This window comes from Algibacter sp. Ld11 (genome assembly GCF_045066735.1).
Classification (GTDB): Bacteria; Bacteroidota; Bacteroidia; order Flavobacteriales; family Flavobacteriaceae; genus Algibacter.
In genome coordinates this window covers 1-57,671 of the sequence record NZ_JBISHH010000009.1, presented here as the reverse complement: position 1 = coordinate 57,671, position 57,671 = coordinate 1, and the positions used below count along the sequence as shown (strand labels likewise).

52 protein-coding genes and 1 tRNA gene are annotated in these 57,671 nt (G+C 31.2%); 19 read left to right on the top strand and 34 right to left on the bottom strand.

Translation table 11 applies throughout. The annotated features are described in order from the left end of the window. Positions 1-42: 42 nt before the first annotated feature. Positions 43-1,491 carry a tRNA (N6-isopentenyl adenosine(37)-C2)-methylthiotransferase MiaB gene (gene miaB, locus ACJJV4_RS04845; protein WP_405292340.1) on the bottom strand — a complete coding sequence of 483 codons (1,449 nt, stop codon included), beginning with the start codon at positions 1,489-1,491 and terminating at the stop codon, positions 43-45. Between the two features lie 290 nt (positions 1,492-1,781). On the opposite strand from miaB, the gene ACJJV4_RS04840 reads away from it, so the two are divergent. The 8 genes from ACJJV4_RS04840 (at position 1,782) to ACJJV4_RS04805 (ending at position 12,605) form a co-directional block, all read left to right on the top strand. Continuing rightward, on the top strand, positions 1,782-2,567 hold the full coding sequence (locus tag ACJJV4_RS04840) for a hypothetical protein (protein ID WP_405292339.1): 786 nt from the start codon (positions 1,782-1,784) through the stop codon (positions 2,565-2,567). A gap of 188 nt (positions 2,568-2,755) precedes the next feature. Then, complete coding sequence (topA, locus tag ACJJV4_RS04835) at positions 2,756-5,290, top strand: type I DNA topoisomerase (protein ID WP_405292338.1); 2,535 nt, start codon at positions 2,756-2,758, stop codon at positions 5,288-5,290. Between the two features lie 123 nt (positions 5,291-5,413). Then, positions 5,414-6,580, top strand: coding sequence for a formimidoylglutamase (locus ACJJV4_RS04830; RefSeq protein WP_405292337.1), 1,167 nt, complete (start codon positions 5,414-5,416; stop codon positions 6,578-6,580). A gap of 161 nt (positions 6,581-6,741) precedes the next feature. Next, entirely contained in the window at positions 6,742-8,103 is a 1,362-nt protein-coding gene (gene gldK / locus ACJJV4_RS04825; RefSeq protein WP_405292336.1) for a gliding motility lipoprotein GldK, read from the top strand. A gap of 95 nt (positions 8,104-8,198) precedes the next feature. After that, on the top strand, positions 8,199-8,840 hold the full coding sequence (gene gldL / locus ACJJV4_RS04820) for a gliding motility protein GldL (RefSeq protein WP_405292335.1): 642 nt from the start codon (positions 8,199-8,201) through the stop codon (positions 8,838-8,840). 69 nt (positions 8,841-8,909) lie between these two features. Beyond that, the gene (gldM, locus tag ACJJV4_RS04815; protein ID WP_405292334.1) at positions 8,910-10,472 is read left to right on the top strand and encodes a gliding motility protein GldM; all 1,563 of its coding nucleotides are present in this window, start codon (positions 8,910-8,912) and stop codon (positions 10,470-10,472) included. A 111-nt stretch (positions 10,473-10,583) separates the two neighbouring features. Then, entirely contained in the window at positions 10,584-11,474 is an 891-nt protein-coding gene (gene gldN / locus ACJJV4_RS04810) for a gliding motility protein GldN (protein WP_405292333.1), read from the top strand. A 90-nt stretch (positions 11,475-11,564) separates the two neighbouring features. Next, a complete protein-coding gene (locus ACJJV4_RS04805) occupies positions 11,565-12,605 on the top strand; it encodes an NAD(P)/FAD-dependent oxidoreductase (protein WP_405292332.1) in 1,041 nt (346 codons plus the stop codon). A gap of 189 nt (positions 12,606-12,794) precedes the next feature. Here the strand turns inward: ACJJV4_RS04805 and ACJJV4_RS04800 are convergent, their stop codons facing one another. Continuing rightward, on the bottom strand, positions 12,795-13,178 hold the full coding sequence (locus ACJJV4_RS04800; protein WP_405292331.1) for a DUF983 domain-containing protein: 384 nt from the start codon (positions 13,176-13,178) through the stop codon (positions 12,795-12,797). 85 nt (positions 13,179-13,263) lie between these two features. On the opposite strand from ACJJV4_RS04800, the gene ACJJV4_RS04795 reads away from it, so the two are divergent. The 8 genes from ACJJV4_RS04795 (at position 13,264) to ACJJV4_RS04760 (ending at position 24,318) form a co-directional block, all read left to right on the top strand. Further along, positions 13,264-15,168 (top strand): ATP-binding cassette domain-containing protein, encoded by a 1,905-nt coding sequence (locus ACJJV4_RS04795; RefSeq protein WP_405292330.1) that lies wholly within the window; start codon positions 13,264-13,266, stop codon positions 15,166-15,168. Between the two features lie 135 nt (positions 15,169-15,303). Beyond that, entirely contained in the window at positions 15,304-16,434 is a 1,131-nt protein-coding gene (locus tag ACJJV4_RS04790; protein WP_405292329.1) for an efflux RND transporter periplasmic adaptor subunit, read from the top strand. Between the two features lie 5 nt (positions 16,435-16,439). Then, on the top strand, positions 16,440-19,637 hold the full coding sequence (locus ACJJV4_RS04785; RefSeq protein ID WP_405292328.1) for an efflux RND transporter permease subunit: 3,198 nt from the start codon (positions 16,440-16,442) through the stop codon (positions 19,635-19,637). After that, positions 19,627-20,943 (top strand): TolC family protein, encoded by a 1,317-nt coding sequence (locus tag ACJJV4_RS04780; RefSeq protein WP_405292327.1) that lies wholly within the window; start codon positions 19,627-19,629, stop codon positions 20,941-20,943. Before ACJJV4_RS04785 ends, ACJJV4_RS04780 begins: the two co-directional genes overlap by 11 nt. A gap of 158 nt (positions 20,944-21,101) precedes the next feature. Next, positions 21,102-21,926, top strand: coding sequence for a Two component regulator three Y domain protein (locus ACJJV4_RS04775; protein ID WP_405292326.1), 825 nt, complete (start codon positions 21,102-21,104; stop codon positions 21,924-21,926). A 276-nt stretch (positions 21,927-22,202) separates the two neighbouring features. Beyond that, positions 22,203-22,275, top strand: a tRNA-Met gene (locus ACJJV4_RS04770). A gap of 53 nt (positions 22,276-22,328) precedes the next feature. Further along, positions 22,329-23,633, top strand: coding sequence for a tyrosine-type recombinase/integrase (locus tag ACJJV4_RS04765; protein WP_405292325.1), 1,305 nt, complete (start codon positions 22,329-22,331; stop codon positions 23,631-23,633). Positions 23,634-23,637: 4 nt separating this feature from the next. Then, the gene (locus ACJJV4_RS04760; RefSeq protein ID WP_405292324.1) at positions 23,638-24,318 is read left to right on the top strand and encodes a hypothetical protein; all 681 of its coding nucleotides are present in this window, start codon (positions 23,638-23,640) and stop codon (positions 24,316-24,318) included. 438 nt (positions 24,319-24,756) lie between these two features. Here ACJJV4_RS04760 and ACJJV4_RS04755 read toward each other — a convergent pair whose 3' ends face one another. From ACJJV4_RS04755 to ACJJV4_RS04640, 24 genes are all read right to left on the bottom strand, one after another. Continuing rightward, positions 24,757-25,737: a hypothetical protein gene (locus tag ACJJV4_RS04755; RefSeq protein ID WP_405292323.1), complete on the bottom strand. Its 981-nt coding sequence runs from the start codon at positions 25,735-25,737 to the stop codon at positions 24,757-24,759. A 188-nt stretch (positions 25,738-25,925) separates the two neighbouring features. Beyond that, a complete protein-coding gene (locus ACJJV4_RS04750) occupies positions 25,926-26,336 on the bottom strand; it encodes a hypothetical protein (protein WP_405292322.1) in 411 nt (136 codons plus the stop codon). Between the two features lie 159 nt (positions 26,337-26,495). After that, positions 26,496-27,668, bottom strand: coding sequence for a DUF2059 domain-containing protein (locus ACJJV4_RS04745; protein WP_405292321.1), 1,173 nt, complete (start codon positions 27,666-27,668; stop codon positions 26,496-26,498). 146 nt (positions 27,669-27,814) lie between these two features. Beyond that, complete coding sequence (locus ACJJV4_RS04740) at positions 27,815-28,651, bottom strand: hypothetical protein (protein WP_405292320.1); 837 nt, start codon at positions 28,649-28,651, stop codon at positions 27,815-27,817. 157 nt (positions 28,652-28,808) lie between these two features. After that, the gene (locus ACJJV4_RS04735) at positions 28,809-29,456 is read right to left on the bottom strand and encodes a hypothetical protein (protein WP_405292319.1); all 648 of its coding nucleotides are present in this window, start codon (positions 29,454-29,456) and stop codon (positions 28,809-28,811) included. A gap of 237 nt (positions 29,457-29,693) precedes the next feature. After that, complete coding sequence (locus tag ACJJV4_RS04730; RefSeq protein WP_405292318.1) at positions 29,694-30,026, bottom strand: hypothetical protein; 333 nt, start codon at positions 30,024-30,026, stop codon at positions 29,694-29,696. 362 nt (positions 30,027-30,388) lie between these two features. Then, the gene (locus ACJJV4_RS04725) at positions 30,389-31,699 is read right to left on the bottom strand and encodes a helix-turn-helix domain-containing protein (RefSeq protein WP_405292317.1); all 1,311 of its coding nucleotides are present in this window, start codon (positions 31,697-31,699) and stop codon (positions 30,389-30,391) included. Positions 31,700-31,841: 142 nt separating this feature from the next. Further along, positions 31,842-32,384 (bottom strand): hypothetical protein, encoded by a 543-nt coding sequence (locus tag ACJJV4_RS04720; RefSeq protein ID WP_405292316.1) that lies wholly within the window; start codon positions 32,382-32,384, stop codon positions 31,842-31,844. Between the two features lie 124 nt (positions 32,385-32,508). Then, on the bottom strand, positions 32,509-33,018 hold the full coding sequence (locus tag ACJJV4_RS04715; RefSeq protein ID WP_249755481.1) for a hypothetical protein: 510 nt from the start codon (positions 33,016-33,018) through the stop codon (positions 32,509-32,511). A 153-nt stretch (positions 33,019-33,171) separates the two neighbouring features. Continuing rightward, the gene (locus tag ACJJV4_RS04710; RefSeq protein WP_405292315.1) at positions 33,172-34,275 is read right to left on the bottom strand and encodes a serine hydrolase domain-containing protein; all 1,104 of its coding nucleotides are present in this window, start codon (positions 34,273-34,275) and stop codon (positions 33,172-33,174) included. Positions 34,276-34,562: 287 nt separating this feature from the next. Then, positions 34,563-35,444: a DUF5677 domain-containing protein gene (locus ACJJV4_RS04705; RefSeq protein WP_405292314.1), complete on the bottom strand. Its 882-nt coding sequence runs from the start codon at positions 35,442-35,444 to the stop codon at positions 34,563-34,565. 130 nt (positions 35,445-35,574) lie between these two features. Further along, the gene (locus tag ACJJV4_RS04700) at positions 35,575-36,129 is read right to left on the bottom strand and encodes a DUF2199 domain-containing protein (RefSeq protein WP_405292313.1); all 555 of its coding nucleotides are present in this window, start codon (positions 36,127-36,129) and stop codon (positions 35,575-35,577) included. A 179-nt stretch (positions 36,130-36,308) separates the two neighbouring features. Continuing rightward, the gene (locus tag ACJJV4_RS04695) at positions 36,309-37,046 is read right to left on the bottom strand and encodes a hypothetical protein (protein ID WP_405292312.1); all 738 of its coding nucleotides are present in this window, start codon (positions 37,044-37,046) and stop codon (positions 36,309-36,311) included. Between the two features lie 158 nt (positions 37,047-37,204). After that, positions 37,205-37,936 (bottom strand): Cthe_2314 family HEPN domain-containing protein, encoded by a 732-nt coding sequence (locus ACJJV4_RS04690; RefSeq protein ID WP_405292311.1) that lies wholly within the window; start codon positions 37,934-37,936, stop codon positions 37,205-37,207. A gap of 253 nt (positions 37,937-38,189) precedes the next feature. Next, positions 38,190-38,330, bottom strand: coding sequence for a hypothetical protein (locus ACJJV4_RS04685; protein WP_405292310.1), 141 nt, complete (start codon positions 38,328-38,330; stop codon positions 38,190-38,192). A 529-nt stretch (positions 38,331-38,859) separates the two neighbouring features. Further along, a complete protein-coding gene (locus ACJJV4_RS04680; protein ID WP_405292309.1) occupies positions 38,860-39,489 on the bottom strand; it encodes an NAD(P)H-dependent oxidoreductase in 630 nt (209 codons plus the stop codon). 31 nt (positions 39,490-39,520) lie between these two features. Then, complete coding sequence (locus ACJJV4_RS04675; protein WP_405292308.1) at positions 39,521-40,492, bottom strand: alpha/beta fold hydrolase; 972 nt, start codon at positions 40,490-40,492, stop codon at positions 39,521-39,523. Positions 40,493-40,496: 4 nt separating this feature from the next. Beyond that, on the bottom strand, positions 40,497-40,922 hold the full coding sequence (locus ACJJV4_RS04670; RefSeq protein ID WP_405292307.1) for a DoxX family protein: 426 nt from the start codon (positions 40,920-40,922) through the stop codon (positions 40,497-40,499). A 60-nt stretch (positions 40,923-40,982) separates the two neighbouring features. After that, positions 40,983-41,534, bottom strand: coding sequence for a carboxymuconolactone decarboxylase family protein (locus ACJJV4_RS04665; RefSeq protein WP_405292306.1), 552 nt, complete (start codon positions 41,532-41,534; stop codon positions 40,983-40,985). Positions 41,535-41,609: 75 nt separating this feature from the next. Next, a complete protein-coding gene (locus ACJJV4_RS04660; RefSeq protein ID WP_405292305.1) occupies positions 41,610-42,194 on the bottom strand; it encodes a TetR/AcrR family transcriptional regulator in 585 nt (194 codons plus the stop codon). Positions 42,195-42,298: 104 nt separating this feature from the next. Then, positions 42,299-42,778 carry a DinB family protein gene (locus tag ACJJV4_RS04655; RefSeq protein ID WP_405292304.1) on the bottom strand — a complete coding sequence of 160 codons (480 nt, stop codon included), beginning with the start codon at positions 42,776-42,778 and terminating at the stop codon, positions 42,299-42,301. 180 nt (positions 42,779-42,958) lie between these two features. Next, positions 42,959-43,744, bottom strand: a complete 786-nt coding sequence (locus ACJJV4_RS04650) for a DUF6503 family protein (RefSeq protein WP_405292303.1) — start codon at positions 43,742-43,744, stop codon at positions 42,959-42,961. A gap of 2 nt (positions 43,745-43,746) precedes the next feature. Continuing rightward, a complete protein-coding gene (locus tag ACJJV4_RS04645; protein WP_405292302.1) occupies positions 43,747-44,343 on the bottom strand; it encodes a peroxiredoxin-like family protein in 597 nt (198 codons plus the stop codon). Positions 44,344-44,534: 191 nt separating this feature from the next. Continuing rightward, the gene (locus ACJJV4_RS04640) at positions 44,535-45,122 is read right to left on the bottom strand and encodes a Crp/Fnr family transcriptional regulator (RefSeq protein WP_405292301.1); all 588 of its coding nucleotides are present in this window, start codon (positions 45,120-45,122) and stop codon (positions 44,535-44,537) included. Positions 45,123-45,619: 497 nt separating this feature from the next. Between ACJJV4_RS04640 and ACJJV4_RS04635 the strand changes: the two genes are divergently transcribed. The 3 genes from ACJJV4_RS04635 to ACJJV4_RS04625 are packed head-to-tail and all read left to right on the top strand — an operon-like array spanning position 45,620 to position 48,888. Beyond that, positions 45,620-46,471 (top strand): hypothetical protein, encoded by an 852-nt coding sequence (locus ACJJV4_RS04635; RefSeq protein WP_405292300.1) that lies wholly within the window; start codon positions 45,620-45,622, stop codon positions 46,469-46,471. Positions 46,472-46,504: 33 nt separating this feature from the next. After that, positions 46,505-47,740: a hypothetical protein gene (locus tag ACJJV4_RS04630; protein ID WP_405292299.1), complete on the top strand. Its 1,236-nt coding sequence runs from the start codon at positions 46,505-46,507 to the stop codon at positions 47,738-47,740. 38 nt (positions 47,741-47,778) lie between these two features. Continuing rightward, positions 47,779-48,888, top strand: a complete 1,110-nt coding sequence (locus ACJJV4_RS04625; RefSeq protein ID WP_405292298.1) for a hypothetical protein — start codon at positions 47,779-47,781, stop codon at positions 48,886-48,888. Between the two features lie 666 nt (positions 48,889-49,554). Here the strand turns inward: ACJJV4_RS04625 and ACJJV4_RS04620 are convergent. The 8 genes from ACJJV4_RS04620 to ACJJV4_RS04585 form a co-directional block, all read right to left on the bottom strand. Further along, positions 49,555-50,139, bottom strand: a complete 585-nt coding sequence (locus ACJJV4_RS04620) for an isoprenylcysteine carboxylmethyltransferase family protein (RefSeq protein WP_303403038.1) — start codon at positions 50,137-50,139, stop codon at positions 49,555-49,557. Between the two features lie 53 nt (positions 50,140-50,192). Next, on the bottom strand, positions 50,193-50,609 hold the full coding sequence (locus ACJJV4_RS04615) for a Fur family transcriptional regulator (RefSeq protein ID WP_303403036.1): 417 nt from the start codon (positions 50,607-50,609) through the stop codon (positions 50,193-50,195). Positions 50,610-50,611: 2 nt separating this feature from the next. Continuing rightward, a complete protein-coding gene (locus tag ACJJV4_RS04610; protein WP_405292297.1) occupies positions 50,612-52,798 on the bottom strand; it encodes a TonB-dependent receptor in 2,187 nt (728 codons plus the stop codon). A gap of 40 nt (positions 52,799-52,838) precedes the next feature. After that, a complete protein-coding gene (locus ACJJV4_RS04605; RefSeq protein ID WP_303403032.1) occupies positions 52,839-53,156 on the bottom strand; it encodes a DUF6660 family protein in 318 nt (105 codons plus the stop codon). 368 nt (positions 53,157-53,524) lie between these two features. Further along, positions 53,525-54,094, bottom strand: a complete 570-nt coding sequence (locus tag ACJJV4_RS04600) for a GNAT family N-acetyltransferase (protein ID WP_405292296.1) — start codon at positions 54,092-54,094, stop codon at positions 53,525-53,527. A 171-nt stretch (positions 54,095-54,265) separates the two neighbouring features. Beyond that, positions 54,266-55,165 (bottom strand): hypothetical protein, encoded by a 900-nt coding sequence (locus ACJJV4_RS04595; RefSeq protein WP_405292295.1) that lies wholly within the window; start codon positions 55,163-55,165, stop codon positions 54,266-54,268. 234 nt (positions 55,166-55,399) lie between these two features. Further along, positions 55,400-55,822 carry a hypothetical protein gene (locus ACJJV4_RS04590; protein ID WP_405292294.1) on the bottom strand — a complete coding sequence of 141 codons (423 nt, stop codon included), beginning with the start codon at positions 55,820-55,822 and terminating at the stop codon, positions 55,400-55,402. A gap of 3 nt (positions 55,823-55,825) precedes the next feature. Continuing rightward, positions 55,826-56,311, bottom strand: a complete 486-nt coding sequence (locus tag ACJJV4_RS04585; RefSeq protein ID WP_405292293.1) for a hypothetical protein — start codon at positions 56,309-56,311, stop codon at positions 55,826-55,828. Positions 56,312-57,671: the final 1,360 nt, after the last annotated feature.

Here is a 57,671-nt window from a genome sequence, read left to right as displayed (position 1 = left end):
AGTGAATAATGCTAAATGCTTGGTTTTAGTTTCAAATAAATATTAATTATTCATTGATAATGCTATGCCTTCGCCAATTAACGTGGCGCTGGTACAATTGTTAACCTTTACTTTTACAAAATCACCAATTTTAAAATCAGCTTTAGGGAACACGCACACAATATTTTGTGAGGTACGACCCGACCATTGTTCGGCAGATTTTTTCGATTCTTTTTCAATTAAAACCTCTACTTCTGTGCCTAAGTGTTCTTTGGTTCTAAATTCGCTATGTTCACGTTGTAAATCTACAATATCTTGTAAACGGCGTTTTTTTACAGGTTCTGGCACATCGTCTTTCATATTTCTTCCGGCCATAGTACCAGGGCGTTCAGAGTAGGTAAACATGTAACCAAAATTATATTTTACGTATTCCATTAAAGAAACGGTATCTTGAAAATCTTCTTCTGTTTCTGTAGGAAAACCAACAATCATATCCTGGCTAATAGTGCATTTTGGAATAATACGACGGATGTTATCTATTAATTCAAAGTACTCTTCGCGGGTGTGTAAACGATTCATTTCCTTTAAAATACGGTTGCTTCCGCTTTGCACAGGTAAATGGATGTGGTTACAGATATTGTCGAATTTAGCCATGGTTTTAACCACATCTAAAGTTAAATCTTGCGGGTTAGACGTTGAAAAACGAATACGCATTTTTGGTTGCTCTTTAGCACAAAGCTCTAGTAATTTAGAAAAGTCTACAGCAGTAGCCTTCTCCATATCGCTAGCTTTTACAAAGTCTTTTTTAAGTCCGCCACCGTACCAAAGGTAGCTATCTACGTTTTGACCAAGTAAGGTTATTTCTTTAAAACCACGACTCCATAAGTCGTTTATTTCTTCTAAAATACTTTGTGGGTCACGACTACGCTCACGGCCTCTAGTAAAGGGTACTACACAAAACGTACACATGTTATCACAGCCACGTGTTATGGAGACAAAAGCTGTAACGCCATTAGAATTTAAACGCACCGGAGAAATATCGCCATAGGTTTCTTCTTTAGAAAGAATAACGTTTATAGCATCTCTACCTTCGTCAACTTCAGCTAAAAGGTTTGGTAAATCTTTGTATGCATCTGGGCCCACAACTAAGTCAACAATTTTTTCTTCTTCAAGAAATTTTGTTTTTAAACGCTCGGCCATACAGCCTAAAACGCCAACTTTCATTTTTGGGTTTAGGTCGCGTTTTACGGCATTATATTTTTCTAATCGTTTACGCACGGTTTGTTCGGCTTTATCACGAATAGAGCAAGTGTTAACTAAAACTAAGTCGGCTTCTTCTAGATTTTGTGTGGTATTAAAACCCTGATCTTTCATGATAGAAGCTACAATTTCACTATCGCTAAAATTCATTGAGCAGCCGTAGCTTTCAATAAAAAGTTTGCGTGTATTGCCTGCTTTCTGTTCAAGCGTTAAAGATTGACCTTGTTTATTTTCGTCTATAATTTTTTCCATAGTTTGCTAGAAACTGGTATTGTTCAATAAGTGTGCAAAGATACAATTTATTTATGTTATGTGACAAAGTGGCAGTTTTATTTTTTATGCGTTATTAATGGTTTTAAGCTATCTTTTTAGTTTTAATGAAGGGTTTCTAAATCAGGTTTTTAATGCATGTTTAGTGTGTAGCTTAATTTTTAAGTGTTGGTGTTTTTAATTTACTATCGAGTTTTTTTAACAAGATTTTTTGTTTTGAGAAATTAAATTACTTTTACGGCTTTAAATATCTTAACCCCTAACTTTAAAATATGAACACTATTACTAGTCTATTAGAAAAAATTAATAATGCAAAGCAGCTCGATTTTGGCTCTATTTTTAGCGAAGCCATTGAGTTGTATAAAAAAACTTGGGTGCAAGGTTTCTTGCTTCAAATTTTTACTTTGGTTGTTATGTTGCCATTAATTTTAGTGTTTTATATCCCTTTAATAGGTTTAATGGTTGCTCAACAAGAGAGTGGGTATAACGATCAAGAAGCCCTAAATACATTTTTAGGTGGTATGTCTGTAATTTATATTTTGTTTGTAATTTTAGGAGTATTTGTTTTAGGTACAATATCATTAACGCTACAAGCATCTTTTTTTAGAATTATAAAAAGAATGGATTATAACGAAGCTGTTACCACAACCGACTTTTTTCATTTCGTAAAAGGAAAATATTTAAGCAAAGCCTTTGTTATAATGCTTATTTCAATTGGTATTGTTATTCCTTCGGCATTATTATGCTACATACCATTAATATATACTATGGTTCCGGTTTCTTATTTTATGCTAATTTTTGCTTTTAATCCGGAGTTTAGTACTGGAGAAATTGTTAAGGCAAGTTTTAAAATTGGAACAAAAAAATGGGGAATAACCATAGGATTGTTTATTGTAAGTTACCTATGTATTTTTGTAATATCAATGATTACTTGTGGATTGGGTTCTTTATTTCTACAAGCGTTTCTATGGCATCCTATTTATTTAATTTATAAGAAAGTGGTAGGTTTTGATGAAACTACAGATGCTATTGAAGAAATAGGAACTTCGATAGAATAAAAAATATAACACCTATATATAAGGTGTTTGAAATAATGGATTTTTAAATATTTTTAAAAGTTTAAAAAATAAAAACCTGCTTTTTACTCTTAAAAGCAGGTTTTTTTTTGCAAAAATTATACAGATAGTGCGTAAAATTAGGCAGATAAACTTTTTTTGATATACATTTGTAGCACAAAAAATGATTTATGGCGAAGAATTTAGTAATAGTAGAGTCACCTGCAAAGGCAAAAACCATTGAAAAATTTCTAGGAAAAGATTTTAAAGTAGAATCTAGTTTCGGGCATATTTCCGATTTACCTTCCAAAGAGTTAGGGGTTGATGTTGAAGGTGATTTTAATCCCAAATACGAAGTATCCACAGATAAAAAAGCAGTTGTAAAAAAACTGAAAGACTTAGCTAAGAAAGCCGAAATGGTTTGGTTAGCAAGTGATGAGGATCGCGAGGGAGAGGCTATTGCGTGGCATTTAGCCGAAACGCTAAAATTGGACAAAGACAAAACAAAACGTATTGTTTTTCACGAAATAACAAAATCGGCAATTTTAAAGGCGATTGAGAATCCGCGTGGAATAGATTATGATTTAGTAGACGCGCAGCAAGCACGTCGTGTATTAGATAGAATTGTAGGTTACGAGCTTTCTCCTGTTTTGTGGAGAAAGGTTAAAGGTGGTTTGTCTGCTGGTCGTGTACAATCTGTTTCTGTTCGGTTAATTGTTGAAAAGGAAAGAGATATACAAGGTTTCAGCCCTGTAGCATCATATAGAATAGATGCAGAATTCTCTAATGAAGATGGACAAAGTTTTAAAGCAAAACTTCCGAAGAACTTTTCAACTAAAAAAGAAGCTCAAAAATTTTTAGAGAAAAATGCTCAGGCCGATTTTAAAGTAGCCGATTTACAACAAAAACCAGCTAAAAAATCTCCAGCAGCACCGTTTACAACCTCTACGTTGCAACAGGAAGCTTCTAGAAAATTATACTTTTCGGTAAGTAAAACCATGACTATGGCGCAACGCCTTTACGAAGCAGGTTTAATTACTTATATGAGAACGGATAGTGTTAATCTTTCCGATGAAGCTAAAAAAGGAGCGGAGGCAGAGATTAGAAATGCTTATGGTGACAAATACAGTAAATCTAGAAACTATAAAGGAAAAGCCAAAGGAGCTCAAGAAGCTCACGAAGCGATTCGTCCAACCAATTTCGCTGTACATTCAGTAGATATTGATTATGATCAAGCGCGTTTATACGATTTAATATGGAAACGTTCTATTGCATCGCAAATGAGTGAGGCAGAATTAGAGCGTACTAACGTAAAAATTAGTGCATCAACACATAAAGAAACGTTTACAGCAAACGGAGAGGTTATTACGTTTGATGGTTTTTTAAAAGTATATTTAGAAGGTACCGATGATGAGGATTTAGATGAGCAAGATGGTATGTTGCCAGCTATGAAAACTAATGAGACATTACTTAATAGTTATATAACAGCAACCGAACGTTATACGCGTCCGCCAGCTAGATATACGGAGGCATCTTTAGTTAAGAAGTTAGAAGAATTAGGTATTGGTCGTCCGTCTACCTATGCACCAACAATTTCAACTATTCAAAATAGAAATTATGTTGAAAAAGGGACTATAGATGGAGAGGAAAGAAATTATTCTCAATTAAAACTTCAAGATGGTTCTGTAAATGATGTGACTTTATCAGAGAAAGTGGGGTCAGATAAAGGGAAGTTGGTTCCAACTGATATTGGAATGATTGTAACTGACTTTTTAGTGAATCACTTTGAGTCTATTTTAGATTATAGTTTTACAGCAAAAGTAGAAGCCGATTTTGATGAAATAGCAGAAGGAAAAGAGGATTGGAAAAAAATGATGAAATCGTTTTATGATAATTTTCATCCCATTGTTGAAGATGTTAAGGAAAATGCAGATAGAGAGTCTGGTGAACGTATTTTAGGTGAAGATCCTAAAACAGGTAAACGTGTAAGTGTGCGTTTAGGTAAATTTGGGCCAATGGTTCAAATAGGAACGGTTGATGATGAAGAAAAACCGCAGTTTGCAAGTTTAAGTCCAGATCAACAATTAAATTCTATTACCTTCGAAGAGGCGATGGATTTATTTCAACTTCCTAAAAACTTAGGAAACTTTGAAGATGAAGAAGTGGTTGTAAATAACGGGCGTTTTGGACCTTATGTAAAGTTTGGCGATGCTTATGTATCACTTCCGAAAGGAACAGACCCATTAAGTGTGGAGTTAGATGATGCTATTGTTTTAATTAAAGAAAAGCAAAAAGCGGATGCTCCTATTTACATGTATAAAGATCTGCCAGTACAGAAAGGTAAAGGGCGTTTTGGACCATATATTAAATGGAACAATTTGTTTATTAACGTGAATAAAAAATATGATTGGGATAATTTAACCGATGATGAAATTGTAGAGCTTATTGAAGTTAAGATTCAAAAAGAAATTGATAAAGTAATTCATAATTGGGAAGATGAAGGTATTCGTGTTGAAAAAGCACGTTGGGGACGTCACAATGTAATAAAAGGTAAAATAAAAGTAGAGTTAGCTAAAACGGTTGATGTTACAGAAATGACCTTGGAAGAGGCAGCTAAGCTAATAGAAGCCAAAACTCCAAAAAAGAAACCAAGAAAAAAAGCAGCGCCTAAAAAGGCTGCGGCAAAAAAAACGGCAACTAAAAAAACAACAGCGAAAAAGAAATAATTTTATAAATAATTGAAATTTCAACACGTTTATTTGTGATATAAATTTCTGCATTTATAGTATTTGTTTTCTTTTTTTAGTGATATTTGTATAAAGCAAAACAGTATAATTTAGTACACTTTAATGGATTTTAACTTTCTGTCTCCTGTTTCAGATTTTGTATTGGCTCATAATGAGTTGCTTTCAGCTCAAGCTTTGGGGCGAAAAATAAAAATTCACTCAGCACAGCAGGGACTTCCCGATTTGGATGGTGTTCAAATAGCTATAGTTGGTATTCTAGAAAACAGAAACGACATTAATTATATAGGTGAAGAGTTTTGTTTAGATGAAATTCGTAAAGGATTTTATAGCCTTTTTCCAGGAAGCTGGAATATTAGTGTTGCCGATTTAGGAGATATTGAGAAAGGCGAAAGTGTCGATGACACCTATTTTGCTTTAAAAGAAGTTGTAAATACTCTAATTAAGCAAAATATAATTCCCGTGATTTTGGGTGGGTCTCAAGATCTTACTTATGCAAACTATCGTGCTTATGATAGTTTTGCGCCCATGGTGAATATAGTAAATGTTGATAGCAAATTCGATCTAGGCGATTCAACTAAACCTATTAAAAACAATAGTTTTGTAGGTAAAATTATTTTAGATCAGCCCTATAACCTTTTTAATTACGCAACAGTAGGCTATCAAACATATTTTAATTCGCAAGAAGAAATAGATTTGATGGATAGCTTGTATTTTGAATCATACAGGTTAGGGCAGGTGTCTCACGATATTACAATAGTAGAACCTGTATTAAGAGATGCTAATATTGTAAGTATCGATTTAGGCTCTGTAAAAAGTTCAGAAGTAAGTTTAAATCAAAAAGTATCACCAAATGGCTTTGATGGTAAAGAAATTTGTGCTATTGCTAGATATGCTGGTATAAGTAATAAGGTGTCGTCTTTTGGTATTTATGAATATAAACCTTCTAGTGATGATGAAATAACATCTATGTTGGTCTCACAAATGTTATGGTATTTTATTGAAGGCGTAAATTATAGAATAAAGGATGATGATTTTTCGGATGAATATACTTACCAAAAATTTATTACTTTGGTAGAATCTGAAGAGCTAGTGTTTTATAAGAGTAATAAGACAGGTAGATGGTGGATTGAAATCCCTTTTTTATCAGAAGTTAATAATAAATTAAAAAGGCATACGTTATTACCATGCATGCACCAAGATTACAAAGATGCATGTAATAATATAGTGCCAGAGCGCTGGTACAAAGCCATTAGGAAAAATAGTATTTGAGAAGTAAAAAAGGTTTAAATGCGTATTTCATCGTTTAAATGTTATTTTTTTACGACGAAATGTAAATTTTTTAGGTAAAAAGTTGTTTTTTAAAAAATATATAAATATGTTTACGCTCTCAAGTTAGAGCTTAAATAATTAACCGCGAGTTTTCTATGATTATGAAGAAGTTTATATTATTAACCACAGTAGTAGCATTGCTAGCAAGTTGCGGCTCAAATGACAGAGGCGAACTAGTAGGTGTGCAAGGAAAAAAATGGCATCCAGAGAAGCCTTACGGTATGGAGCTTATTCCTGGTGGAGCATTTATAATGGGTAAAGCTGATGATGATTTAGCTGGTGTGCAAGATGCACCTGCAAAAACAGTTACTGTACGCTCATTTTATATGGATGCAACTGAAATAACAAATAGTGAATATCGCCAGTTTGTTAATTGGGTAAGAGATTCTATCGTTAGAATGAAACTTGCCGTTTTAGCTGATGAAATTGGAAAAATTCCTGAAGATGGAGGTATTGGTGAATTTGCATTTAAAGATGCAGATACGGCCAACATGTCTGTTTATGAAAAATACATGTTCGAAAATTATACTGGATTAGGACCAACAGGTTATGAAGGTAGAAAATTGAATAAAGATGTAGATCTAGTTTTTGATACCGCTGAATATCCAGATGAATGGTATGCAGAAGTTATGGATACTATGTATTTACCTTTAGAGGCATCATACAACGGGCAACGTACCTGGGATGTTAAAAAGTTTAAATTCCAATATAGTTATATGGACATTCAAGAAGCTGCCAATAACAGAGGTATTGAACGTAAGGATGCTATTAAAAAGGAAGAGTTAGAAATATATCCAGATACAACAGTTTGGATTAGAGATTTCGCGTATTCATACAACGAGCCAATGCACAACGATTATTTCTGGCACGATGCTTACGGAGAATATCCTGTTGTAGGTGTTACTTGGAAACAAGCAAAAGCTTTTTGTGAATGGAGAACTTTAAACAAAAATTCTTATCAAAAACAGAAAAAAGGTGCAGCTATGGTAAACACATTTAGATTACCATCTGAAGCAGAGTGGGAATATGCCGCTCGTGGAGGTCTGCAAGCAGCAACTTACCCATGGGGTGGGCCTTATACTAAAAGTGATAGAGGTTGTTTTATGGCAAACTTTAAACCGGTACGTGGAGATTATGCTGCCGATCAAGCTTTATATACTGTAGAAGCAAAATCTTATGAGCCTAACGATTACAATTTGTATAACATGTCTGGAAATGTTTCAGAATGGGTAAATGCATCTTACGATCCTTCATCTTATGAGTATACATCAAGTATAAATCCAAGTGTAAATGATAGAGATAACAAGCGTAAAATTGTACGTGGTGGTTCTTGGAAAGATGTAGCTTACTTTTTACAAGTAAGTTCAAGAGATTACGAATATGCAGATTCTGCAAGAAGTTATATTGGTTTTAGAACCGTTCAAGATTATATGGGGACACAAGTAACAAAAAACGGTAACTAAGCTAATTGTATTTAATCAAATCAAATCATTATAAATTTTTATTAATTAACCTTTAACCTACTTAAGTACTAGTACTTAAATTAAAATCAAGAATTATGGCAAAGTCAAAAGCAAGTAAAAAGATCATGAATATGGCCTACGGATTAGGAGCCGCAGTGGTAATCTTAGGAGCATTATTCAAAATTACTCACATGGAGTTTGGACCTTTAAACGGTAACACATTATTAACAATTGGTTTAGTAACGGAGGCACTAATATTTGCATTATCTGCATTTGAACCAGTAGATGATGAATTAGACTGGTCTTTAGTGTATCCAGAATTAGCTGGAGGTATTGGAAGCAAAAAAGAAGCGGTACAAAATGATGATGCTCAAGGTATGTTATCTAAAAAATTAGATAACTTATTAAAAGAAGCTAAAATCGACGGAGAGTTAATCGCAAGTTTAGGAGATAGTATTAAAAACTTTGAAGGTGCAGCAAAAAATATGGGATCTACTGTAGACTCTATGGAAGCAACCAAAAAGTATGGTGCAGAATTATCTTTAGCAGCTTCACAAATGGAATCATTAAATGGTTTATACAAAGTACAATTAGAAAGTGCTAGTAAACAAGCCACTATTAATGAAGAGTCTGTAGAAAATGCAGCAAAATTAAAAGAACAAATGCAATCTTTAGCTTCAAACTTATCATCATTAAATGGTGTTTACGGAGGTATGTTATCTGCAATGAATAAATAATTAATTAGGCTAATTAATAACCCCAAATTATTATTACTATTAATTAACCATTAAAAAACCTAATTAACCATGGCAGGAGGAAATTTATCACCTAGACAGAAAATGATTAATCTAATGTACCTCATATTTATTGCGATGTTAGCATTAAATATGTCGAAAGAAGTACTTTCAGCATTCGGATTAATGAACGAGAGACTTGTTGAATCTAACGAGTCTGCAGAATTGAGAAATAAATCTTTTGTAGATAATTTAAAGTTAAAAGCAGAAGAACAACCAGAAAAATATGAACCTTTAAAAGCGAAAGGTGAAGCTTTAGATAAATTAGCTCACGATTTTGATAGCTATCTTACGGAATTAAAGGGTAAAATGACAGCTACTGTAAAAGATGCTACCGAATATGAAAGTATGGATAAAGGTGATTACCTTGATCAAAACTTTTTTAAAGGAGGGAAGCTAAAACCAGAAGGCGAAGAGTTTAAAGCAAAAATAGTAGAATTCAGAGAAGGCGTTCTTGGTTTGATAGAAGGTCAAAAAGGTATGGAAGATGTTGTTAAATCTGTAAAAGACAAATTTAATACAGAAGATGTTAAGCGTGGTGCAGGAACTGTAGAATGGTTAGATCATAACTATAAAGGTTTTCCTTTAGTTGCTTCTTTAACTAAAATGACACAGCTTCAATCTGATATTAAAACAACAGAATCTGAAATCTTAGGTAATATGTTGCAAGGAACACTTTCTAGTGAGGTGTCTATGACTAACTATACTACTTTAATGGAAACATCTAAATCTGCTTATTTTAACGGAGAGCAGTTCGACGGACAAATTGTTTTAGGTCGTACAGATGCTTCTACAAAACCAAGTCGAGTTGAATTAACTTTAGACGGTAGAAAATTAAGTGATAAACAATACACTATTGAAGGCGGAAAGGTGAAACTTAAAGTTGGAACGGGTGGAGTTGGAGAGCATAAAATTGCAGGAGCTTTATATTTTGCTCAAGACGGAGAAGAGGTTGAAGTACCTGTAAGCTCATCTTTTGCAACTGTTGCAAAACCAAATTCAGCAACTATTTCTGCTGATAAAATGAATGTAGTTTATAGAGGTGTTAAAAACCCAATGACTATTTCTTTTGCAGGTGTGCCGGATAATAAAGTTAAGGCTAGTGCTCAAGGTTTATCGAGAGTTTCTGGTAGTAAATATGTTATGGATGCTACTAAAATTAAAGGTAGAGAAATAACAATTAATGTAAGCGCATCATTGCCTGACGGTGGTGGTAATGTAGGAGATAAAGCAACATTTAGAATTAAAGATTTACCAAAACCAACAGGAACTGTAAGAGGTGAAGATGGTGCTGTAAAAATGCAACGTAATAGTCTTGAAATTTCAACTATTGGTGCTAAATTTGACGATTTTGATTTTGAATTGCCTTTACGTGTTACTGGATTTAAATTTAAAGTACCAGGGCAACCAACAATAAGTGTAAGTGGTAGTAAGTTAGATAGTAGAGCAAAAGGAGCTTTACGTAAAGCTAAGCGTGGATCGGATGTTACAATTTTTGATATTCAAGCTAGAGCAACTGGTGTTAGTGTAATACTTAAAAAAGTATCACCAATTATTATCGAGCTTACAAACTAAAAGCTAAAACATAACGTTTAGTTATTACTGAATAATGAGTATTATAGGATGAAACATCTAAAATAGAATTCTATTTTAGATGTTTCATTAAAAACAATAAATAGTAAGCACATGAATTTGAAAAGTTTTTTATTAACTGTAACAACTGTTTGTACCGTATCTGGTATGTTTGCTCAGGCAAATATTTTAAATGCGAAAAGCCCAGAAGAAATTGGTGTTAGAACAGATGCTCAAAAGGCTGTAGATAACGATAAACCTTTAGAATACGGTTATGTAGATGATCGTGATATTCTATTTTCAAAAATGACTTGGGAAAAAGTGGTTTTAGACGAGCGTTCTAACTTTCCTTTGTACTATCCTATAGACACTAACAACATTAGTAGTAACAGACGTTCATTATACGATGTTCTAATGAAGAACATTAAAAATGGTAAAATTGAAAACATCTATGATGATTCTTATTTTAATGCAAAAAGAACTTTAAAAGATATTGAGTCGGCTTTATCTAAAATTGATACCACAGGTGTTGGTATTGAGCAATTAAATGCTGGTGAAGAATTATCTGCAGAATATATTGATAGAAGAGATATTACGGCTGCAGAGATTAGAGAATATCACATTAAAGGTCTTTGGTATTTTGATAAACGCCAGGCCGAAATGAAATACCGTTTATTAGGTATTGCTCCAGTGGCACCAGATGTTAACTTTATTGATGATGATGAGCCAGATTTAGTTGAGTTATTTTGGGTGTTTTTTCCAGACGCTCGTGAGGTTTTGCATGAAGCAAAATCCTTTAACAACAAAAATAGCTCAATGCCATTTTCATTCGATCATATTTTAAATGCACGTCGTTTTCATGGTTATACCTATAAGGAAGAAAACGTTCAAGGCGATAGAGCGGTATCGGAATACATTTCAGATAATGCTTTAATGCAACTATTAGAATCTGATAGAATTAAAGATAAAATTAGAGATTTTGAATTAGATATGTGGACATATTAAATTCTTTAAAATTTAAAAATATAAAACGCTCACTTTTAAGTGGGCGTTTTTTGGTTCAATAAATTAAGTAAATATTTATCTTCGCGTGACATGAAAGTAGATTATATTATTGTTGGAATTGGTTTAGCTGGTATTAGTTTTTGTGAGCAATTAAAGGCTTATAATAAAAGTTTTGTGGTGTTTGATAATGCATCGCAGCAATCGTCTACTGTAGCGGGAGGCCTTTATAATCCCGTAGTTTTAAAGCGATTTACATCGGTATGGAAAAGTGAAGAACAACTTGATCTTGCTTTACATTTGTATGTAAATCTAGAAGAAAAACTGAATGTAAAACTCGATTATAAAATTCCAGTTTACAGAAAATTTGCTTCTTTAGAAGAACAAAACGATTGGTTTACTGCATCTGATAATCCGCGATTATCTCAATATTTATCGGGATCATTAGTTAAGAATAATAATGATTCTATTAATGCTCCGTTTAGTTTTGGCGAAGTATTAACCACCGGGAGAGTAGATGTAAAAACCTTGATTGAAACTTATAAAGCGGATTTGTTAAAGCAAGGTCTTTTGTTTGAAAATCTTTTTGACTATAGTGCTTTAGAAGATAAGAGCACAGGTGTTTGTTATAAAAATATAGAAGCAAGGCATATTGTTTTTGCTGAAGGTTTTGGAGTAAGTAAAAATCCATTTTTCAATTATTTACCTATGGTGCCAACTAAAGGAGAGTTGCTTACTATTCTAGCGCCTAAGTTGAATATGGATTTTGTATTAAAAGCGGGTGTTTTTTTGATTCCTTTGGGAGATGATTTGTATACCGTTGGTGCAACTTACGATTGGCATGATACCACTCACGATATAACTGATAAGGCAAGAAATCAACTTTTAGATAAATTAGAAAAGGTAATTAACTGCGATTTTACTGTGGTAAAGCAGGTAGCAGGTATTAGGCCAACTGTAAAAGATAGACGCCCTCTAGTAGGTAAACATAGTGATTATATAAACATGTATGTTTTAAACGGTTTAGGAACGCGCGGTGTAATGATTGGGCCGTATGTTGCTAAAGCCCTATATGAATTTATTGAGTTTGGTACGCCATTAGAGTCTGAAATTGATATAGCTCGTTTTAAGTAAGTATTCCTTAGGATTGTAGTTTGCCTGAATAACTTGGCGTATTGGTTTGCGTTAGGGATTGAACGGTTTGTTTAAGCTCCCCGACCAAAGGAAGGGAGCGAGTAGTGAAAGCCCGACCTTTTGCAAGTTTGCTAGGTTGTTTTTAACCTTGCAGAGTTGCGAAAGGTAACGCCCAAAATAAAAATAACTTTATTTTTTTGCTAATTTTTTATCGTAACTCATAAAAATATTAATCCAAATATTACGAGAAATTCTCATGATTACTGGCATAAACCCAATTAAAGTGGCAATTATTGCTATAAAAATCCCGTTTAAGCTAGCATCGAAAACAAAACTACTAATTACATAGGCTGCAACGGCAAAAGCTATACCCACAGCGTAACTCACGTACATAGCGCCATAGAAAAAAGATGGCTCTATCTTGTATTTTGTACCACAATTACTACAGTTTTCATGCATGCTTAAAGTTTCGGTGAGTACATATGGATTTTTATTAGTGTACATAGATTCTTCTTGACATTTTGGGCAAGTTCCAGTGAAAATACTATATACTTTTGATCCTTTTTTAAACATATTATTTGTGTATTTTTGCAAGCGCAATTACAAAGCAAAAATAAGATTTTTACAATTAAAACTTTGTAATAAAAGTTACATTTCTATGATGAACATTCATAATTTATCGGTTTCATTTCAAGGCGAATACTTGTTTGAAGATATTACATTTAAACTTGGAAACGGAGATAGGATCGGTCTTATCGGAAAAAATGGAGCTGGAAAATCGACCATGCTTAAAATTTTATCAAAAGAAATGGAGCCTGATACAGGTCAAATTGCTGCAGATAAGGAACTTAAAATTGGGTTTTTAAAGCAGGATATCGATTTTATATTAGGTCGTACCGTTTTAGAAGAAGCTTACGAAGCTTTTGTTGAAATTAAGGAATTAGAGGCTAAAATGGAAGAGGTTAATACCCAAATGGCCGAGCGAACCGATTATGAGAGTGAAGGTTATCACCAATTAATGGTGGATATTAATGATTTACAACATCAATACGATATTTTAGGCGGTTACAATTATCAAGGTGATACTGAAAAGATTTTGCAAGGTTTAGGTTTTAAGCGTGAAGATTTTGGAAAGCTTACCGATACTTTTTCTGGTGGTTGGCGTATGCGTATAGAGTTGGCTAAGTTATTATTACAAAATAATGATATTTTGCTACTCGATGAGCCTACCAATCACTTGGATATTGAATCTATTATTTGGTTAGAAAGTTTTTTAAGAAACTACACAGGTGCCGTGGCTATTGTATCTCACGATAAGATGTTTTTGGATAATGTAACAAATAGAACTATTGAAATTTCTTTAGGAAGAATATATGATTACCCAAAACCGTACTCTAAATTTTTAGTGTTACGTGAAGAATTGAGAACGCAGCAATTGGCTTCTCAAAAAAATCAACAAAAACAAATTGAGCAAACCGAGAAGCTTATTGAGAAGTTTAGAGCAAAAGCATCTAAGGCCACTATGGCACAGTCTCTTATTAAAAAGCTTGATAAAATTGATAGAATTGAGGTTGATGAGGATGATAATAGCGTAATGACGCTTAATTTTCCGGTATCTATTACTCCTGGAAAAGTGGTTGTTGAAACTAATAAAATTTCCAAGAAATATGGTGATAACCAAGTTTTAAGTGCTATTGATTTGCTTATTGAGCGTGATACTAAAACAGCTTTTGTAGGACAGAATGGCCAAGGGAAATCTACGCTTGCCAAAATAATGGTAGGTGATATTAAGCATGAAGGTGAATTAAAATTGGGACATAATGTGCAGATTGGATATTTTGCTCAAAACCAAGCCGAGTATTTAGATGGCAACAAAACCGTTTTAGATACCATGATAGATGCCGCAAATGAAACTAACCGTAGTAAAGTTCGTGATATTTTAGGTTCGTTTTTATTTAGAGGAGATGAGGCTGATAAATATGTACGTGTACTTTCGGGAGGAGAGCGTAATCGTTTGGCATTGGCAAAGCTAATGTTGCAACCGTTTAACGTGTTAATCATGGATGAGCCAACAAACCACCTAGATATTAAATCTAAAAACGTATTGAAGGAAGCTTTAAACCGTTTTGAGGGTACGTTAATTTTGGTATCGCACGATCGTGATTTTCTGCAAGGTCTAACACATACGGTTTATGAGTTTAAAGACCAACAAATAAAAAAATATCTTGGGGATATTGATTACTACTTAGAGAAACGAAATGTTGATAGTTTGCGTGAGGTTGAAAAACGTACCGTAATTAAAGAAGTTCCAAAGGAAAAGAATCAACAATCTTATGAGGATCAGAAAAAAATAAAATCCTTAAATAATAAATTGAGCAACATTGAGTCTAAAATAAGTGACATGGAGCGGAAGATTAAAAAGATAGATGCCGAGCTGGAAATTAATTACGAAGAAGTTTCTTCTAAACCGAACTTCTTTGATGATTATCAAAAAATGAAATCCGATTTACAGGGCTTTATGCAGAAATGGGAAGATATTCAGCTTGAAATTGAAAAATTTTAAGCCAAATATATTTTGATAGATAAAATGTGAACGGAAACGAACAATATGTAGTTTCCGTTTTTTTTATGTTTTTTTTAACGTTTATCGCTTAAACATTAGGCTAATTTTGCTGTCATACTTATCAAAACTATTTGTATGCGTAAAATTATACTTTCTGGAATTGGAATTCTACTAATAATACTTTCAGTTTTATTTGCAAAAAAACTTATTGCAGATAAACACAAACCAAAACCTGTTAAAGAAAAAGTTGTAAAAACAGTATTTACAGATACAGTTAAAAATGGTACTATTAAAATTGTAGTACCGGCAAACGGAAGCCTAGTAGCCAAACGTCGAGTGGAGCTATACTCGGAAGTACAAGGTATCTTTAAAACATCAAATGTTTTATTTAGACCAGGGCAAGAATATTCCAAAGGACAAAGTTTAATTCGAATTAATGCAGATGAGTATTATGCTAGTGTACAGTCTGCCAAAAGTAATTTGTATAATGATATTGCGGCTATAATGCCCGATTTACGACTGGATTTTCCGGAAGTTTTTAAAAAATGGGAAGATTACCTGAATGGATTTGATTTGAGTAAAACTACTCCAGAATTGCCAAAAATAGTTTCAGATAAAGAAAACTACTTTATAACCGGTCGTGGTATTGTTTCTAGTTATTATAACGTTAAAAACTTAGAACAACGTTTGTATAAATATACTATTTCTGCACCGTTTTCGGGTATTTTAACTGAAGCTTTAGTTACCGAGGGATCATTAATAAGAAGTGGTCAAAAACTTGGCGAGTTTATTGATACATCTATTTATGAAATGGAAGTTGCTCTAAGTAAAAGTTATGCTAGTTTATTAAAGGTAGGCGAATCTGTAAAGCTTACCAATTTAGATAAAACAGAAGTCTATACAGGAACAGTATCTCGTGTTAATGGAAGTATAGATGCTACAACTCAAACTATTACTGCTTATATTGATGTTAAGCATGATGCGTTAAAAGAAGGTATGTATTTGGAGGCAGAATTGGATGTGAAAGAAGAACCAAATGCTATTGAAATTAATCGTAATTTATTATCTGAGAATGGCGAAATTTTTGTTGTAAAAGATAGTTTATTAGACGTGATACCTGCAAAATCAATTTATTTTTCTGATACTAAGGTGGTTTTAAAAGAGGTTCCAGATGGCACAGTTATTCTTAAAAAATCGGTTCCTGGTGCATATGCTGGTATGCTTGTTAAACCTTTTAAAAATACCGCAGATAATAAAGACCAATAGCAAGCATGAGAAAACTTATAGAGTATTTTATTAAGTACCACGTAGCTGTTAATATTTTTATTTTGGCTTTTGTTGGTTTTGGTATTCTTGGTGTAATATCCTTGAAGTCTTCATTTTTTCCATTAACGGAATCTAAAATTATAAATGTTAGTGTTACTTATCCTGGAGCATCACCTCAGGAAATTGAAGAAGGTATTGTTCTTCAAATAGAAGATAATTTAAAAGGATTAAAAGGTATTGATAGAGTTACCTCTGTATCCAAAGAAAATAGCGGCACTATTACGGTAGAAATAGAACAGGATGAGAATATTGACTTCATGTTGTTGGAAGTTAAAAATGCGGTAGATCGTGTCCCTTCTTTTCCTTCAGGAATGGAGCCTTTAATTGTTGCTAAGCAAGAGGCGGTACGTGAAACCATATCATTTGCGTTAAGCGGAGAAAATATTCCGCTTGCTACACTGAAGCAAATTGGGAGAGAAGTTGAAAACGATTTAAGAGCTATTGATGGTATTTCGCAAATAGCTATTTCAGGTTATCCAGATGAAGAAATTGAAATTGCTGTTAACGAAACTAATTTACTCGCTTATAATATAACGTTTAGTGAGGTTGCCCAAGCCGTAAGTACTGCAAATATTTTAACAACTGGAGGTACTATAAAGACAGATGTAGAAGAGTATCTTATTAGAGCTAATAATCGGTCTTATTATGGTGATGAGCTTTCCAATATTGTTGTTAAAGCAACAAGCGACGGAAAAGTAGTTCGTTTAAAAGACGTAGCTATCATTCGTGATCGTTTTTCAGAAACACCTAATGCCACCTATTTTAATCAAAAACTTTCAGTAAATATTTCAATAACAAGTACAAATTCTGAAGATTTAATTTCATCGGCAGATAAAGTAAAGGAATATATAGAAAGTTATAATCAAAAGCATAATAATGTACAGTTAGATGTAGTTAGAGATTTATCTAAAACGTTAAACCAACGTACAGATTTATTAACAGAAAATGCCATAGTAGGTATGCTGTTAGTGTTATTGTTTTTGTCGGTGTTTTTAAACACACGTTTAGCATTTTGGGTTGCCTTTGGGTTACCAATTTCTTTTTTAGGAATGTTTATTTTTGCAGCTCAATTTGATGTAACTATTAATGTATTGTCACTTTTCGGAATGATTATCGTAATAGGTATATTAGTAGATGATGGTATTGTTATTGCCGAAAATATTTACCAGCATTATGAAAAGGGCAAATCGCCTGTACAAGCTGCTATTGATGGTACTATGGAAGTTATTCCCCCTGTAGTATCTGCTATTATTACAACCTTATTAGCTTTTTCATTATTTCTGTTTTTAGACAGTAGAATAGGTGAATTTTTCAGTGAAGTAGCGGTAATTGTAATACTTACTTTAGTTGTTTCTTTGGTTGAAGCATTAATTATTTTACCAGCGCATTTAGCACATTCAAAGGCTTTACATCCGCAAGTAGAGGAGGAGAATCCTTCTAAAATGAAGCAATTCTTTTCTAAAATGCGGGTTATAAATAAGGCTGGAGATAACTTTATGAATTTTTTAAGGGATAAATTATATACACCAACGATTACATTCGTATTAAACTTTAAAGTACTTTCTCTTAGCATATTTGTTGTTCTATTAGTTTTAACTTTTGGAGCTATTGGAGGCGGAATTATAGGTGTTACCATGTTTCCATCTGTAGCTAGTGATAGAGTTTCTATAGAGTTAGATATGCCAAACGGAACCAATGAAAAGATAACCGATTCTATTATTTCTATGATAGAAGAAAAATCGTTTATAGTTAATAAAGAATTAACAGAAAAATACTTAAAAGGTACCGGGAAAGAACTCTTTGAAAATACTATTTTAAAGATTAGTAGTAGTTCTAGCGCTAGTTTAAGCATAAATTTATTACCAGGAGAAGAACGACCAGATGCTATAAAGTCTGCATTAGTTGCTAATAGGCTGCGAGAATTAGTTGGTCCTGTGGTAGGTACCGAACGTTTAATTTTTGGTTCGGGTGGTAATTTTGGAGGTAGTCCTGTATCAGTTTCGTTATTAGGAAACAATATTGAAGAGTTAAAGGCAGCCAAAATAGAATTAAAAGAAGTTTTAGCATCTAATCCTTTATTGAAAGATATAGAAGATAATGATCCAGCAGGAATTAAAGAGATTAGAATAGAACTTAAAGAAAGCGCCTATTTATTAGGATTAAATTTAAGTACTGTTATGACTCAAGTACGTTCTGGTTTTTTTGGTACACAAGCACAGCGTTTTCAACGTGGACAAGATGAAATTCGCGTTTGGGTGAGATATGATAGAAGTAATAGAGCATCAATTAACAACCTTGATGAAATGCGTATTGTAACCCCTACAGGAGAGCGCGTAACACTTAAGGATATTGCTACTTATACTATAGAAAGAGGCGATGTTGCTATTAACCACTTAGAAGGTCAACGCGAAATACAAGTATCTGCAGACTTAAAGGATCCAAGTACAAGCACAACAGATATTTTGGACGATTTAAAGAATGTTACTATGGTTGAGTTAAAATCGAAATATCCAACTATTTCTGCTTCTTTTGAAGGCCAAAACCGTGAAAAAGAAAAATTAAATAGCTCTTTGGCTAAAGCTGGAATACCTATTTTATTTTTAATTTATATTGTTATAGCATTTACTTTTAGAAGTTATAGTCAACCTTTATTATTGATGCTTTTGGTGCCGTTTAGCTTAACAGCCGTAGCTTGGGGACATTGGATTCTTGGTTTTTCGGTAAATATCTTATCACTTTTAGGAATAATTGCTTTAATTGGTATTATGGTGAATGATGGTTTGGTATTTATAGGAAAGTTTAATACCAATTTACGCGAAGGCTTAAAGTTTGATGATGCGCTTTTAGATGCTGGGAAATCTAGATTTAGAGCTATTTTTCTAACATCATTAACCACAGTAGCAGGTTTAGCGCCTTTATTGTTGGAAAAAAGTAGACAAGCACAGTTTTTAAAACCTATGGCAATTTCAATTTCCTTTGGTATCGCTTATGCAACCGTTTTAACACTTTTGGTGTTGCCTCTGTTGTTATCATTTAGTAATAGTATAAAACAAAAAGGAAAGTGGCTCGCTACTGGTGATGATGTCACAAAAGAAGAAGTAGAACGCGCCATTAAAGAACAAAAAGAAGAGCATGAACATTAAATTTGTTTTTTTTAGTATAATATTTATTGTGCAAGCAGCAGTGTTTGCTCAAGAATTGATAACACCCGAAAAAGCGGTAACCTTAGCTTTAGAGAATAATTATGGTATTAAATTGGCTGGAACCGATGTAGAAATAGCTAAAAATAATGCCGATATTTTAAATTCTGGATATTTGCCAACCTTAACAGGAAATGCGGGTGCCAATTATAATATTGATGATACAGAGGTAGGGTTTTCCGATGGAACCAATAGGGTACTAAATGGAGCAGAAAGTTCTAGTTATAATGCTTCGGTCGATTTAAATTATACTTTGTTTGATGGTTTAGGCCGATCTTATAATTATAAGCAATTTAAAGAAATTAAACAATTAACAGAGTTGCAAGCACGCGAAACTATAGAAAACACCATAGTACAATTGTTTACAATATATTACAATGTAGCCGAACTTATTGAAAACAAAGATGCTGTTTTTCAAACGTTAACTATTTCTAAAGACCGACTTATTCGCTCTCAATATCAATTTGAATATGGACAGAGTAATAAATTAGCAACTCTAAATGCCGAAGTAGATATCAATAATGATAGCATTTCTTTAATGAATACTTTGCAAGAACTAAATAATGCTAAGCGTGATTTAAATTTTGTTTTAGGAAATACGATTTCTGAAAATTTTGATATAAGTACGGAAGTTGTTTTCGATAACCTATATGATAAAAATGAACTTTTAGAAAAAACTAAAGCTAATAATATTAGTATTCTACAAGTAAATAAAAGTATTGGTATTAATAAGTTAGGAGTAAAATCGGAAACTTCAGCATATTTGCCAACTGTTGGTTTATCTGGAAGTTATGGATGGAATAAAAATAATAATAATGCGGCCTCATTTGCCGCTTACTCAATAAACACTGGGCTTTCAGCAGGGTTAAGCTTGAGGTGGAACTTATTTGATGGCGGTAGTACTATTACCAATGTTAGAAATGCTAAAGTAAATTTAGATGCTCAAAATATTTTAAAGGAGCAACTGTTAGTTTCTGTTGTGCGAGATTTTAATAATGCTTGGGATGATTATGATAATAAATTAAGTGTTTATAGACTACAAGAGCATAATATTAAAACCGCTCAGAATAATTTTGATAGAACTAAGGAACAATTTAAATTAGGCCAGATAAACTCTATAGAGTTTAGGCAAGCACAACTAAATTTGCTAAATGCGGAGTTAAGTAGGAATCAGGCTAAATATTTTGCTAAAATTGCCGAGATGCAAATGCTACAAATTAGTGGAGAATTATTAAATGTGAAGTTTTAAATTATCGTAAATGTTAAAAGAATATGTCTTTTATCGTTAAACAATGTATTTTGTCGGGGTTGAAATGTTAAAATTTGGTGTATTTGGACGAATAAAATAGTTCTTTGTCTTCTTTAGGCCTATTTTTGTAGGAGAATAAATGCCCAAATACAATTCACATGAAAAATTTAAGCTATATTTTAATTTGCTGTTTAGTAACAAGTTCTTCGTTTGCTAGCATATCAAAAGTACAGAAAAATGCTTTGGTTGCACTTTATAACTCTACAAAAGGAGATCAGTGGAATACCTCATGGGATTTGGAAGCTGATGAAGATACTTGGTTTGGACTTACTATTGAAAACAATAACGTAGTAGAAATTAATCTTCAATTTAATAACTTGAAAGGTGAGTTGCCAGAAGAGTTAGGAAACTTAACAGCTTTAAGAAAACTAAATTTAGGGTTTAATCAACTTTCTGGAGAAATTCCTTCTTCAATTGCAAATTTAAAAGAGTTAACAGCTCTAGAGTTGTTTATGAATAAGTTAGTAGGGCAAATACCCTCTGGAATTGGGCAATTAAAACATATTGAATATATAAAGCTATATAGTAATCAATTAACGGGAGATATTCCAGAATCTATAATGGAATTAGCTACTTTAAAGGAATTACTACTAAGTAGTAATTTTTTAACGGGAACAATTTCTCCTAACATCCATGCTCTACAGAATTTAGAAAAATTAGGCTTAATGGATAATAAAATGGATGGAGAAATTCCGGTAGAACTAGCTCAACTTGATAACCTTGAAGAATTAATGTTATCATCTAATAGTTTTTCTGGTAATTTGCCAGTTGAGTTTATTAACCTTACTAAATTAAATACATTAATGGTTAGTGATAATAACTTAAATCAAGAATACATTACAGTATCTGGTAATAGTCCACAAAATCTTTCTAATATGTTATTACAGAGTGCTACTGCTAATATGGATATTGAAAAAGAATAGTTAAAAGAAGTGTTATAATAAATAATATTTAAAAAGTAGCTTGTGAAAGCTGCTTTTTTTTTTTGACTTATCTAGAAATGAAATAGGTTAATTGAATAGGTTTATTTTTTTTTATTTGGAATGTGCAGGTAATGAGTTGTTTAAAAATTGTTGTGATTTTTTTACTAAAAAATGCTTGTAATATCTAAAAAGGATTGTATATTTGCAGTCGGAAATAATTTGATTGGTATTATGAGCCAAGAGTTAAAAGCTAAGTAAATTATTTCTAGATTATATCGCGGGATAGAGCAGTAGGTAGCTCGTCGGGCTCATAACCCGAAGGTCACTGGTTCGAGTCCAGTTCCCGCTACTAAGTTAAAAGTATCAAAAACAACGGTTTAGTTTTCTCTAAACCGTTTTTTTATGCTTAAAAGTGAACAAATAATTACATTTGCATACGATAGTGAATACGAAAGTGCATACGATTTGACAAAGAAGAAAAATTTTTCAGAGCCTAAAATTTATACAGCAAATGGTAATTTAACAAAGCGCTGGTATGTTTATTTTTCATTTAGAGATCCTGCTAGTGGAAAATTAAAACGATTAACTCCCATTTATGGCAAGGCTAATAGTTACAAAACAAAAGAAGCACGATTAGAGATTTTAATAATTTATCGAAATACCCTACTAAAACTCCTAAAAGAAGGATTTAATCCTTTTGCAGATAATACAGCCTTACTAGCTAAACGAAACGCAAAAGTTAAACGATCTAATGCAAAACCATCTTCAGAAGTTGATACAGAGAAAGACAAGGAAACAGGTGTACCTGCAATGTCTATAAAAGAAGCTTTTAACTTTGGATTAAAACTGAAAGAAAAATTACTAAGTAAAACGACGAAACGAGCCTATGAGAATAGGATCAAGAATTTTATAAAATGGGTTGAAGATGTGCATCCAGAAATACACACGATAGACAAGGTCGATAGAAAGCTTGTGACCCAGTTTTTAAACCATGTACTTGACAATACAAGCGCACGTAATCGCAACAATTTTAGAGTAGATTTAAGTAGCTTAATACAGGTTTTGGAAGATAATGATATCGTGGCAACGAATTTCGTAAAACGTATTCCAGTATTAAAAAGCATACCACAGCGCAATAAAACCTATAGTAAGGAAAAGCAAGAAGAAATATATAAATACTTAGAAAAGGAAGACACCTTGTTATTGCTGTATATTAAATTTATCTCCTATAATTTTTTGAGACCAATCGAAGTTTGCCGATTAAAGGTTGGAGATATCGATTTAAAAAATAAAGTAATTAAGTTTAAAGCCAAAAACAGTCCTTTAAAAACAAAGATTATTCCTGATTTACTAATCAACGATTTACCCGATCTCTCAACGATGAATAAATCTCTGTGTTTATTTACTCCAGATCAAATAGGCGGAAAGTGGGAAACCGATGTAGATAATAAACGAGATTACTTTTCTAAGCGTTTTAAGAAAGTAGTTAAAGACCCTTTTGGACTCGGGAAAGACTATGGTTTATATAGTTTTAGACACACCTATATAACAAAACTATACCGGGCATTGGTAAAAGGATCTTCACCATTTGAAGCAAAAAGTAAACTGATGTTAATCACTGGGCATTCATCGATGTCCGCTCTTCAAAAATATCTTAGAGATATTGATGCGGAGTTACCCGAAGATTATTCAGAACACATAAAATAGAGGTATGGAATTAGACAAATTATTTACCGAGCTATGGAAAAACCTTTATAAACCTTTTGTGTTTTATATCCCATTACGATTGATGCCCGATTTAGAGCCTAATGAGATCTTAAATACGGTTATCTTTATAGATAGTAAAGGATTTGATAGCGAATTAAAAGAAGCGTCTTCTCATCACCATATATTGAGTAAAGCGATGATTTTAAATGATAACATCTTTAAGCTTATCGATCAAAGTGAGCGCTTACCAAAACAGCAATTTGAGTTTTTTTTAGAGAAGTATTTAGAACATGTCAATTTTGTATTGTACGCATCAAATTGGATGAAAGATCATGTAGAAATAGATATTCCTGATTTAAAGGAAGAAACCAAAAAATCATTTAAATCACAGACGGAGATATTTTTACAACATGTAAAAGATTTAGAATCACATATTATACTGCCAAAAAAAAGAATAGAAAATCAAGAAGTTGATGTTTCAAGATTTATTAAAAACGATTTAGCAGATATAAAGAATGCTCTAAATATTAAATTAGATTTAGAAGCACCGAAAACATCTTTAAAAAAGGATGAACTAACTTCAATAAAAATTAAAAAGAAATTACCTTTAATAAGTGAAGAGGTGGCGGAAGACTTTCTTTTAGAAACGGTCTTTCATATTAGAAAAGAATGCACAACAAAATGATAGAGTAACTTTTTATCATGACAAATCACATCGAAAAAAATAGAAATGATGTGTTAAATATAAAAAGAGTAATCAAATATGAATAAAAAGGTTTTTTGTTCTTTTTTGAGGTGTTTATAGGTTTTTTTGTGGTGTTTTGGGGTGTAAAGAGGTGTGATTTGTTCTTGTAGTGTGGTATTTTGTGGTGGTGTTTTGTGGTGTCGTTTTAATTTTAATTAGTGAGGTAACATCAATTGAACCCATTAAAATGGTATTACTATTTAAAATTATGTAGCCTTTATTCAGGACGCTAATTAATTACTTACAACGAATTTGTGTATGGTTAGTTGCGTTAGGTACTAAGATAGCAAAAGGGGACGAGTCTGAGGGAAATTCTGAGAATTTTCCGATTAGAGCTTACATACTCAAGCAATTAATTATACACGGTGTTGTGCGTAGTTATTTTTCCGTTTGCTTATCTATCCAATCTATTAATTCATCTTTATTTATTTCATTCCAAGTTGTCTGTGTGTTCCGATTTTCGGATTGATTATATTCTGGCTGTAAAACAATTAATTCCGTATTTTCATTTCCTGCAAGTTCTAATTCAGCTAAAAATCCAACTATGTCAGTCGAATTGTTTTCATATAAGGTTCTGTAGTACTTTTTTAGTCTATATTTTATTTTTGGCGCAATGTAAGCTCTCACAGCATAATTTTTGTAAAACTTAACATTTTCATTATTTTCATCAGAGTAGCTATAAGTCGAGAAATTGCGGTAATTATCTTGGGCCGTTTTAGGCGTGCCTTTCAAATTGGTTTCCAACATAAAATTCATAAATATAGGCTCCCAAAGGTCAATTCGATTGATTTTTATATCTCGTTTGTGTTGTTGCCATTTTCTTGTCCAATCCAATGTGAAATCACAAATAACAACTCCTTTTATGTTAACTTGAAAATCATAATCTTCCTTTTTGATAAATTCAATATATTTCATCGCTCTATGTCCTACTAAACTTGCACCTAAAAAGAAAATGTTTTCATTAGGTAAATTATGTTTATTAAACACCTCTTGAATTAAATTATGAGTAGAATTCATAGATGATTTAGAAAAGTAAAAGTCTAAAGGGATTTCAGTTGAAATTGACAATACTGCAAAGTTATTTTCAGATGCTTGAGCATACATCTGCTTTGAACTAAAATTTTTTTTGTCATACTTTGAATCTTCGAGGAAAATAAGCACACCTTTTATTTCATTATTTTCAGGAAGCATTAGAGTATAACCTTTTTGAATAAAAGGCAAAAAGTCATTTTCTCCTATTCCAACTTTTAGGCTATCATTTTTTACTGGCTCGTAATATTCAACCATTTTCTGTGAAAAAGATTTCGTGCTAAAAATAGTCAGGAAGAGTATAAATAATACCTTAAAAGGTGTTTTCATTATCGTTTTTTTAATTACGCACAACGTTTATGTATAAGGATAGTTGCGGGTTTGTATGCGAGGATTTTCCGAAGGAAAATCAGATGCAGGCAAACACGCAATTGCCTTTGATTAAGCACTAAACCGCAATTATTTTTATACGGTGTTGTGCTTAGTGTTTTATTTTTTTTCAACCAACTCAATCAATTTTAGAGTTGAATAGTCGTATTCATTTTTAATAATTCTAAAATTCTTATTCGGTCAGTAATATCATCATAAAAAATCCAATCCGATATTGTTCCAGTCGATTTTTTAAATCGCTTTTCCAATGCTGTTGAGTTTTTGTTAATCAAAGCATCGTTTTCTAAATTATCTAGAATTTCCGCAATTAATTTGTTCGCATATTCATCATCAATTTCCGTCCAGTTTTCGATTTCAGATGTTGATATTAATTCAACAAAACTTTCTAAGTCAGAACTTCTCCAATAGTTTCTCAAAAAGTCTACATCTATTTTTAAAAATGATAATTCATTAATATTTTTTACTGTCTTTTCTGCAGATTCTTTTCCGTTTTCAAATTTGGTTATAAGTTCTTTTATTTTACTATTAAGTTCCTCCATTGTCAGTTTTTCCACATTAAGCACAACGTTGTTGTATATGGTTTGTTGCGTGGTTTAGCACGTAATTTAGCAAATAAAAACCGAATAGAAAATCCGCGAGGATTTTCGTAAGTAGGCTGAAACTAGCAATAAATTATATACGGTGTTACCACACGTTTTTTATTCAATTGTTAATTCAATCGTTTCGTTAGCATAACTAGAAAATCCGCCTTTTTCTCCTTTCGTTAAATCGACTTCCAATTTCAAATTCGAGTCTGTATTTTTCTGTTTTACAATTAAATGTTTTGAAAAAACTAATCTAATTTCAGTTTCCTCATTTGGTTTAATAGTTTCTTTGTTCCAGTTTAAGTAAGCAATTTGTTTATCTAATTCTATATCAGAAATGTAAAAGTCTTTTTTGCCTGTATTTTTTAAGATAAAAACGTAAGGTTTAGAAAAGTCTTGCTTTAGTTTTTTAAACTTTAATTTTCTAGTAGAAATCTCAAAACTAATTTCCTTTGCAGGCGCATCGTATTTAATTCCGAATTGGATACTATTTCCATTATTGTAATTAATACTCGACATTGAATAACTTTTGTTTTCTGCTAATTCAGCGATTAAAGTTATTTTTAAATCTCTTATTTCTCCTATGCCAAGAGGTTTATTTCCTAAATCAAATTTTATTACTTCGTTACTCAAAAATTTTGGTTCTTGAAATTCAATTTCCTTGTTTGAATTATTTTTTACTCGAATTATCTTGGTTATGTCTTTTTTGCCATCTGTTTTTCCAAAATCAACTAATAAGTCTCCGATATTGTTTTCTTTGTCGATTGCAAGGTCAGTAAGATTAAGTATTTGCAAACCGTATTTGTCTTTAAATTCGGTTTTGAATTTTTCTTTTTCATCAGAACTTGATTCGTTTTTACCTTTATTTTCAATTTCCTCAATTACATATGAACCTAAATTTTGTGACCATTGCATTAATGGCAAATTTAATTCTTCCATTATGATAGGTTGTTTTTCGATAATCAACCTACCAGTTTCTGAATTATAAAATGTTATAAGATTATCAATCTCAATTTCTGTGTAATTTTTAGAATAAATTGGTGTAACGATTAGTTTAAGTTCAGTCAATGATTTTTCAGTAACTTTTTTTTCCAATGCTTCCCAGTAATTGTCTGAAATTCCGAAATTACTTTTCTTTTGATATTCGATTGTTTGAGTTATTATTTTCTCAATGTTACTTATTGTTCCATCTAATTCTAATAGTTTTTCTATTTTTCCATCAACTGTTTGAGCATTGATTTGAATTGAAAAAAATGTAATTAAAGTTATTAATATTGTCTTTGTCATAGGTTTGGGTCAAATGTGTGGTAACGGTTTTGTGTATGGTTAGTTGCGTGGTTAAGCAACTAAATTAGTAAACATTTACGAACCCGTGAATATTCCGCAGGAATATTCGCAAGTAGACTCAATAAAGCAATTAATTATACACGGTGTTAGCGGTAGTTTTTATTGTTTCGTATTCTATATGTTCGGATTATATTTTCTAATTGTTGTTGAGTAATATTTAATTGGTCAATTTCGACTTTTTCAAATATTTCTTCGTCATACCAATAAGTCAGATAGGATTTTGCGGATTTTCCATATCCTTCCTGAATAACTTGCTCATCTTCGATATTCGACCAATTTTTAAATTCAGTTGTTATTGTTTCTATTCCTTTATTATCGATAATTATTTGAGGCTTATTGTTAAGGAATTTTCGCAATTCTTTTATAGAACTATAAATTCCAATTAAACCCATTATTCCTCCCAATATGTAACTTTTATTCGTTCCTTTTGTAATAAAATATATTCCAAAACCAATTATTAAAATTGAAATAATTAATTCAAACAATCCTAACGATTTAGAATACTTAATTATAGTTCTTGGTGGAAGAGAATAATCTTCTCTATAAACATCTTCTTTATCGAATTTTTTTTCGAGTTTCTTTAGTTCTTTTTTGTCTTCAAGAGTCCTAATTTCAGTTTTCTCAAATATATTTCCGTCATTCCAAATCAGTTTTTCTTGAATCGCTCTTTTCTTTAATTCGTGAACGTTTCTAACATTTTTAAATGCCCAAATTCGCCATTTTGTAATCATAAAACTCCAAACTGACCAAGCAATAACAAAACCTAAAATAAATCCAATTCCAATTCCCCATTTAGGAATTAAATTTTGATTTGATAAATAAAGAGATATTGCAGGAATTCCGATAATACATATAAAGACAGGAGTATTCACGATTAAGTGTCCTCTAATTATTGCTTTATTAACTGAAATTTCTTGTCTCATTTAGTTCGTCGGTCAAATTACCGCTAACGGTTTTGTATATGGTTTGTTGCGTGTTTTAAGCACCTAATTTAGCAAATACAAACCGAATAGAAAATCCGCGAGGATTTTCGTAAGTAGGCTAGAACTAGCAATAAATTATATACGGTGTTGGCAACAGTTATCTTTTCCAATTGTATTCGGAAAAATAATCAAGTAAAAACTGTTTTTCTCCTTTATTTGATTTTTTCATTTTTTTATAAAGTTCTTTCCCTAATAGTTTTGGAAAACGTTTAAATTGATAGTTAAAGTTTATTTGGTGAATACCATTCATATCTTTGAAATAATAATCTTCTGCATAATCACGACTATAACCTTGTTCACCAAAATTACTATCTCCAAATTCATATGAATTCATATAAGTATATTTATGGGAATAAAAATCTACTTTTCCATTTTTTAAATCTTGATCTGAATTTTCTATTAAAACTTCCATAAATACATTTTTTTTTATGCAATCCTTTATTATTTTTTTTACAGGAATCGATTTTAGCTTTATGCTCCTTCCTTCAGAATTTTTAAATAGCAAATATTTAAAATCTTTTGGATCAACTCTCTTGTTCGTAAACCGTCCTTTTGTATCGTATAAATCAAATCCACAATGTATCTCTTCAGATCTCATTGTTTCACTATGTACTTGAGTTGTGTCGTTAAATTTATTGATTAAATAATAATTCTTAAGTTTATCTCTATCAAAATTATCTGTATTCTGTGAAAAACCTAATGATGTAATGCCTATTAATAAAATTATGATTAATTTAATTTTCATAGAATAAATTTTATAAGAAATATAGCTACTTAATTTATAAAAGTTTAAGACAATTTTCATGCCATTAATCTCATTATTAAAACTGTTTTTTATTGTTGCCAACGTTTATGTATATGAAAAGTTGCGTGTTTGTGTGCGAGGATTTTCCGAAGGAAAATCAGAAGCTAGCAAACGAGCAACTAACATTGGTTTATGTAAAACTAGCAATTTTTTATATACTGTGTTGTACAACGTTTTTTAATATTCTTTTTCTTTTTTTATTTCTCCGTTTGCATAATAAGTTGTCCAGATTCCATTTTTCTTTCCATTGACTCTTTTTCCTTCTTTATATAGATAACAACTGCCCAATTTTCCAGAACATTTGTAAAGTCGGTTATATCTTTTAAATTTAGTTTCCGCTGGAGAGTCAAAAAACTCATTGAGATTTTTAGCATCCGAATCGATTTCAGTAGTTACAGATTCTATGGTTTTGTTTCCATTTCTGTCAAATCCATTCCAAGACAATGTATTTCCGTATTTACCCAAGTAACTTTCACTTGCTATTTGACCGTTTTTATAGTAATGAATCATTCTCCCAGTACCAGTTGAGTATTCCTCTGAATTATATATGTAAGTAGTCCAGCAGATTATCCAGTTAATATTACCGTTTTTATAATAAGTAGTATCAGTTTTACAACTGATTTCCTCTAGGTCATTTACAAGTTCCAAAAATCGTTCAGAATGTTGAGAATGACATAAATTCCAAATAAGGACTAAGAATATGATTGAAAAATTGCGTTTCATTCAAATGTTGTACAACGTGTTTGTATATGGTTTGTTGCGTGGTTTAGAACGTAATTTAGCAAATAAAAACCGAATAGAAAATCCGCGAGGATTTTCGTAAGTAGGCTAGAACTAGCAATAAATTATATACGGTGTTGTGTGCAGTTTTTTTACTTATCATTTGTGAAAAAATCTTCACCATACATTGTCAAATCAATATGACAAATTGCTTTTCTGATAAATGATTTTGTTGTAGATGAATGATTGAAATGTTTGTCATAAATATTTTTGAGAACATCTATGATATACGGGATTTTTATCTCATCTTTTTTTAAGTGCGTAATAGCTTGGATATAATATCTAAGTTCTGATGTTTCTATATTTGAAAAATCAATCTTTTTTTCCGTTTTTAACTTGTCAAATGCTTTTTTAATTTTTTCAGCTGCAGGTGTTCCAGAAGAAATATTTCCACTTATAAATTTAGTTTTGTTCTTTTCCTCTATTGATAATCTGATTTTTACATCTTCTACTTTATTACTTTTTTCTTTATCTAAGATTTTGTAAACTTCAGTTTTTGTTAGTTTAGATTTACTTATGTAGAAATAAATTGGGTAATAGACACTATTTTCGTGAGTAACTTTTCTTAGAAATTCTTTTGCACTATCAATATCTAATTCTTGTTCAAAGAATGAGCTGAATAATTCAAAGTGAGTTATTATATGATATTTATTCTCAACTAACTGGATAATCTTTTTGCTATCAACAGGCTGTACATCTCCGATTAATTTTAAAGCAGGTGCACCATCCTTTTCAACAAAATTACCTTCATTGATGAAAGTTACCTTTTTTAATAACTCTTCGGGTATTAAAAGTTTATTTTTTGAACCAATTAATTCACCATTTTCAATGTTCAATAATCCAATATTCTCAACACCGATAGATGCTACATCGTTAATTAATTTTAACCATCTATCATTAAGTAGATTTTGTTTTTCCTCAATTATATTTTTTAAGTCTCCATATGATATTTTTCTACTCTCTCCAGGATATCTATAAAAAATATCTCCTTCTTGAACATTGTTATTGGCAGTTTTTATAGCAATTACTGGTTTATTTTTAGATTTATGAATATATAAGAATCCTATTTTAAAACCATTTATTTCTTTAATGAAAAGTTCAAAATTAATTTCTGGCGCAAAATAATCAAGCAGTTCTTGAGATAAATCTTTATTGTCAAATTTCTCTAATTTGTCATTTTGTAACCCTATAAGTTTACCATTATCTTCTATTCCGTATAAAATTAAACCTCCATTGTTATTTGCAAAACTAGCTATCCATTTATGTAGTTTTTTGTCTTTATGCTTTGGGCTATGGAAACTTTCTTTGAATTCAATTTCGGAATTTTCTTTTTGTCTTATTACATTACCTGAAACAATAAAGTACTGTTCCCAAATAAACTCTTTTTCAAATGATTTTTTCAATTTTATTTATATTTTTTGGTAATTGCACACAACGTTTATGTATAAGAATAGTTGCGGGTTTGTATGCGAGGATTTTCCGAAGGAAAATCAGACGTTACAAACACGCAACGACCTTTGATTAAGTACTAAACCGCAATTATTTTTATACGGTGTTGTGCCCAGTTTTTATTTTTTCAATCAGTTTTTCAATCCGTTCATTTCTGCACCAAGCTGTTCGGTCAATATTTATTTCGTGAACAGTTTGGTCATAATTTTTTATTTTTAAAATCCTTTGTTTTCCAAAAAGAGAATCTTCAATATTTTGTAAATCATAACTCAAATTCTTGTAATCGTAATAATTATCTTTTTCTTGGTTATTAGCTAGGTTAACAGTTTTAACTTCCAGTTTTTTGTCGGAATCATTAAAATCAATTTTGAAAACTTCTCCAAATTTATATTTTTTTATAGTCCGATAAATAAACCAAGTAATAACACCAATCGAAATTAAGAGACTCGACCACAAAGGATTTTCAAATAATAATTCAGCAGTAGTGTTTACTCTAGTTGTTCTTCCTTTAGAAACAAATAATGGAATGGCAATCCAACTTCCCAAAAAGAGGACAATGAATAATACAATATATTTAATTCCGATTGTCAAAAAGTTTAAATCAGAAGCAGGTTTTTCTATTTTGTAACTATCGTTCATAAATTGGGCACAACGTTGATGTATAAGGATAGTTGCGGGTTTGTATGCGAGGATTTTCCGAAGGAAAATCAGATGCAGGCAAACACGCAATTGCCTTTGTTTTAGCACTAAACCGCAATTATTTTTATACGGTGTTAGCCATAGTTATTTTATTTTCTTCTCTAAATTCCTTCCAAATGTCAAGTAGCACAATTATTAAAATTATCGCAGCAAAATTTATCATAAATTCAAAACCCGTAGAATCTGTATTAATAGACATATTGAAACTTGATTTAATTATTCCAAAATCGAAACTCAACATATTATTTTTAATTCCGACAAGAAACTCAATTCCTGAGCTGTAACTAAGTCCATTTCCACTAATATCGAATTGAATTATTTGTAATATTTGATTTATAACGGATAAAATAATTCCAGCTTTTTTCGTGCGTTCACATAATAGTCTTTTTCCAGCGTATATTGAGAATATAAATAAGGCTAGACCAGAAAGGAAAATCAAAAGAATTGCTCCGTTTAATTCTCCCGTATTTAACATCAAATAAGCCATTAAACCGATTCCTGTAATACCTCCAATTAGTTGAATCCAACTTATTATTTTTAAAGTCAAATTTGTGCTTTTGATTCGTAATCTCATTTTTTTTCTAATTATGGCTAACGGTCTTGTATATGAAAAGTAGCGGATTTTAAACACTAAATTTTCGGTTTAACACAGACCTTTTTTTATATTTATTTACTTTCTTTTTATCACTAAACCGCTATTTTTTATATACGGTGTTAGTGGCTGATTTTATTCGTTCAAATGTGCTAATTTTCTGTATAATTCGAGGTGTGTCCTTGTTGAAGCATATGGATTATTACCATCATAATAATTCTTATTTGCTGAATTTTTTACGATAATAGTATTTGTTGTTGGATTGACGTAGATGTGTTGATTAAAAACACCAATAGCCATAAATTCTCCTTCCGTTCCATCTGGTATCCACCATTGATATCCATACCCAATACCTTTGGATTCGGAATTTTCGCTTTGGGGCATTAAATATTCTTCAGTAATACTTGTCGATTGTTCAATCCATTTAGCAGGTACAATTTGTTTACCCTCCCAATTGCCTTTATTAAGATATAGTCTACCTAATTTAGCAAAATCTCTTAACGAAGCATTTAGTCCTCCATTAGCTTGCTCCATTCCGTATCCATCGGCTAACCAATAAGCATCGTACTCATTACCAATAGGTTTCCATATTTTTTCTTCCAAATTCTCTGCTAAGCTTTTACCCGTAGCTTTGACTATAATCATACCTAATACGTGTGTATCTATACTTACATATTTATTATAGGTGCCTGGTGGTCTTTCATTTTCTAAAGTAGCGGCAAATTCGTCTTGAGAGCCCCCAAACACAAAACCTTCCCAGTATCTATTAATATCTGACTTTGGATCACTATAATCCTCATTAAATTTAACACCTGAGGACATTTGTAAGACATCTTTTATTTTTACATTATCATATCCTGAGCCTTTTAATTCTGGTAAATATTCATCAACAGTTTGATTTATGCTTTTGATATAGCCTTCTTCAATTGCAATGCCAAATAAAGCAGAAACATAGGATTTTGCCATTGACCAAGATATGTGTTTTGTATCTTCTTGCTGTCCTCTCCAGTAATTTTCATATTGAATGGTGTCATTTTGAATGAAAAGAAAACCTTGTGTATAAGAAGAGTCAATATACTTTTTGGTGTCAAATTCAGATTTCTTGTAAACAAAATTTGATGGTAGTGTAATGTTATTTATACGAGGAAATACAAATGGTTTGTTAGCCTTATAAACTATCTTAATAGGAAGATTCTCATCCATATTAATAAATGTGTGCTCCAAATTATCTAAAGCCATTGCTTCCTTGAAAAGGATAGCCTTTCTAATCGTAGGAATATAGATAATTGCTACTATTATTACAATCACCAATAATATGATAGAAGGAATCTTGAGTTTTTTAAAATTCATATTTTTTCGTTTTATTCTTTTGCTAAATGCAATTTGCCACTAACGTGTTTGTATATGGTTTGTTGCGTGTTTTAAGCACTTAATTTAGCAAATAAAAACCGAATAGAAAATCCGCGAGGATTTTCGTAAGTAGGCTAGAACTAGCAATAAATTATATACGGTGTTACCACCAGTTTTTATTCTAATATTTCTCCAAATTTTTCTTCCCAAATCGTATAAAATGAGTTGCTAATTTCATTCATTTTCATAAGTCCGTTTTCAATTTCGTCCGTAAGACACTCATTCCAATTCATAAACTCCAAAAGACTTTCTATAACTATTGAGTTCATTGGAACGATTACTCTGCAATCACATTTCTCATAATTTAGGAATCCGAAATATCCATTTTCTTTTCTTGTTAAATGAAAGTCAAATATTTCTTGCCAGTTTCCATGAACTGCATCAGAACCAACACCATAAATAAATGAATATAAATCTTCATTGTCAACTTCACTATGAATTTTCCAAAATGATTTTCCGTCTAGTTTCCACTTTTTGTTATTCCGTTTATTATCTTCTAATTCTAAATCTTCGATAGTAAATCCATCAACTTCTAGTTTAGTTTCCAATTTCATTAATTGACGTTTAATTATCGGATGTTCATTATCATCTAATTCCATCAATTTTTTAAAGTTTTGATATCTTGCTCGATAAGAAACTAATCTAAAGTTGCGTTGTGATTCAGTTCCGTTTTTTATTAAATACTTTGTGATTATAAACGATTCATACATTGGTCTAGCAAACAATGATTGAATTTCAAGTTTATTCAATTCGTGATATTTCACATACTCTTGGTAAAACTTTACAATTCTTGTAATGGAACCAACAATTGTAGATTCGTTTAAGCTATAATAATTCGGGTGCTTTTCGTGATTTATTACTCTTGAAAGTAAGTCAATTAATTCTCCTAAATCTTTGGAAAATTTAATTATGAATTCATTTAGTTCTTTTTCCGTTTTTGAAAAATCAGATAAATCTATTTTTGAATATTTATTAAAAATTTCTGTGATTTCGTTCATTTTTCAAATTGGTGGTAACGGTTACGTATAAGAATAGTGCGTAGTTTGTGTGCGTGGATTTTCCGAAGGAAAATCATAAGCAGCCAAACTCGCATTTACTCTTGATTGAGCACTAAACTAAGCATTATTTTTATACTGTGTTGTGCAACGTTTTTTTCATTCGTTCTATTCTTTTTTCGGCTTCCTCAATCGAAATTCCATTTTCTAAATCCGAAATTATATCGTGCTCAATTCGATGAACTGATATTTCTGGTCTTATTCCTCCACTTCGAGTATTCACATTTACGTGAAGTCCTAAAGTACTTTCTTCGTAATCTGGAATTTCATTGCTAATCATTCCGAAATATGTTTTTCCTTCTACGTTATCTTTAAATTCAGAGTGATATTCGTTAAAACTCTTTTCACTCAAAGAAACCCAGATTCCGTAATCCAAGTCCTCGCAAACTTTATTAATCGGAATAGTCAAAGTTGTTCTTATAAATCTATCCGTTTGGTCTTCGTGAGTTATGACACAAAAATCACTTGATAATTCAGCAATATTTTCTTTATCTTTTTTATTTAAAGTATCGTAATATAAAGGTGATATAAATCCGAGTGCCGGCAATTCGTCGTGTATCTCTCCGCAAGTCGAACACTTAAATTCAGAAGGTTTTGGTTTTCTTTTAAAAAGGTCTAAAATTCCCATATTTCAATCCAAGACTATTGGTTTTTTTAATGTTGCACAACGTTGATGTATAAGATTAGTTGCGTGGTTTAGCAACTAATTTAGTAAACAAATACTTACCAGAGAAAATTCCGAAGGAATTTTCCAAGTGAGCAAAAACTAGCAATTAATTTTATACGGTGTTGTAAAACGTTTTTGATTTATAGTTCATATTGTATCTGAGATACTTCGTACTTGTCTGAATTAAATTCTAAATCAACACTATATTCGTTACTCTGTTTATCTCTAATAATGGCCGCAGAAACATGAATTGATTCAACGTTTTTTATCTTTGTTATTTTAAATCCAAATAGTCTAAATTCAAGTATGTTTCCTAATTGAGGTTCAATTTCCTTTAAGCGAAGAATAAATTCATCTTTTTCTAAAAGGGAAATTTCATCATTAAACATTTTTTTTAATTCCTCAAACTGTTTTTCCTTTATCAGACTAATTGTCCTTTCAGCAACTTTAATTCTTTTTTCAGCTTTTTCAAGGAAAGTAATCGGAAAGTCAAATTCTTCTTTTTTGTTGTTTGATGAAATAAGTATAACTTTAATTATGTCATAATTTTTCTTTTCCTCTTTTAAGTTTTTATAGAATCTATAAGCAATATTTGAAGAAGGAAGGTGAACTTTATCTAATAACTCGTCAATAGCATCGCTCTGACTTATTTTAATTTCGAAGTATTTTTTTGTTCCTTCATTAGTTGAAGCACTTACTCCAAATAAATATTCACAACTACCACCATAAAATTCTAAGATTTCATCAATTCCGTTTGCCTCATTGTCACTAAGGCTAAATAAGTGGGAAAGCAAGCCTGTCTTTTCTTCTCCTTCTCGTTTATTTCCGCAAGAGGTTAAAATTAAAATACTAAATAATAGAATGTAGAATTTGTTCATTGTATGTTCAATCCTCAAATGTTTTACAACGGTCTTGTATATGGTTTGTTGCGTGTTTAAGCACCTAATTTAGCAAATAAAAACCGAATAGAAAATCCGCGAGGATTTTCGTAAGTAGGCTAGAACTAGCAATAAATTATATACGGTGTTGTACAATGTTATTTTAATTTCCGTTTCATTTTTTCATAATGTGAATTCAATTCGTCAAATATTGGTAAAATACTTTCAAAACAATTTTCATTAGTTTTATGATATTCCTCTTTTTTTTCTTTAATGAAATCAGATAATTCCTTTTTTCTAAAATGTTTAAAATATGGTTTATTATCTAATATTTTTTTTGTAAATTCTAAATGATAAAACATCTGGATTCGTTTCAATTGATTATCAAGATATGAGTGTCTATGAATAATTGTATTTCTCTCACGACTATAACCGTTTAAAGTATTTTTAAATTTATTATAGTGTTTTGTCGTTTCAGTTCTTGATACTTTTATGTTTCTTATTATAACTCTTTCATTAACATCATTTTCGTCAATTCCTAAATGGAATACAGCATTAATTGTTTGTAACACTCTGTCTGTTAGAGAAGAAAGACGGATTATGTAATTTTCAATATTGTAAGTTATATGGTCTCCTCTGCTTATTTCCTTTTTTGAATAGTTGAAGTTAGAAAATAATTCTAATGCATTTTCAAGTTGTTTGCACAATTCTAACAAATGAACTCCATAAAATCCTGTATTGTGTATGTAGTATTCAAACTCCGAAAAATCAGGGTCTTTAATTAATTCAATATCGGATAATTTGTAGTCATAATCTATTAGTATTAATTTACTATCATTTAATAAATTAGTAACAAAATTATGGGTTAATAACTTGTCTAAATTTGTCATTCTTTAATATTGTACAACGTTAAATATATGGCAAGTTAGGCAGAAAATAAATAATTATTCTCGGTTTAACCACAAGCCAAATCTTTTTATTTTGTTTTAATTTTTCTTTTTAATACCAAATCAAAAGATTTGGCGATTTCGCAAATAGATAACAACTTTTGGATTAAGCATTAATTGCCCAATTTGCTATATATAGTGTTACCTGCTGGCTTTTCTTTTTTTAATCAAATATTTATCCATTCCGCAATTCGCATTAAAGAGTTGAATTTCTTCTCTTTTTTACAACTATGTATTCTAAAAATTTATTTTCATAGTCCGTCCAATTTCCACCAATTGGTGTTTCACGACAAGTTTTAATTAAGCTAAAAATCTGTTTTTCTTTTCTTTTACTCATACCATCTGGTTTTACTCCAATTGTTAGGACTTTAACTTTGTCTGCTAATTCTCCGCTTAATGCATTTAAATTAGAAAATCAATAAGCTGATTCTTTTCGAATTCGATTAAAGGTATTTTGAGCAGAGGCTTTTTCTTTATAAAAAGCAACAAAAAGTATAAAATGTTCATAATAATTCGATTCAGAGTTTTTAGGATAGTTCTTCTTTTGAATAAGTAATTATTCTTCATATTCCGTCAGATTGAAAAATTCCCAAGTATTTTAGATTTTCCAAGTTTTATAAATCAAAAGTGTAGATTTTGATATTTTTATTTAATGCATCTTTTGCAAAAAGTTCAGCAGCTTTTGAGTAATCAGTATACAATTTCGATTTGGACTTGATTTTAGTTTTGGATTGAATTGTTGACTCTGATTTTGGTTTAGTTTCTCGTTTTTCCTTTTTTCCACTATCAAGAGCAAATAATGAATGTTGTTAGTAATATGAATATAATTTTTGACATTCTCAATGCTATTGTTACCTGCTGGGTATTTATATAGACTCAAACAATGTTTCTTTAGATTTACGAACTTTTGGAAAATGTTGATTTTTATCTTCACTAGAACGATACCCTACTGCTGCTAATACTACTGCATCTAATCCTTTACTATCTAAATCTAATAGTTCACCTACTGCATTAGGATCAAACCCTTCCATAGGGCATGCATCAATTTTTAGTTCCGCACAGGCATTTACCAAATTACTTAATCCAATGTATGCTTGACGGGAGTTCCAAACTCTTCTAATCTCTGGTAACTTTTTAGCTACTGAACCTTTTATAAACGAAACATAGCTTTCTAACTCAGATATATCTTTGTTATATGCTTTGGATTTTAATTCAAACAGCTCATCCACATGTATTTCTTTAAGGTCTTGATAACTACAAAAAACAAAAAGATGAGAAGCATCTGTTATTTGTGCTTGTCCCCATGCTGCAGGTTTTAGTTTTTCTTTTAACGCTTCATTCTCAATAATGAAAACTTTGTAGGGTTGTAATCCAAAAGAAGAAGGGGATAATCGGATAGCCTCTTTAATAAGTTCAATATCTTCATTACTTACTTTTTTTGAAGGATCAAACTGTTTTACGGCATAACGCCAATTCAAATTGTTTATTAATTCCATTTTAATTACTTGTTTATGAATTTGATTAAAATTAATTTTTCTGTGTAAATTTTGTAATAAGTTCTGCGACCTTACCTGAATGTTCTTCCAATAAAAAATGACTACCGTCAATTAAATGAGTTTCAACGTTTTTTAAATCTTTTGCATAAGCTTTTGCTCCCTCTACACTAAAGAATTTATCATGTATACCCCAAACAATAATGGTAGGAGGTTGATTATCTTTCAAGTATTTTTGCCATTCTCCATATTTATCAAAGTTACTTCCGTAGTTATTTAGTAATGTTATTTGTATTTCATTAATGCCCTCTCTTCTCAAGAGTGCTTCATCTGTCAAATATGATATAGGATCAATTTTTGAAGAGTCTTTAACTCCACCTAAGTACATCTCTTTTAATCCCTCTAAAGACATCCACCAGTTCTGCATTTTAAGTACGCCTTCAGTATCTCCAGCTTCAAGCATAGTACTATACTTTTTAGCCCATTCACCACTTAATCCTTCAAAATATGCATTGGCATTTTGTACAATAAAACCTTTAATTTTTTCTGGACGGCGATGTGCCATTCTAAACCCAATTGGGCCTCCATAATCCTGCATCATAATGTAATAAGAATTTAAATTTAGCTTATCAACAAAAGCATCCATTAGCAAGGATATATTGTGAAAAGTATATTCGTATTCCTTTATAGATGGTGCGTCACTGAAACCAAACCCTGGATAATCTGGTGCAACAACATGAAAATCTTTTGCTAATTTTTTCATTACATCTCTATACATTAATGAAGAACTTGGAAAACCATGTAACATTAATATGGTTTCTTTAGCAGGATCTCCTACTTCTCTATAGAAAATAGAAAGCCCATTAACTTCTATTTTACGATGGGTAGTTTCTAAATAATTATTGGTTTTATGATTAGTTACTTTATCAGAATTATCAGTTAAATTTTGTGAATTAACTGTACCTATTAATCCTAGAAATAGGATGAACAAAATTGAGTTTTTCATAATTTTATAAGTTTTTTAATTTAATGTTTGAATTGAATAAACGTTCAGAGAGTGCATGTTTACCAGCTCCAGTGAAGTAAATGCTCAATGCGGTAAATAAAAAGAATAAGTTGAGTTCTATTTTAAATGCACCATATTGATTAAGCTCAAAACCTGCCCAACCATATGCCAGATAAATAGTCATCACCATGGTAAATGAAATTAATAAAGAGGCAGACCTTGTTAATATTCCTAGAATTAAACAAATTGGGGCTACGACTTCCGCCACAGGTACGCCCAACCATAAGAACTCTGGCAAATTTGCATCTGACAAAACTTTTCTGACAAAATCATGTCCGTCAACAACTTTTTTTATTCCATGAAATAGGAGCAGTCCTCCCACAGTTATCCTTAGAATTAATAATCCGATATTTTGATTTATACTTTTCATAGTATTGTGTTAATGACCCATTGTGTTACCATTGTAACACAATGGGTTTGTTAATGATATTTACGAAATGGTCGTAAGCTTTAATTCCGGAGCGGACGGAAAATCGACAGGTACACCCGTTGTTCTATGCAAGTAATTAGAAATGGTTTTAAGCCCTACTAGTTCAATGGTGTCCACTAAGTTTTCTTTGGTATAACCTGAGTTAAAGAAGTTTTCTATTACTGCTGGGTCAGTCTTCCCTCTGTTTTCTGTTACATTTTTAGCCAATTTTGCCAATGCATCTAATTTGTTATCAAAAGAAGCTTGTCCTTTTCTTATTTCTAGAATTTGTTCATCTGTGAAGCCACTCATTTTTCCAATAGCTGTATGCGCTGCCAAACAATAAAGGCATTCGTTTACTTGACTTACAGCGAGGTTTACCACTTCTTTTTCTTTATTATTCAAAGAAGTATTTACAGCGCTAAAATCTAAATGATTCTTTAATGCATTTTCACTATGTGCATAGGTGGCATATAAGTTTGGTAGAAAGCCTACCTTTTTCTCCAGTTGTTCAAAAATAGCCTGATTCGTTGGGCTCACTGTTTCTTTTGTTGGTACTTGAAAATTTATCATTGTTTTAAAATTTTAATTATTAATTAATTTATAGTTTTATTTTGTACTAAACGTTACAAAATTGATTAAAAAAACTTATCGTAATATTTTTAAATTCATATCAATAAGTTCTTGTATTTGCTCTTTATTTGAATTGGTTCTTTGCGTAATATTTATTCCATTCCACAAGTTCACAAGATATAAAGCAATCATTTTTGCAGTTATTTTAGTTTTTAGCTCTCCTTCTTGTTGTGCTTTGGAGATTGCTTTTTCTATACTAGCTTCCATTTTTGACAACAGATTAACAGAGATCTCTTTTGTTTCCTCATCAAGGTTACCCATTTCTATAATTGAATTACCAAAATAGCATCCATTTTCTATTTTAGCGATAGGACGGGTAGCAATCGATTTAAAAAAAACTTTAAGATACTTTATCGGATGTTCACTTTGTCCAAGTTCTCGATTAAAGCGATGTATCGTATTTTCCATCTGTTGTTTCAAGGATTTTTGATAAAGTTCCCTCTTTCCTCCAGGAAAGGAACGGTAAAAACTGCCTTGTCCAATATCCATAGCACTCATTAAATCCTGTGCAGATGCCGCAGTATATCCTTTACTCCAGAATACTCCTATTGCGCTGTCAATAAGTTCTTCGTCTTTATAATGTTTGGGTCTACCTGCCATCTTTATTATTTAATAGTTTTATCAATATCCTAATACTAGTTAAATGTTTCTTGTTATTATGTTTTTATCTTTAAACCAAGATTATTCTAATTTATGCTACATACTTAGTCTTTTAAAAATATAAGTTGACCTAAATGATAATTTAGATGATTTGTGCGACTTAAAACAACATTCAGTCTATTTCGATGTGGCTCTTTGATAAAGTCCTCAGCAGAAACTGAGCCATGTTTTTGAAGCCATTCGTTTACTGTTAAATTGTCGAAATGCGTTTGTAATTTAGAATTTACTGTTGTCCAATTTTGACGTAAATCCGCAACCTTATGAGATTGGATTTTTGCACTATCAGGATTCTTTAAAAAACTATCTTTTAATTCAGGATACATTGATTTTTCCAAATTCAATAATGGAAGTAACATATCATTAACAGCTATTAAGTGTCCCAATATATAGAGACCTGTATTACGATTTGGTGCTACTTTCGTTAATAATTTTTCTTCAGATAAATTATCAAATAAAACGTTGGCTCGTGCAATGGTTGTAGACCAATTGTTAAGCACTATTTTTACTATTGTTTCATCGTTCATTTTGACACTATTTTTAATTCTTTGTTTTCTTATAAGACATATCTAAACACCTTCAATTATACACCTTTTTTTAAGGTTTGTCGTTATTTTGTACAAATCATTACAAAATTAATTAAAAATATTTAAATATGTCTTTTAAGTTCATTGAAATTCTTAGGAATTTTTATTAACTAAAATGGTTTATAAAGACTTTTGAATATTATTTAAATCAAAACCATTATTAAATTTGATGTTTTTAGTAAATTGTTCAGTCCAAGTTTCCTTTATAACTTTTCCATCCCAATTAGCCGGTGCATATTTGCGATAAGTTGTCACGTAAATTCCATTTATTTTCTCGTACTTAACTTTCATCAGGCTTGGATCCTTTGCTCCAAAAGCCAGTGCTGTGTATAGAAACTGATCAATTCTATAGGTTTTTGGATTAATATACAAAACGTATTTATCACTAGCATCTCCTACGTTTTCTCCAAAAGTCATTTCAACAACTTTATAATTAATTCCATCTACATTTCTTGATGGTAACAATTTATGATTAACTCCTGGATCTAATAGTTTAAACATCATTGCAAACCAATAATAGTTTGTCTTTCTAAGTGAATGACCTATATAAGCGGGCTGTTGTTCCGTAATAACTTTACCATCCAATTTAGATATGGTTTTACTGCCGTTAAAGAATTGTGTATGAACTCCTTTCATTTGTGGAATAGCATAAACTTGTCTTTTGGTATACTGGGCAAAAGAAATCTCTTTATTGAAAATGTACCTTTCTTTAGAAACGTCTTCAATATTGTTTGCCAAGACCTTAAAAGTATAATCAAAGGATATATCCTTTAACTTATGTAATGCATTACTTCCGCCATTGGCATCTACTACTTTCGTAATTAATTCTCTAGCGTCTTGCGCTTGGATATTTGTTGCAAATAATACCAATACAAACGCTGTAATTTTAATGAATTGCATTTTCATTTTTATTTATTTAAAGCGTTAATAATATCAGAAGCTTCTACTCTATTTCTGTAATCTCCACCTTCAGATTTTGCAAAAGAAACAGTTCCATCTTGTTCAATGACAAATGTAGCAGGTACAGGAATCTCACTATTTTCATCTGCATAAAAACTATCATAATCAAAACCTAATTCATTCATTTTAGCTAATGATTTTTCAGGATTTTTATGAACTGTAGTAAATTGTTTGGATACAATATTTCCATTATCACTTAAAACCTCATATTGAAGTGCATTCTTCTCTTTGATACTCATAGACTGGTCAGGAGTTTGAGGAGAAATAGCAATCATTGTTGCTCCAGCTTTATTCATTTCTGGTAGTACGGCTTGATACTGAACTAACACTAAATTACAGTACGGACACCAAGTACCTCTATAAAAAGTAAGAACAACCTTTTGATTTTTTAGAATGTCATACAAATTAACAGGTTCGTTAATTGCATTTGATAACGTGAAATCAGGTGCTTTATCTCCAATTTTAAGCTTTAAAATAGAGCTGTGTTCCTCATGTAGCGTTTGGGCATCATTACCAAATATCTCAAGTGCTTCGGGAGGAAGCATGTTTGAAAGATTTCCCTTAAGTTCTTTTAAGCCTTCTTGATAAGAAGGAATTGTTGAATTGTCCATTTTGATAAATTTTTATGATTATATTATTAAATTATATCACAAAGTTGCATCAATTAAATAACAATAAAAATGAACTATGACAGGAAATAAGGTTGAACTATGACAAGCTATAATCTTGAACTGGTTCAAGATTTCTTAATGGGACGAGAGCGTATTTTGCTTAAAAATTCCGCCGAAATACCTAAATAAGAAGCTATTACATATTGGGGAACTCGATTTACAATGTGTGGGTATTTGTTTGCATATGTCAAATACCTTGCCTCTGAAGTGTTTCCAATATTACCTACAATGCGTTTTATAGAACTAGCTAAGGCTCTTTCTGTAAGAAATCTGAAAAATTGACTCAGACTATGAATTTCTTTACAAAGCCTTTCTACATCTTGGTGTTTCATTTGAAAAATAACACAATCTTCTAATGCTTCTGCAAAATGTGTCGCAGGTTCTTGATGAATTAAACTTGCAAAATCTGAAAAAAAATAATCTTCAATGGCGATACTTACAGTTTGTTCTTTTCCATATTCATCAAAATGAAAAACCCTTACCGCACCTTGAACAATATAATTGCGATATTCACAAATGTATCCTGGTTGAATAATAAATTGACGTTTCTTTATTCTGGTAGTTTTTATTATTGATGTGAATTGTTGCTTTTCATCCTCTGATAATTGAACATATCTGGTTATGTTATTTAGAATACTTTTGTATTTATCCATTTATATTTTTTTGCTTGCAGGTAACAATTGTATATAGTTAATACTAACTATATATATCTTATATGATCAATAAGACCTTTACTTAAGGTGTTATTAAAGCTATTTGTTTTTATAAATTATTTATGATATAAAATTCAAAATGGAAGCATAAGCTTATTTAATCATTTCGAGATTCTTTAGGGAAGAATATTTGTTAAATATATTAAAAGTTAATCATAACAAACACCTCGGATAGAATAAATTTTCAAACTGAATTTGTTTTGGAGTTTAATATTAATTGTATTGATTAAATAATCATATGGGATAATGAAGATTGTTTTTTGTTTCAAGTGTTTCTACTTGTTTTTAAATCAAGGGTTTATACTCTTTTAGGCAGGTGTTTGTCAACCTATATTTACACTTTGAGATAGAGATAATGATTTGGTTGTGATTTTATAATAGTCTCTATTCAAGAAAAGGAATATAGTTTTCATCTTAATTAAATAAACTGCACTTTTATGGGTTTTGCAAATCTTGCTCCGTCTAAGAAATTCACCTTAAGTTTTAAGAATATTAATGTGCTATCTAAAAATATTCAAGTATTCAACAAAAATATTAAAATGCACTCTAAAATTAATACACTTTCTGGAACGGCCTATAATTTTGCTGTGGATATCAGAGATCGTTTAGTACCTAAGCTAGAAACAATAGGTTCAGACTTAGAGGCTTCTTTAAATGTGGCACAAATGGAAACTAAAGCTTTTGGAGAACATATGATTCAATTATGTGACGTTTTGCAAAAACCTCAAGTAGATATCACCCTATTAAAAGGAGCTTTTTCAACAGCAATAGCTCAATCAAATTTAATTAATAAAACGATTAAAGAAGGCATAACCAATGATTTAGATTTATATGAGCAACAACTCAATAAATTAATTTCAGAATTAGGTAGTGAGAAGCTAGCAATAAAGGATGATGATCAATTATTAAAAAACATGCGAAATGAAATTATTCAAAAAATTAAAGCAAGAACTCATACTGTTTCTGGGGTGATAGAAACTATTTGGGATGCCGTTACTTTTCAATTAGAAGATAAATTAAAGGCTGATGAACGTGCTCTAGCTCAAATTCAACTACAATATAATGCAAACTCTATAGCTATAGGAGCGGCAACTAGCATTGTGGGGAGTGTAAAAAATTTTGTTAATGAGTTGGATAATCAAAATAGATTTTGGGATAATTTATCGAGTCTCTTATTGTCATTAGAAACGGATATACATGCACTTGTAGATACACATGATAAAGACATCGCAAGTCTATATATTGATTTAGTAGAGACCGACTGGGCCGCAATAAAAAACATTAAATAATCAATTAAATATAACTTAAAATTAATAACTATTATGGGAACTTCAATTACTGAGAAAGGATTTAAAGCCTTAGTGCCAGGAAAGGCATTTGTGAAAGGAACATTTAATATCGTGGCATTTCAGAAAATGATGTCACACTTTATTAACTACGTTCAACAATGTCCTATTCCAAGCATTGTTACTAGTAATTCAAAAGGGAAATTAGACCCTGACGTAATATTACAACTAGACGCCATAAATGTAAGTTTAAAAAATCATTATGTCAAGATTCAAAATGATTCACAAAAAGTTTTAATTAAGGTACATGATGCCGATGCAGTTCTAGGTCAAATATGGCATTTTTCACGAATAGGTGGGCTTTCTGTTAAGGCTATTTATAATGCTGTAAAAGCTAGCTCGAACCCATTGAGTCCTGAAACTATAGGAAAGGTTTCTAAATACTTAAATAGTATAGATAAGTCATTAGCTGATCTTGAATCTAAAATTCCAGCGAATTCTTTTGATGCGATACATAAGGAACTTAATAGTGATGTTAGCAATTTAAATTCTGATTTTACCAATATGCAAGGAGCTATACCATATGCTGACGGAGCAAAATTAGATTTATCAAACCTAACGGAATGCCAAGCAGCACAAAAACTGGACTCTCAAATAAATTCATTAAATAATGATATTGGTAATTTACAGGCAGAAATTGCTTGGGAAACGGTAGGTCAGGTGGCTATTGGTATCGTTGGCGGTTTAATTGCTATTACTAATTTTTGGAATCCTGTGGGTTGGGCAGCAGCGGCAGGTGTAGGTGTCGGGGAAGCAGAATTAACAATGGATAAAGCAAAAAAGATGACGAAGGTAGACCTTGAACAAACCCAAGTTTTTGTTTCTCAAGCCGAAAAGTCCATTCTCTTGCCATATTTTGCTTGTAAGCAATATGCTTCCCAAATTAAGGCTATGGTGTCAGGATTAGAAAATTTGTCTCAAGGTATAGGGAATATAAGAACTTTTATAAATGCTAGTCTTCAAGATATGGAAGGTTTTATAAGTGACTTAGGTGATGCCCAAAGTTTAGAATTAGATTATGGTTTAGTAAGTGGTGATTTTACCGAACTCACTAGTTGTATTCATAACCTTATGGGGCCAGATGCTTTTGCAAATGACCCTGTGATAGACCCGAAATGGGGAACAATGGCTAATGATGGTAAATGGGCTCAGATTCTTTCAGATCCTAATTCTCCTTTTTATATAAAGTTATTGGTGGATAATAAATCATAGTATTCAAACGAAATCTGACTAATATTAAATTTAAAATAATGGGAAAAATAGATTTTTTACCTCACGACGATATTATTGAAATGATTCCAGCTATGGCAACTATTCAGTTTACTAGAAACTTTGCTGATTATGTTGAGCAGCTAGCTATTCCTAAATTAAGCACAACTGGTATAACAGATATTCAATTAGTTGGTGAAATCAACATGTTACAAAAAAAAATAAATGATGAATATCCACATATTCAAAGTTTATCTGGTGATTGGTTTGGTATAACAGAGAATAATATCACTAAAATATTTACGGATTTGCAACATTTTGCTAGCGTAGAATTTCATAGTTATTACGAATACATACACCATCATTATACAGCTGGTAATCACAAACGGCTTAGTAAGAGTTTGCAAAAACTTAAGGATCTTTTGCTAAACAAACAGTTGAATACTAAGAAAGCCTTAAGTGCATTAGTAATTTACGAAGGTGATCTTACATCGTATAAAGTAATACTAGAGGCTGCCTACAGTACTGCTAAAAATTCATTAAATAGTTTAACTAAAATCACTGATGATTTGGAAAGTAAAAGAGCAGAATTGCAAACTAAACTTAAAGCTAATAATAAAAAGGTCTCAGAGCTTGCATTGAATGAAGCTAAAGACGTAGTGAAAAATGGAGTAGCTATTGCTCTAAGTGCAGGTTCTAAAAAGTATGGAGATGCTATAAAAACAGGTGCTATTTTGGCTATGAATGCTGTTGAGGCTGGTGTTAGTGTGATTGCTTTGGATATTGATTCTATTAAGTTAATTAATGAAATTCAAAAGTTAACTGAAAAACTCAGTCCTATAGAGCGTGATTTACAAGTTCTTAATAATGCTGTGGCTGAAATGGCTTCTATTAATGAAAGTCATGAGTTTTCAAAAAGCATAGTGACTAATTTAGAATGCTATTGGGATAATTTACATAATTATGTTTCAGGTCTATTAAGTGATGTTAATAATGGTAAAAAATTAGATTTACCGAAACCTAAAAACTTAGAACAATCATGGTTAGATACGATTGCTAATCCAATTAATAAAATAATGAGTGTGAGTAATTTATCGTCACTAGTGGAATGGGATTTAAATGATGTAAAACTAAAATCTTTGAGTTCTTAAAGGGTGGTACTCTCAAGTATAATGGAGTATTAGATTTTGTATTACTGATTTTTTCAATTTCTTAATGCTTATAGAATGAAAGAACTGTTTCTTATACTGGTTATGCTAATCTTTATAGAATGATGATTCACAGCAAAGATTTTAATCAAAACAATACTGTTTCAGTATTACTAAATTAAGCGTCAAACGAACGTTCGTTTGACGCTTAATTTAGTTTTTTGGCAGTTTTTTTAAGATAGAAGAGTGCAGGAGCTTAAAATAATTCTAAGTATGATAGTATTTTTGTTACTCATGTAGATCATAAGTTTTATAGCCCGAATTTGATGGGGAATTATTCAAACAGGATCTAGAGTAATAATAAATTACTTACAACGGTTTTGTATATGATACGTTGCGTGTATAAGCAACTAATTTAGCAAATAAAAACGGAATAGAATATTCCGCAGGAATATTCGTAAGTAGGCTAGAACTAGCAATGGATTATATACTTTGTTGTGCATAGTGCTTTTCACGTTCAGCTTGGTTTTCAGATGTTTGTTATTTAGTTCAAATGTTAGCGTTGGCAAGACATACTCTTTTACAGTTTTGACGAAGCTTGGATGATGCGACTGTAAATGTGTATGGCTTATGCGTTGGCAATTCCGAATAACTATTTTAATTCTATAACTAAATCCATCTCCTTACTTTTTCAGCGTATTCTATATATTCATTTCCGAATTCACGTTTTAAAAATTCTTCTTCCAATCGTATTTGTGTATTTATGCTTAAAGTAGATAATGAAATTATTAGTAATGTAAATGCATTAGGAATTACAAGGAATAACCCAATATTCGTAATCATTATTCCTAAAAATATAGGATTTCTTGAAATTGAAAATACTCCTTTTGTTACCAATTTGGTTTTGTTGTTTTCATCAATTCCGATTCTCCAAGAATTTGCCATTTGGCTTTGAGAAAACCAAACAAAAATCAGCGATACTAACAAAAGTACCCATCCAATTTTCTGTAAAGTTTGATTTTCCAAATACCAAAAAGGGAGTAAATATACATACCATTCTTCTTTGAAAGCATAGATTCCTACAACAATTAGCTCAAGAACTGTGATAAATGTAAAAACCTTACCATTATAGTCGTGTGCATTATCTGTTTTTTCAAATGTGAATGGATTTATTCCAGTTTTTTTCCAAAGTAATACAGACCTTAAAACAAAGACCAATAAAAAATACAATATGAGATAAGCGAATAATAACATAATTTCTAATTTTATGTAAAAATGCTATAATAACCAATGCAATGGAAGTGCATTTATTGTCCGCTACATTTATCGCAAATACCTTTTACAACCAAGTTTACGTTTTCTGAAACAAATCCATCAGGCACTTTTATTTGAGGGATTTTATGTTCAGTTAAACAAATGGTTTCATTACAGTTATTACAATGAAAATGCAAATGCAAATCGGTTTCAATCTCACAATTACAACCCTTTTCGCACAAAGCATATTTCGTAATTCCTGTGCCATCGTCTATTTGATGCACAATCTCTTTTTCTTCAAATGTTTTAATAGTTCTGTACAATGTTGTTCTATCTGCTTTCTCAAAAGCATTTTCTATATCGCTTAACGTAACTGCAACTTGTTTTTCGGCAAGGAACTTATAAATTAATAAACGCATTGCAGTAACTCGAATATCTTTTGACTCTAAAAATTCTTCAATTGTTTTCATAATTAATCGTGGTCTTCGTTCCCAAACGGTTTAATAATAATTCCAACGCTAAAAATAAAACCGTCTGTTGGTGCATAGATTTCTGGAAATTCTGGATTTTCGTGTGGTGGCAAAACTAAAGGAGAAAACCTACTTTGTCTTCTGTCTGTGAAATTTTCAAAATTCACAAATGCACTACCAAATTTAAAGTTTCTCATTAAAAGTAAACCCATTGTTACGAAATCTGTAGTTTCTGTTCCGTTTGATAGAAATTGTTTTCCTGTGTAAAAAGTTTCATAACCTATACGCCATTTTTCAGATTCGTACATTAAAACACTTCCTGCATTATGTTTTGCAGTTAATGGTTTTTGTGGATTTCCAGCTAAATAGTTCAATTTTGTATCTATAAAAGCATAATTTAAAAACCATCTAAAATCTTTATAAGTAAACTTAATATTTGTTTCTGCTCCTTTGCTTAAAATTTCATCAGTTGCATTTTCAAATGCAAACATTCCGCTGTCAGTACTATTTAACAGCAAACCGTTATTAATAGCAGTAACGTAAAAAAGTTGATTAATAGAAAAACCAATGTTTTCAAATAAACGTGTTTGATAGTTGAAATCAAGATTTACACCATAGGAACGTTCTGCTTTTAATGAAGACTTATCAATGCCAAGTACATTTTCAAAGTTTATAAATTCAGCCTCTTCCGTAAAAATATCTGGAATTTTGTAACCTAAACCACCACCAATTCTGCTTGAAAATCCGCTATCATTTTTATAAAGCAATGAAATTTTTGGAAGTGGAAAAAAGCCAAAATCAGTATTGTAATCTGCTCGCAATCCAGTTTCTAAAATCCAATTCTCGGAAAGGTCATAAATATTGTTAGCAAACATTCCGTAAGTGATGTCTTTTTGGTCACGTTGTAAAGTTGCATTATCATTTTCGTCAAAGTTTGAAGTATATAAATTTGCTCCAAAAATCCAATCTGCTCTTGATGTTTCTCTTTGATAAGTGATTTCTGTAAATGTGTTCGTTTGTTTACCATCAAAATTGAAATTGGGAATCGTTAAATTTCTATCGAAAAAGGATACACTATTTTTAATGTTTAAAGAACTAATAGAATCTATTTGAGTTTTGTAAACTGCTTGACTACTCAATCTTTTTGAAATGTTTTCCTCTGTGTATTGATGAATTCCATTTTCGCCACTTTCTATTTTAGTAATGTCTCCACCAATTCTATCGTCATAAGTTCCGTTTAGACCTAACCAAAACGTAGTTTTGTCAGAAGGATAATAAAAGAATTTTGGATTAAATGAAATAGATTTAGTTTTTGGTAAATTACTAAAACCATCATCTTCTGGGTCATAAGCTTTTTGATAGTGACCTGAACCGTAAAGCGAAATACCAAACTTTTCATTCCGTTTGCTGTAAAATACATTTGCAGTACTTCCTAATGCTTGTGTTTGTGTAAGCATAATGTCTAAAGCAGGTTCTTCGTCTGGTGTTTTTGATACCATATTTATTAAACCTGCAATTGCTCCACCACCATAAAGTGTAGATGAACTTCCTTTAATAATTTCAAATTGTTGCAAGTCTAAAGGTGGAATTTGTAAAATACTCAAACCACTTGAAAAGCCTCCATAAAGTGGAAATCCATCTCTTAAAAGTTGTGTGTAACGACCATCAAGACCTTGAATTCTAATGTTTGTACTTCCACTACTTAAAGATGTTTGTTGCATTTGTATTCCTGTACTTTCACGTAGAACCATTGAAATATTGGTTGGATTCATAATTGCTTTTTCTCCCAATTCCTCAACTCCAATAAATTCAATTCTTGTTGGAATTTTTTTTACGGTTCTTGTACTTCTTGAAGATTGTAATACAACTTCATCCAATTCGTTTCCACCGCTTTTTAATTTGAAAATCAAGTCTGAATTACTTGGGATTTTAATAGTTGTTTTTAGAGTTTCAAAGCCTAAAAAAGAAACTATGATAATATGTTCGCCATTCGGAATTTCGTTAAAAGTTGCAATTCCGTCAAAATCCGTTACTGCTCCTTTTTCTGATTCCTCAAAATAGACTGTTGCACCTAATAATGGCTCGTTTTCAGTTTCTGAAACTACTTTTATTTGTAGGTCAGATGTTTGTGCTTTGGCAAAAAAGCACATTATAATCGTGAGCGTTACGCTCAATATGTATTTATTCATTGAAAATGTAAATATTAATTAACTTAAAGATTTTGAACTTTTAGCTAATTAATTGTGGCGGTTGCCAGATATTGGAAAGAAAATTAAATCTGTAGATTGATTGATAATCAGATAATATTTCTGTAGAAATTTGATTGTTTACACCTAATTCAAAAGTTTGAATTGGTTGATATGTAATTGCGATTCCACAACAATTACAAATACAAGTTATAGGACAAGTATCATCACTATCATTTTGATGATTGTGTTCAGCGCTTATTTCGTCTTTGTGCAGGTCTTCGGCATTATTTCCGTCAGAACAAGGTTTGATTGACAAAACAAGTATTATTAATGATAATATGATAGTTATAAATTTCATTGGCACAAAGATAAATAAATTTCAATGCAATGGTGTTGCAAAGTTCTTTATTCCGATTGTCAAGAACGGATTTAGCGTTGGCAAAGAAACAGCTCTTTTGTTTTTTTAAGCGTTGGCTTTTCGCGTTGGCAAAAAAAATAAATGTACTGTTTGTGCGATGGCTTTTTTAGTTCAAATGTTGATGTTTAGCACGATTTCCGTATTATGCACAACGTTTATGTATAAGGATAGTTGCGGGTTTGTATGCGAGGATTTTCCGAAGGAAAATCAGATGCAGGCAAACCCGCAATTGCCATTGTTTTAGCACTAAACCGCAATTATTTTTATACGGTGTTATGCCACGTTTTTATTTCTTCCTTTTGGATATATTAAATTTTATTTTTCCATTCTTCTTTAAGTATACTGTAGACATAAGTTCCTTTGCTTTCTCCGTAAGATTGGATATTGTAATTTCTTAAAAGTCCTTCTTTAAAAGCTCCAATTTTTTCTACCGCCTTTTGAGATTTTATGTTATTTATGTCTATTTTAAATTCAACTCTTCGTAGATTTAAATTGTCAAAACAATAGTCTAAAAGTAGTCCTTTACAAATTCCATTAATACCAGTTCCTTGAAATTTTTCACCAATCCAAGTCCAACCTATTTCTAGTCTTTTACTTTGAAAACTAATATTTCCAAACATTGTCAATCCGATTGGGTTATTATTTTTCCGATTTATAATTATTAAAGGGTATAATTCTTTTTCTTTTTTTGCTTTCAAACAGAAGTCGAAATAATCGATTAAATCATTTCTGTTTTTTACTCTTGCTCCAAATTCGCCTAATTCTTTATTGTAACTTATTTGCTCAATTGAGTCAATATCATTGATTGATAAAGGACGCAATAAAATTGAATCATTTTCAAGAATCAATTCTGATGAGAAAAATTTTTCTAAGGTCATTTTTTTATTTGCGTAATTTTTGGTTAATGTGGCATAACGTTTATGTATAAGAATAGTGCGGTTTTGTGTGCGAGGATTTTCCGCAGGAAAATCAGACGTAACAAAAGTGCACGGACTCTTGATTAAGCACTAAACTAAGCATTATTTTTATACGGTGTTGTAAAGCGTTTTTTATTCTTTTACTTTCCTAAATATTTTTTCCAAAGTTGGTTTGTATTTTGTGTATTTCCAATAGGATTCATTTCTTAGAATAGATTCAAGCAATAAATTATCTTTCTCTTTTCCGTATTTTTTCTTTTCCGATAAGCACAAGGAATGGTACATTAAAGTTTCAATGTATTTATTTATATAGTAATTTTTATAACTTTCTTTTGGTTTTCTTTTGTCGGTCGTTAATTTAAAATCCTTGAAGTTTAAGTCGGTAAACCTGTAATATTTAATTCCATTGTATTTAGGGTACTTATTAATATAATTGAGAGCCTTTTTATAATTCGGTGGTTTAGGGACATTAATATAACCCCAAATCATTGTGCCAAAAGTTCTCATACTTGTTAAGAAAAATATTCCTTTTTCTATATCATCAGAGAGATTGTAGTCTCTTAAATTAAGATTAACCTCTGATAAATCAAATGGTTTGTTTTTATTTCCAATTGCAGAGAATAACATACCATAATAACAAGAAACTAATTCGTGATAATTTGTATTTTCACTTCTAAGAGAATCAACTATTGCCATATTGTCTTTAGCCTCAGCTTCGTGCATATTCCAATTTACACCCCGAATTATGTATAAACTTTTTAAGGTAACTGAGTCTGGCTTAGTTAAAAATTCAGTTGTTAATAGTTTATTATTGGATGTAACAACTTCCGTTATAAATTTTTTAGCTGTTAATAGTTTTTTTGATGGAATTGATTTTATTTCTTCATAAACATTACTTGGTGGGTCACCTCTAAAATGAAAATTTTTATATGTTTTTGCTAAATCTACTAAGCCTTTGTCATATTCATTATTCTGACTAAAAACATTTTGAGAAAACGCGATTATTAAAAAGTAGATGATTGTTTTTTTCATATGTAGATTCGTTTCTTAAATGCTTTACAACGTTAAATATATGGCAAGTTGGGCAGAAAATAAGCGATTACTTTCGGGTAAGCCACAAGCCAAATCTTTTGTATTTTGTTTTAATTTTTCTCTTTAATACCAAATCAAAAGATTTGGCGACTCTGCAAATAGAAACAGACCTTTTGATTAAACACTAATCGCTCAATTTGCTATATATATAGTGTTGTGGTGTCGTTTTTATTTTCACATTCCCACAGTTTCATAGATATAACTAATGCCAGTTTTAGGATTTCTTAAATATCTTGAACGTTCAAATTCGTCTGTTTGGTCTTTTGCATAAATCAGATAGTTTTGGTCAGGTTTAAACCATTCTGGCAATTTAGCCCAACTTTGCCATTCGTTTCGAACCGTATCAACTTCAAGTCCGTTAAATTCAACAAATTCGTCAAACCATTTTTTGTCCGATTTGAATTTAAGGAATAACTCATATTCGAGTGTAAAATGAGGTGATTGATAATATTCGCCTTTAATCAATTCAATTTCTTTCGGTGGTTCATTGCCAGACCAATACTTGTATGCCTTTTCAGCATTTTTTGTTTCTGTTGAGAAACAGCTAACCAAAAGGAAAACAATCCCAATCAAGGATATTTTTTTGAATAGTTTCATTTTTTATTTTTCAAGATTTATTATTTTCTCCACATCAGATTTATAGTTTTTAATAACCATATCTATTTCTTCCTTATCAGATTTTAGTTTTTGCGATAACTTTTTGTGTTTGTAGAGATTTTGGTAACCTGTGGAAATAAAAAAAGCTCCAATTAAGTAAATCAAAAAAGTGCCTATGAAATAGTGCCAACTAGAATGATTAAATTCCATTTTAAAAGTTTGTTCTAATCTCGAATAACTTCCAATTATTATAGCTAAACCAATCACACAGAATAGAGAGAAACTTATGTAAACAGATGTTTTCTTTTTATTGACTAACTCAATTTCCTCTAATAATTCAGGTAGATAATCTTTAAAATCATTACTGAATTTTAAATCAGAACAAAAATCTTTAAAATCGGGTTTTTTGTCTGTCAAACCACATGTTAATCCTTTTTTTAAATCTCTTTTAGGATACTTGCATAACTCACAATGTCTAGTTTTAATCATTTATTTGCAGGTTATTGAAATGCACCACAACGGTTACGTGTAAGAATAGTGCGTAGTTTGTGTGCGAGGATTTTCCGCAGGAAAATCAGATGCAAGCAAACACGCATTTACTCTTGATTGAGTACTAAACTAAGCATTATTTTTATACAATGTTGGCATGCGTGTTTTTTTGTCGGACTTATTTTACGACAAATATGCGTTTGAATTTAGAAAAGTGAGAGTTTTTTGAGCACGAGTAAAGTCAGTCGCGCGTAATCTTTGCGTTTCGTTTGTCAAAAGTCAGATGTTTTGCGCAAGAGTAAAGTCAGTCGTACGCAACAGTTGCGCTTTAAATGGTCAGAAGTCAGTTGAGTGAGTTTTTTAACCACTTTTAAGCTCGTTTATATATTTTTTCGAGCTGAGTGAGACATGAATGCCAACGGTTACGTATAAGAATAGTGCGTTGTTTGTGTGCGAGGATTTTCCGCAGGAAAATCAGATGCAAGCAAACACGCATTTACTCTTGATTTGGTACTAAACTAAGCATTATTTTTATACAATGTTGGTATACGTAGTTTTATTTTCTCACGAAACTTTAGATTTATACTTGAGTTTTTTTTCGCAACAAAGATCAGTCCGAAGCAGCAGTTTCGTATTGCTTTACACGAGTCAGAATTTTTAAAACACAAGAGTAAAGTCAGTCGCGCGTAAACTTTGCGAATTACTTGTCAGAAGTCAGTTTTAATTTTTTATTAGTTTTAGTTCTCAAGAGTGAAATTAGTCATACGCAACAGTTGCGTTTTGGTTTGTCAGAAGTCGGTTGAGTAAGATTTTAAAGAATTTTTTTTAAACCACTTTTGAGCAGTTATATTTTTTTTAGAGCAGAGTGGACTATGGATACCAACGGTTACGTATAAGAATAGTGCGTTGTTTGTGTGCGAGGATTTTCCGCAGGAAAATCAGATGCAAGCAAACACGCATTTACTCTTGATTTGGTACTAAACTAAGCATTATTTTTATACAATGTTGGTATACGTAGTTTTATTTTCTCACGAAACTTTAGATTTATACTTGAGTTTTTTTTCGCAACAAAGATCAGTCCGAAGCAGCAGTTTCGTATTGCTTTACACGAGTCAGAATTTTTAAAACACAAGAGTAAAGTCAGTCGCGCGTAAACTTTGCGAATTACTTGTCAGAAGTCAGTTTTAATTTTTTATTAGTTTTAGTTCTCAAGAGTGAAATTAGTCATACGCAACAGTTGCGTTTTGGTTTGTCAGAAGTCGGTTGAGTAAGATTTTAAAGAATTTTTTTTAAACCACTTTTGAGCAGTTATATTTTTTTTAGAGCAGAGTGGACTATGGATACCAACGGTTACGTATAA

Excerpts from the sequence above, each read along its gene's own strand:
- miaB (WP_405292340.1), bottom strand. The coding sequence starts at position 1,491 with ATGGAAAAAATTATAGACGAAAATAAACAAGGTCAATCTTTAACGCTT.
- ACJJV4_RS04840 (WP_405292339.1), top strand. The coding sequence starts at position 1,782 with ATGAACACTATTACTAGTCTATTAGAAAAAATTAATAATGCAAAGCAG.
- topA (WP_405292338.1), top strand. The coding sequence starts at position 2,756 with ATGGCGAAGAATTTAGTAATAGTAGAGTCACCTGCAAAGGCAAAAACC.
- ACJJV4_RS04830 (WP_405292337.1), top strand. The coding sequence starts at position 5,414 with ATGGATTTTAACTTTCTGTCTCCTGTTTCAGATTTTGTATTGGCTCAT.
- gldK (WP_405292336.1), top strand. The coding sequence starts at position 6,742 with ATGAAGAAGTTTATATTATTAACCACAGTAGTAGCATTGCTAGCAAGT.
- gldL (WP_405292335.1), top strand. The coding sequence starts at position 8,199 with ATGGCAAAGTCAAAAGCAAGTAAAAAGATCATGAATATGGCCTACGGA.
- gldM (WP_405292334.1), top strand. The coding sequence starts at position 8,910 with ATGGCAGGAGGAAATTTATCACCTAGACAGAAAATGATTAATCTAATG.
- gldN (WP_405292333.1), top strand. The coding sequence starts at position 10,584 with ATGAATTTGAAAAGTTTTTTATTAACTGTAACAACTGTTTGTACCGTA.
- ACJJV4_RS04805 (WP_405292332.1), top strand. The coding sequence starts at position 11,565 with ATGAAAGTAGATTATATTATTGTTGGAATTGGTTTAGCTGGTATTAGT.
- ACJJV4_RS04800 (WP_405292331.1), bottom strand. The coding sequence starts at position 13,178 with ATGTTTAAAAAAGGATCAAAAGTATATAGTATTTTCACTGGAACTTGC.
- ACJJV4_RS04795 (WP_405292330.1), top strand. The coding sequence starts at position 13,264 with ATGATGAACATTCATAATTTATCGGTTTCATTTCAAGGCGAATACTTG.
- ACJJV4_RS04790 (WP_405292329.1), top strand. The coding sequence starts at position 15,304 with ATGCGTAAAATTATACTTTCTGGAATTGGAATTCTACTAATAATACTT.
- ACJJV4_RS04785 (WP_405292328.1), top strand. The coding sequence starts at position 16,440 with ATGAGAAAACTTATAGAGTATTTTATTAAGTACCACGTAGCTGTTAAT.
- ACJJV4_RS04780 (WP_405292327.1), top strand. The coding sequence starts at position 19,627 with ATGAACATTAAATTTGTTTTTTTTAGTATAATATTTATTGTGCAAGCA.
- ACJJV4_RS04775 (WP_405292326.1), top strand. The coding sequence starts at position 21,102 with ATGAAAAATTTAAGCTATATTTTAATTTGCTGTTTAGTAACAAGTTCT.
- ACJJV4_RS04765 (WP_405292325.1), top strand. The coding sequence starts at position 22,329 with ATGCTTAAAAGTGAACAAATAATTACATTTGCATACGATAGTGAATAC.
- ACJJV4_RS04760 (WP_405292324.1), top strand. The coding sequence starts at position 23,638 with ATGGAATTAGACAAATTATTTACCGAGCTATGGAAAAACCTTTATAAA.
- ACJJV4_RS04755 (WP_405292323.1), bottom strand. The coding sequence starts at position 25,737 with ATGAAAACACCTTTTAAGGTATTATTTATACTCTTCCTGACTATTTTT.
- ACJJV4_RS04750 (WP_405292322.1), bottom strand. The coding sequence starts at position 26,336 with ATGGAGGAACTTAATAGTAAAATAAAAGAACTTATAACCAAATTTGAA.
- ACJJV4_RS04745 (WP_405292321.1), bottom strand. The coding sequence starts at position 27,668 with ATGACAAAGACAATATTAATAACTTTAATTACATTTTTTTCAATTCAA.
- ACJJV4_RS04740 (WP_405292320.1), bottom strand. The coding sequence starts at position 28,651 with ATGAGACAAGAAATTTCAGTTAATAAAGCAATAATTAGAGGACACTTA.
- ACJJV4_RS04735 (WP_405292319.1), bottom strand. The coding sequence starts at position 29,456 with ATGAAAATTAAATTAATCATAATTTTATTAATAGGCATTACATCATTA.
- ACJJV4_RS04730 (WP_405292318.1), bottom strand. The coding sequence starts at position 30,026 with ATGATTCATTACTATAAAAACGGTCAAATAGCAAGTGAAAGTTACTTG.
- ACJJV4_RS04720 (WP_405292316.1), bottom strand. The coding sequence starts at position 32,384 with ATGAACGATAGTTACAAAATAGAAAAACCTGCTTCTGATTTAAACTTT.
- ACJJV4_RS04715 (WP_249755481.1), bottom strand. The coding sequence starts at position 33,018 with ATGAGATTACGAATCAAAAGCACAAATTTGACTTTAAAAATAATAAGT.
- ACJJV4_RS04710 (WP_405292315.1), bottom strand. The coding sequence starts at position 34,275 with ATGGCTTTAGATAATTTGGAGCACACATTTATTAATATGGATGAGAAT.
- ACJJV4_RS04705 (WP_405292314.1), bottom strand. The coding sequence starts at position 35,444 with ATGAACGAAATCACAGAAATTTTTAATAAATATTCAAAAATAGATTTA.
- ACJJV4_RS04700 (WP_405292313.1), bottom strand. The coding sequence starts at position 36,129 with ATGGGAATTTTAGACCTTTTTAAAAGAAAACCAAAACCTTCTGAATTT.
- ACJJV4_RS04695 (WP_405292312.1), bottom strand. The coding sequence starts at position 37,046 with ATGAACAAATTCTACATTCTATTATTTAGTATTTTAATTTTAACCTCT.
- ACJJV4_RS04690 (WP_405292311.1), bottom strand. The coding sequence starts at position 37,936 with ATGACAAATTTAGACAAGTTATTAACCCATAATTTTGTTACTAATTTA.
- ACJJV4_RS04685 (WP_405292310.1), bottom strand. The coding sequence starts at position 38,330 with ATGAGTAAAAGAAAAGAAAAACAGATTTTTAGCTTAATTAAAACTTGT.
- ACJJV4_RS04680 (WP_405292309.1), bottom strand. The coding sequence starts at position 39,489 with ATGGAATTAATAAACAATTTGAATTGGCGTTATGCCGTAAAACAGTTT.
- ACJJV4_RS04675 (WP_405292308.1), bottom strand. The coding sequence starts at position 40,492 with ATGAAAAACTCAATTTTGTTCATCCTATTTCTAGGATTAATAGGTACA.
- ACJJV4_RS04670 (WP_405292307.1), bottom strand. The coding sequence starts at position 40,922 with ATGAAAAGTATAAATCAAAATATCGGATTATTAATTCTAAGGATAACT.
- ACJJV4_RS04665 (WP_405292306.1), bottom strand. The coding sequence starts at position 41,534 with ATGATAAATTTTCAAGTACCAACAAAAGAAACAGTGAGCCCAACGAAT.
- ACJJV4_RS04660 (WP_405292305.1), bottom strand. The coding sequence starts at position 42,194 with ATGGCAGGTAGACCCAAACATTATAAAGACGAAGAACTTATTGACAGC.
- ACJJV4_RS04655 (WP_405292304.1), bottom strand. The coding sequence starts at position 42,778 with ATGAACGATGAAACAATAGTAAAAATAGTGCTTAACAATTGGTCTACA.
- ACJJV4_RS04650 (WP_405292303.1), bottom strand. The coding sequence starts at position 43,744 with ATGAAAATGCAATTCATTAAAATTACAGCGTTTGTATTGGTATTATTT.
- ACJJV4_RS04645 (WP_405292302.1), bottom strand. The coding sequence starts at position 44,343 with ATGCTTCCTCCCGAAGCACTTGAGATATTTGGTAATGATGCCCAAACG.
- ACJJV4_RS04640 (WP_405292301.1), bottom strand. The coding sequence starts at position 45,122 with ATGGATAAATACAAAAGTATTCTAAATAACATAACCAGATATGTTCAA.
- ACJJV4_RS04635 (WP_405292300.1), top strand. The coding sequence starts at position 45,620 with ATGGGTTTTGCAAATCTTGCTCCGTCTAAGAAATTCACCTTAAGTTTT.
- ACJJV4_RS04630 (WP_405292299.1), top strand. The coding sequence starts at position 46,505 with ATGGGAACTTCAATTACTGAGAAAGGATTTAAAGCCTTAGTGCCAGGA.
- ACJJV4_RS04625 (WP_405292298.1), top strand. The coding sequence starts at position 47,779 with ATGGGAAAAATAGATTTTTTACCTCACGACGATATTATTGAAATGATT.
- ACJJV4_RS04620 (WP_303403038.1), bottom strand. The coding sequence starts at position 50,139 with ATGTTATTATTCGCTTATCTCATATTGTATTTTTTATTGGTCTTTGTT.
- ACJJV4_RS04615 (WP_303403036.1), bottom strand. The coding sequence starts at position 50,609 with ATGAAAACAATTGAAGAATTTTTAGAGTCAAAAGATATTCGAGTTACT.
- ACJJV4_RS04610 (WP_405292297.1), bottom strand. The coding sequence starts at position 52,798 with ATGAATAAATACATATTGAGCGTAACGCTCACGATTATAATGTGCTTT.
- ACJJV4_RS04605 (WP_303403032.1), bottom strand. The coding sequence starts at position 53,156 with ATGAAATTTATAACTATCATATTATCATTAATAATACTTGTTTTGTCA.
- ACJJV4_RS04600 (WP_405292296.1), bottom strand. The coding sequence starts at position 54,094 with ATGACCTTAGAAAAATTTTTCTCATCAGAATTGATTCTTGAAAATGAT.
- ACJJV4_RS04595 (WP_405292295.1), bottom strand. The coding sequence starts at position 55,165 with ATGAAAAAAACAATCATCTACTTTTTAATAATCGCGTTTTCTCAAAAT.
- ACJJV4_RS04590 (WP_405292294.1), bottom strand. The coding sequence starts at position 55,822 with ATGAAACTATTCAAAAAAATATCCTTGATTGGGATTGTTTTCCTTTTG.
- ACJJV4_RS04585 (WP_405292293.1), bottom strand. The coding sequence starts at position 56,311 with ATGATTAAAACTAGACATTGTGAGTTATGCAAGTATCCTAAAAGAGAT.